This is a genomic window from Streptomyces sp. NPDC048389 (assembly GCF_040706335.1).
GTDB lineage: Bacteria > Actinomycetota > Actinomycetes > Streptomycetales > Streptomycetaceae > Streptomyces.
Map to the genome: position 1 here is coordinate 55,130 of NZ_JBEZKP010000003.1, position 57,671 is coordinate 112,800.

A 57,671-nucleotide genomic window follows, 5' to 3' on the forward strand; every position below is an offset into this window, starting at 1 on the left:
GTACGGCATCGGTCCGGGCAGCCGCCTCTCCCAGACCTTCGACCTCACCTTCGACGGCTCGGTGCACGACCTGTTCGTCGCGTGGGCGTCCGGCGGCACCCTCGTCGTCCCGAAGCGCAGCCAGCTCCTGTCACCCGTCAGGACGATCAACGCCCTGCGGCTCACCCACTGGTTCTCCGTGCCGTCGCTGATCGCCTTCGCGTCCCGCCTCGGCACCCTCGAACCGGGCAGCATGCCCACGCTGCGCTGGAGTGTCTTCGGCGGTGAGCCGCTGACCCTGGCCGCCGCGGCGGAGTGGCAGACGGCTGCGCCGGACAGCGCCCTGGAGGTGTTGTACGGGCCCACCGAACTCACCATCTCCTGCACCGCCTACCGGCTGCCCCGCCACCGGGCGGACTGGCCCCGCACGGCCAACGGAACGGTTCCGATCGGGACCGGTTACCCGACGCTGGACATCCTGCTGCTGGACGACGACGGCCGGCCCTCCGAGGCGGGCGAGCTGTACGTCCGAGGTCCGCAGCGCTTCCCGGGCTACCTGGACCCGGCGAACAACGCCGGCCGGTTCCTGCCTTCCGGCGGCGGCGCGGCCGCGGCCGCCGACAGCGCGGACCTGCCGCTGACCGAGAAGCACTGGTACCGCACCGGGGACCGGGCGGCCATGCACGACGGGCACCTGGTGCATCTGGGCCGGACCGACCACCAGGTCAAGATCCGCGGTCACCGGATCGAACTGGGCGAGATCGAGGCCACGCTGAGGGAGCAGCCGGGCGTGCGCGACGCGGTCGTGCTCGCGGTCCAGGCGTCCGACGGCGAACCGGAGCTCGAGGCCGCGGTGAGCGGCACCGGATGCGTGGACCAGCGGTTGTACTCCGCACTGAGCGAGCGGCTGCCGCCCTACATGCTGCCCCGCCGGATCGTCACGCTCGAGGAACTGCCGCTCAACGCGAACGGCAAGATCGACCGGCACGCCCTGCTCGCCCGGCTCGGGAGCAGCCGCTGAACCGCGCGACGGACGGTGCGCACGCCTGCGGCGCACGTGCCGTCCCGGTCCCCCGTTCCTCCCCACGTCTGTGAGGTACGCACGTCCATGTTCGACGCCATCGTGGTAGGGGCGCGCTGCGCCGGAGCTCCCACGGCCATGCTGCTCGCCCGAGCGGGGCACCGGGTGCTGATGCTCGACCGCGCGGGTTTCCCCTCCGACACCCTCTCCACCCATCTCGTCCACCAGCCAGGCGTGGCCGCGCTCGCCCGCTGGGGAGTGCTCGACGCCGTACGTGCCACCGGATGTCCGCCCCTGGACCGCGCGGTCTATGAGGTGGCCGACATCCGCCTCGAAGGCTGCGGCCGGGGAGTCGAGGGCCAGCGGGCCGGTTACGCCCCCCGGCGGCACGTGCTGGACGCCGTCCTGGTGGACGCGGCCGTCGCCGCCGGGGTCGACTTCCGCGAACGGTCCTCTGTGACGCGGCTCCTGCACGACGACTCAGGACGCGTCGTCGGCGTGGAGGGCACCCACGGCGGCCGCCCGTTCACCGAGCGGGCGCCCCTCGTGATCGGAGCCGACGGTATGCGCTCCACCGTCGCGAGACTCGCCAAGGCGGCCTTCACGACCAGGGATTCCCGGCTGACCTGTGCGTACTACGGCTACTGGGAGGACGTGCCGGCCACCCTCGAGCTCTATGAGAGCCCAGGCAGCTGGGTCGCCGCCGTGCCCACCAACAACGGGGCGACGCTCGTCCTGGCGTACTTCCCGCAGTCCCGGTTCGACGAAGTGCGGACCGACCCGCACGCCGCCCATCTCCGGCAGGTCCGGGCCACCGCCCCGGCCCTGTACGACCGGCTCGACGGCAAACGACGCGTCGAGCGGCTGCGCGGAACCGGTGACCAGCAGAACTTCTTCCGGCAGGCGACCGGCCCCGGCTGGGTCCTGGTGGGCGACGCGGGGCACCACAAGGACTCGATCACCGCGCGCGGTATCAGCGACGCGTTCCTTCAGGCCGAAGCGCTGGCAGGGCAGGTGGCCGGTCGGCTCGGCGGCGACCCCGGCAAGCTCGACGAGGCGCTGCGGAACTATGCGGACGAGCGTGACAGATCCCTCGCCGCGGGGTATCAGGCCACGCTGTCGGCGGCGCAACTGGCCCCCCACGAACAGCGTCTGTCGTTGCTGCGGGCGGTGAGCAAGGACCCGGAGCTGACGGCGATCTACTTCGACATGGTCGCGGGCATCGGGACCGCCGGAGCCCTCTACACCCCGAAGCTGCTGTCGCTGCTGTGACCTGCTCGCCCCGGTCCGTCCCGGCGTGCCCGGGCACGCCGGGGACGGCAAGATCCATCCGGCCGAAGGGCGCGGGTGAAGGCGCGGCATGATCCTGGTACGGTTCAACCGCCCCGCCGCCTTGTGTGACTATCCGTCAGGATACTGAGTGTGAGGGGCACTTGGACATTGAATCGTCCCTTACTGCCATGAGTGGTGTGTTTCGCTGCGTATGAGGAATCAGATGCCAGGCACCCGCGACCAGCGGACAACTCACAGGTCCGCCCCGCGCAGATCTCTCCGCACGTCGTTCGCCGTGCCCTTTGTCGTCCCGGCCCTGTGCCTCACCGGACTGTGGGGCTACACGGCGACCGGGCTCGTCGACGAGCGGATGCAGGTCGGCGCCGACGTGGACCGGCTCGTCTCCGTCGGGCAGCCCGCGCACGGTGTGCTGTCGAGCCTGCAGGACGAACGCCGCCTCACCGCCGTCTGGCAGGCCGACCGCACCCCGGCCTCCCGCGCCGTCCTGGACAGTGCCCGGGGCAGGACCGACGCCGCGATCGAGGACTACCGCCGCGTCTCGCCGTCCGGGCTCGACACCGCCGCGCTGAAGAGCCGCGCCACGGCGCTCGACAAGGCGCTCGGCAAGCTGGCCGAGCGCCGTAAGTCGATCGACGCGCGCAGCCTCTCCGTCACCGACGCCTTCCAGTACTTCACCGACACCGTCGCCGACGCGGCGGGGGTGCTCTCCGCCGCGACCCGGACCGAGGGCGGGGCCGTCGTCAACAGTGTCGCCGCCGCGGCCTCCCTGGTGCAGGTCACGGAGATGCTCTCGCGTGAGGACGCGATGATCTCCGGTGCCCTGCCGTCCGGCAGGATGGCCACCGCGGACCGCACCCGGTTCGGCCAGTACACGGCCCTTCGGCGGGAGGCCGCGGAGGGTCTGCACGCGTCCGACCTCCCGTCGGACGGCGCCGCCGTCTACGAGGACCTCACCGGCAGCCCGTCGTGGAAGGCGCTGGCGTCGCTCGAGGACGCGGTGGCCGCCGACCGCGACAGTGAGCTGCCCGACAAGGCCACGGCCTGGCCGGACGACGCCGGCAGCCTTGTCAAGGACCTGCAGGGCCTGAACTCCGCCTTCCTCGAGGACCTGGCCGGCATCGGGTCTGACCGCGCCGACGGCCTCGTGCTCGGTGTTGCTCTCGGGAGCGCCGGCACCGCGGCGGCCCTGGGACTCGTCGCGGTGCTGGCCCTGCGTGTACGGCGCTCCGTGCTCGGACGCCTCGCGGAGCTGCAGCACAAGGCCGAGGACCTGGCGGGCAGCCGGCTGCCCGAGGTACTGGCCCGGCTCGAGCGGGGCGAACCGGTCGACCCGGTCGCGCTGCCCGCACAGGGGCAGCCCGCCGGTGACGAACTGGGGCGGCTCGACGCGGCGATCGAGCAGCTGGCGCGTGTCGCCGCGGACACCGCGGCCCGCCAGTCCCTCGGCCGCGAGGGTACGGAGAAGGTGTTCGCCAAGCTCATCCGCCGTACCCAGACCCTGATCCACCGCCTCATCTCGCTCCTGGACGACCTCGAGCGCAAGCATGAGGACTCGGACCTGCTGAAGGACATCTTCCGGGTCGACCACCTCGCCACCCGTGTGCGGCGCCACTCGGAGAACCTGGTGATCCTCGGCGGCTCGCCGCCCACCCGGCGGATGACCGCCCCGGTCTCCATCACCGACGTGATGCGCAGCGCCGTGGCGGAGACCGAGCACTACACCCGGGTCAAGGTGAAGAACCTCCCGCCGGAACGGCGGGTATCCCTCGCCGGCCGGGCCGTCGCCGACGTCACCCACCTGCTGGCGGAACTCATCGAGAACGGCACCAACTTCTCACCGCCCGACACCCAGGTGTTCGTCAGCGCGACGAAGGTCGCCAGGGGACTGGCGCTCCATGTCGAGGACCATGGTCTCGGGATGCCGGAGGAACACCGCGCCCGGGCCAACCGGCTGCTGGTGGACCCGCCCAAGCTCGACATGATGACCCTGGGCGAGGACCCGCGGCTCGGCCACTTCGTGGTGGCCAGGCTCGCGGAGCGGCACAGGATCAAGGTGGAACTGCGCGAATCCGTCTACGGCGGGACGCTCGCGATCGTGCTCGTGCCGGCGGCACTCCTCGAGGAGCAGGACTCCCCACTGATGGAGCACCTCAGATCAGCGGCCGCGGAGCCTGAAGCGCCCGCCGTGCCCGCCGCGCCGGAGATCCACGCCGAGGTCCGGGCGCCCGCCATGGCGGGAGGCGGCGCAGCCACCGCCGTGCAGGGCAGGACCCACGACCCCCAGGGGTACCCCGAGTACGGAGGTGCAGGTCTGTTGCCGGCCGTATCCGCTCACCCGTCTGCCTCCGGGCACGGCCCCGGGGCCGCCCCGGGCCCCGCTCCGGTCCGGGCCCCGGCGCCCGCTCCGCACCCCGCTCCCGCTCCCGAGTGGACGCCGCCGCAGGGGCATCCCGATCCTGAGCCCGCGCCTCCCGGGCCGCCCGCCCACACGGACCCCCGGGACGGCTCGTCGCCCCTGACGACTCCTCGCGTGCTGCCGCAGCGCACCCGGGGTGCCAGTCTCGCGCAGCAGTTGCGCAAAGAGGCCGCGCAGGCGGCGGGCGAGGCCCCCGAGGACGAGAGCGGCGGCCTTTCTCCCGGCGAATCGGCCCGCACCATGATGGCCATCCAGCAGGGAATGAAGCGGGCCCGGATCTCGGACACCGACGAGTCGGCTGGTGCGGACGGTCAGGCGGAGTCGCCCGACCGCAGCACCAACTCACTGTGAGGGAAAGACAGTAATGACTGAGCAGGTAAGAGCCACTCCCCAGCTGGACTGGCTGCTGGACAGCCTCGTCGAGCAGATCCCCGAGATCCGCTGCGCCATCGTCCTGTCCGGGGACGGCCTTCTCATCGGCAAATCGAAGGGCCTCGGCCGGGACGACGCCGAGCATCTGTCGGCGGTCGGGTCGGGCATGCACAGCCTCGCCCGCGGCGCCGCGCGCCACTTCCACGGCGGCGAGGTGCAGCAGACGGTCATCCAGATGGACAGGGCGTTCCTGTTCGTCACCGCGGCGGGCCGGGGCGCGAGGCTGGCCGCGATCGCCTCGGAGGAAGTGGATGTCGGGATGATGGCGTTCGAGATGGGCACGCTCGTCAAGCAGGTGGGCAAGTACCTCAGCGCCGCGCCTCGCGTGCAGGCTTCCTTCCACGGTCATATCCAGGATGCCTGAGGCACCGTGGTCCGACGACGAAGGGGCCGGACGCCATGTCCGGCCGTACGCCATCACCGGCGGCCGTACCCGCCACAGCCAGCATGCCTTCGCGCTGATCACGCTGGTCGTCACCAGGTCCCTGGAAGACGGGGGGCACGAGCCGCTGGAGCCGGAATCCGCCGAGATCCTGGAGATCTGCCGGGATCGCGCGGTGGCGGTGGCGGAGATCGCCGCCCACCTGGATTTGCCGGTCAGCGTGGTGAAAGTCCTCTGCGGGGACCTGCTGAACTCCTCGTTGATCCTGGTCCAGTCCCCGCCCGACGAGTCGGAGAAGCCGAGCGTGGAACTCATCGAAAGGGTGATGGATGCTATCCGCCAGCTCTGAGCCGGTCATGCCGACGGCTCTGAAGATCCTCATCGCGGGCGGCTTCGGCGTGGGCAAGACCACCATGGTCGGCTCGGTCAGCGAGGTGCCTCCCCTGGAGACCGAGGAACGCATCACCGAGGCCAGCTACGGGATCGACGACCTGGCGGGTGTGGAGGGCAAGCACTCGACCACCGTCGCCATGGACTTCGGCCGCATCACCGTCTCCCCCCAGCTGGTGCTCTACCTGTTCGGCACCCCCGGCCAGGACCGCTTCTGGTTCATGTGGGACGACTTGGCGCTGGGCGCGCTGGGCGCCGTGGTCCTGGCCGACACCCGGCGGCTGGACGCCTCGTTCGCCTCTGTGGACTTCTTCGAGGAGCGTCAGATCCCCTTCGCGGTGGGTGTCAACTGCTTCGACGGCAGGCGCGAGTGCACCGCCCAGGAAGTACGGTCCGCGCTGGCCCTCGATCCCGCCACACCCGTCATGCTGTGCGACGTCCGTGACCGCAACTCCAGCAAGACGGTGCTGCTCGCCCTTTTGGAAGCGGCGAGGGCGCAGGCGTTCGCCCGGATGACACCGGCCGGCCGCTGACGACCGGGCCGCCGTCCGCCGCACGTCCCACGGCGCCGGCGGCCCCCGGTCAGGCGGAGTTCACCCAGTCGCAGAGCGGGCACCCGCCAGTGCCTCGGCGGGATCGGCGGAGGCAGGGCCGGCCGGTGCCCAACCGCCGCGCTCCTTGCGGAAAGGCCACCACTGCCCGTCCGGGCCCAGACGCAGTTGCGTCCCGGCGCCGACCACCGTCCAGCGGGCCGGTCCCGTACGCAGCAGCCGCGGCCGGTCCGCCTGCGCCGCCTCGGCCCAGGCGGACGCGAGTGCCCGCGCCGCCCGCGCCTGCTGCGCCGTGTCCGGCGTGAAGTCCTCCTCCAGTGCCGCCAGTCCGGCGGCCCGGCCGAACCGCCAGGCCCGGACGGCCAGTTCGGCTCCGGCACGCGTCCGTCCCGTCCCGGTGGCGAGCCGGCCGGCGATCACCGGGCCCGGCACCGACGCGGCCATCCGCACGGCGTCCTGGTCCCGGGTCGGCACCGCTTCCACAGGCTGCCCGTCATGGCCGGGTGCGAGCGCCCGGGCCAGTATGAGACGGGCGCGTGCCGCCGCGTCCGCGACGAGGAACTCCAGCGCCTCGGTGTCGAGTCCGTCACCCGGAGGCGTCGGCGTGTCGAGGGCCGGCGCAGGCCCGGGCTCGTCGGGCAGCGGGGGCGGGGCGGGCAACGGCGGCAGAACCCTCCCCGCCCCGAACGCCTCTTCCGCACGCACCCCGCTCTCCCTGTGCACTGCGTCCTCCGCCGGTGCGCCTGCTTCCGCCGGCTCCTTCACCCGCGCCACGCTCCGCAGTTGCAGTTCGTCCAGCAGGCGGCGCTCCCCGCGTCCGCGCATGAGCAGCAGTATGAACGGGTCCTGGTCCAGCAGACGGGCGACCTGGTAGCAGAGCGCCGCCGTGTGCGGACAGTGGTCCCAGGTCTCGCACGTGCATTCCGGCTCGAGGTCGCCGGTCCCGGGAAGCAGTTCCACACCGGCCGCGGCGGCGTCCTCCACCAGATGCGGCGGCATGTCCCGGTCGAGCAGCGCCGCGATGTGGCCCGCCCGGTCCGTGGCCATGTCCAGGAACCGTTCCCACTCCTGCTCGCCGAGTTCCTGGAGCAGCACGTCACTGCGGTACGCCGTGCCGTCACGGTCCCGAACCACCGCGGTGATCCGTCCCGGCCGCACGGAGACCGCGCCGACCGCGCCCCGCATGGCGTGCCGGCGTCCCTTCTTCAGCTGCTCGCCGTCGAGGGCCGTGTCCTGCAGCGCCTTGATCCATGCCCGGCCCCACCACGTTCGCGCGAACCCCCTGCCCCGGGCGGGCGGCAGCGCGTCGAAGGTCCTCTCGGGCCGGTCCGGTCCGTCGGATGTGTTCATCGTCCAGCTCCCCGCAGTTGCACCAGCTCGGCCAGTTCGGCGTCGGTCAGTTCGGTGAGGGCGGCCTCGCCGGAGCCGAGCACCGAGTCCGCCAGGTCCTTCTTGCGTTCCAGCATCCGGGCGATCCGGTCCTCGATGGTGCCCTCGGCGATCAGCCGGTGCACCTGGACCGGACGGTCCTGCCCGATCCGGTAGGCACGGTCGGTGGCCTGCGCCTCGACGGCCGGGTTCCACCAGCGGTCGTAGTGCACGACATGCTCGGCCCTGGTGAGGTTCAGGCCGGTGCCCGCCGCCTTCAACGACAGCAGGAACACCGGGACCTCACCGTTCTGGAAGCGGACGACCATCGCCTCCCGCTCCGCCACCGGGGTGCCGCCGTGCAGGAACTGCGTCGGCACGCCGCGCCCGGCGAGATGCTCCTCGAGCAGCCGAGCCATCTGCACGTACTGGGTGAAGACGAGCACGCTCGCGTCCTCGGCCAGGATGGTGTCCAGCAACTCGTCGAGCAGCTCGAGCTTTCCTGAGCGGTCCGCGATCCCGGGTTGTTCTTCTTTCAGGTACTGCGCCGGGTGGTTGCAGATCTGCTTGAGCGAGGTCAGCAGCTTCACCACCAGACCGCGCCGCTCCATGCCGTCCGCCTCGGCGATCGCGGCGAGGGTCTCGCGCACCACCGCCTCGTACAGCGCCGTCTGCTCCGGTGTCAGCGACACGGCCCGGTCGGTCTCGGTCTTCGGCGGCAGCTCGGGCGCGATGCCCGGGTCCGACTTGCGCCTGCGCAGCAGGAACGGGCGGACGAGCGCGGCCAGCCGGCGGGCGGCCGCCGGGTCCGCACCGCCCTCCACCGCCTGCGCGAAGCGGCTGCGGAACGCGCCGAGTCGCCCGAGCAGCCCGGGCGTGGTCCAGTCGAGGATCGCCCACAGCTCGGACAGGTTGTTCTCCACCGGCGTGCCGGTGAGGGCGACCCGGGCCTTCGCACCGATCGTGCGCAGCTGCCGGGCGGTCGCCGAGTACGGGTTCTTCACGTGCTGCGCCTCGTCGGCGACGACCATGCCCCACGGGGCCTCGGCGAGCCGCTCCGCGTCCAGCCGCATCGTGCCGTACGTCGTCAGGACGAACTCGCCGTCGGCGAGGCCCTTCAGGCAACGGGTGGCGCCGTGGAAGCGCCGTACGGGCGTGCCGGGCGCGAACTTCTCCACCTCGCGCTGCCAGTTGCCCATCAGCGACGTCGGGCAGACGACGAGGGTCGGGCCGGCGGCCGAGGCATCGGTCTGCCGGTGCAGATGGAGTGCGATGAGCGTGATGGTCTTGCCGAGTCCCATGTCGTCGGCGAGGCAGCCGCCGAGGCCCAGGGACGTCATCCGGTGCAGCCAGCCCAGGCCGCGCAGCTGATAGTCGCGCAGGCTCGCCGCGAGCGCCGCCGGCTGTGCGACGTCCTGCGGCCCGCCCTCGGGATCCGCGAGCCGTTCGCGCAGGCGCTCGAGCGCACCGGACGCCTCCACCTCGACCGTCCGCCCGTCCACTTCCGCAGAGCCGGTCAGCACGGCGCCGAGCGCGCCGACGGGGGAGATCTTGCGGTCCCGGCTCTCACGGGCGCGTCGCGCCTCGGCCGGATCGATGAGCACCCACTCGTCGCGCAGCTGTACCACCGGCCGCCCCGCCTCGGCGAGCCGGTCCAGCTCGGCCCGGGTGAGCTGGTGACCGCCCAGTGTGAAACGCCAGTCGAAGGAGAGAAGGGCGTCGGCGGACAGGAAGGACGGAAGGCCCGAGGAACGTTCGTCCCGGCCGTCCCCGTCTCCGCCGGGTGGGCCGATCACCGCGCGTGCCGTCAGCTCACGGGCGAGCTGCCGCGGCCAGTGCACCTGGACACCGGTGGCGGCCAGGGCGCGGGACGCCTGGCCCAGCAGCTCTGCGACCTCTTCGTCGGCCAGTTCGACGGCGTCGGGCACGGCGGCTTGGAGGAGGGGTGCCAGGCCCGGCCAGGCGTGGGCCGCGCGGCGCAGGGCGAGGAGCGCGTCCAGCCGGGCCCGCGGCCCGAAGCCTGCCGCCGCGGCGGTGGTCCTGGCCCACAGGTCGGCGGCGTCGGCGACGAGCGTGGGGTCGTTGACACTGTGGATCTGCAGCACGGCACGGAACGTGGGCGCTTCGTCCGTTGCTTCGCCCCCCATTGGGCCCGCCATTTCGATCCGCAGCGAGAGGCGCACGCCCGCGTCGTACCCGGCCGCGATGTCCGCGGCCCAGGACCGCAGCCGGGGCAGATGCTGAGGCTCCGCAGCGGCGTACGCGGGGCCTTTGGCGGCGAGGGGCGCGGCGGGCGAGCGGGGCAGCCCGTCCGCGACCGCGTCGAGGAACCGGCGCAGCAGGCCCTCGGGTTCGGGCAGCAGCAGCGTCCCGGCAGACGCGTCCAGGGGAACGGCGTGCGCGGTGGGCGGCATGGAGGCCGCGAGCCTCCGCAGCCGCTCCAGGTCCCCGGGCGCCAGGGGTCCCACACGCCAGGCGTCCCGGTCGGTGGGGCTCAGGCCGGGCAGCAGCAGTCCGCGCGCGGCCAGTTGGAGCGCCAGCACGGCTGCCGCGCCCCAGAACGCCGCCGAGCCCGAGGAGGCCCCCGCAGCGGCGCGGGCCCGGGTGAGGACCGGCAGCGCGTCCCGGACGGGCAGCAGCAGCGCGGGTACTTCGGTGGTGCGGATGTCGGCCGTGACGACGGTCAGGGGCCGGAGCGCATCGTCATCGGCGGGCAGCTCGCCGCCGTCCGGGTGCCAGAACGCGACGTGGCCGGTGCGGGCAGGGTCGCCGGGGAGGAAGACGGCCGAGCAGCGGATGAGTGCGGAGAGCGCAGGCGCAGGCAGGTCGACATGCACGGCGATGACGTGTCCTCAAATTTGACTACTGCGGGACCGAAGCGCCGAGTGTACATCATCGCCGGGCCCACCCCGGCGGGCCGGGCCCGGTGACATGGCTCACTCCACGGCCACGCCCCGTCTGCCGTACCGTCGGGGGTGTGGTCAGTGCCACCCCGGGCAGCGGGATTGCCCCCACGGGGCCCGGGTGGTGGCGCCATCGCCCGGAAGGGCCCCCGGTCCATACGTTTGTCAGGCCGGAGCAGTCGGACAGTTCGCGCATCCGGCGTACCCGTCGTCCTTCGCGCTCGCGCGCATCCGGCGCACCCGTCATCGACAGACCGGAGACCCACCATGCCCCAGGGCACAGCCGTCCTCGTACCGCCCCCCGCCCCCGCTGCCGCCCGGCCGGCGGGAAGCGAATTCGCCCCGCTGCTGCGGACCGTCAGGGAACAGGGGCTGCTGGAGCGCCGCACCGGCTGGTACGCGCGCGGCATCGTCGTGAACCTCATGGCCCTCGCCGCAGTCGTCGCCGGCGTGGCGCTGGCCGGCGGCTCCTGGTGGGTGCTCCTCCTCGCACCGCTGCTGGCCCTGTTCTCGACCCGCGCCGCCTTCTTCGGCCACGACGCCGGGCACGCGCAGGTCGCCGCGGACCGCCGCACCAACCGCATCGTCCAGCTGGTCCACGCCAACCTGCTGCTCGGGATGAGCCAGGAGTGGTGGAACGACAAGCACAACCGGCACCATGCCAATCCGAACCACCTCGACAAGGACCCCGACGTCGCGGCCGACGTCCTGGTCTTCAGTGAGAAGCACACGGCGGGCCGCGCGGGGCTGAGCGGCTGGCTCACCCGTCACCAGGCGTGGCTGTTCTTCCCGCTCACCACGCTCGAGGGCATCGCGCTCAAGGTCTACGGCTTCCGGGCCGTGTTCTCCCGGAGCACAGGGGGGCGCCAGTCACGCGGGGAGCGTGTCCTCGAGGGTGTGATGCTGATCGCCCACGTCGCCGCCTACGGGGCCCTGCTGCTGACCGCCATGTCCGTCGGGCAGGCCGTGCTCTTCGCGCTCGTGCACCAGATGGTTCTCGGCCTGCACCTCGGCATGGCCTTCGCCCCGAACCACAAGGGGATGGAGATGCCCGACGAGCAGACCGGTACATCCTGGGGCCATCTGCGCCGCCAGGTCCTCACGTCCCGCAACATCCGCGGCGGCCGTGTCACGGACTGGTTCCTCGGCGGTCTGAACTACCAGATCGAGCATCATCTCTTCCCGAGCATGCCCCGCCCGCACCTGAAGCTCGCCCAGCCGCTGGTGCGTGCGCACTGCCGGTCGCTGGGCATCCCGTTCACGGAGACCGGGCTCGTGGAGTCGTACCGCCAAGCCCTCACCCACCTGCACGAGGTCGGCGCGCCGCTGCGTGCCGCTGCATAGTGGAACTCTGGGGCGGGTGCGTACGTTCTTCACAGCAGGAGCGGCCACGGCCGCGGAGGAGGCGTCGGAAATGTCGACACGTACGAAGATCGTGATCGGGGGAGTGGCCGTCGGCCTGCTCCTGATGCCGCTGCTCGGATTCTGGCTGTCGCTGCTGGTGGTGCTCGGTGTGCCTGCCGTGGCGTACCTGATGCTCGACCCGAGCCAGCGCCGCAGGCTGCGGCGTGTGTCCCACAAGGAGATCGGCCGCTGACCGCCGCGTCGGCGACCCGCTGACAGGCACCCGGGCCCGAGGGCTCGGGTGCCTTTGTGCCCGGGGCGCGGGGCGCCTTCGCGTTCCGTTGCTCCGTCGTTGCGCCGGGAGGAGCACTCCGTTGCTCCGTCGTTCGCCGGGAGGAGCCGACCGTGGGGTCCGGTGCTGCCGCACGCGACTCACGAGGGGTGGACGGCCACCTTCTCCAGCGCCTCCAGCAGCCCCGGCAGCTCCGGGCCGCGGCCCACCGGAACGACCTCGCCCGGCTCCTCGTCCAGCAGCAGGAACGCGATGTCGTCGGTCCTGGCCACCAGTGACCACCCGGGCCCGTCCGCGCGCAGCGTCCTGGCCCCGCCCGGGGCGAACGACGAGCGCACCCGGCCCGGCGGCGGGGCCGTCTCCACGTAGGCCCTGGCCTCCTCCAGGGCGCGGCGGACGATCTCACGCGGCGGTGTGCGCTCCTTCCCCGTTCGGCCGGAGGCGGTCCCCGCCTCCACGTCGTCGATCCGGGCCCGCCACTGCGCCCACTGGAGGGCCACCTCGTCGGCGCCGAGCCGGCGCTGGGCAGGGCCCCAGATGTCCGGATCGGGCGGGGCCAGCGGCGGCCGGTCGCCCTCCTCGGGGACCGGGTCGTGCGGTGCAGGCACTCCCGGCGCGGCGACCGCGACGGCCAGCGGCCAGCCCGGCAGCGCCGCCACCACACTCTGCTCGCCGGGGGAGAGGTCGTAGTCCATCCCGCAGTCCCACGAGGCGATGGCGACGGCGACGAGGGACACGTCGTCGACCACGACCGTCCAGCGGGCGCCGTCGGAGTCCTGTCCGAGGACGAGCCCGTAGCCCTCGGCGCACGGCTCGACGGCCAGCGCCCGGCACGCGGCCGGGTAGTCGTCGCCGAGCACACTCGGGAACTGCGCCGGTGTGAGCAGCACCGCGGTCAGCACGTACAGCGAGTCGTCGTCGACGGTGTCTTCCACGCCGGCCACGGCCACCTCCCCTGCCCATCGTTCGTCGGCGCACCTTAACCAGTGGGTAACCCGCACGTCGAGGGCGGGCAGCGGCCAATTCGATCCCGCCTGCTCCGCTCGCGAGGGCCGGAGAGGCTCCGGTGCCACGGCCTCCACCGGCTCGTTCCGCTCCCCGGCGGGCTCCGCGGGCTCGGAGACCCTGCGAAGCAGCCGCCTGCGGCCTGCCGCCCGCCGCCCGCCGTCGGTCGGCATCGGGACGTGACGGGGCGTGGCGACGGCGCCGGGCCGGGTCCCCCGGGTAGGCAGCCTGCCTTCTCCAGCCGCTTGACCGCCGGGTGGACGGTGCTCTCGGCCACGGGCCCACGAGACCGGTCAGTGCGGCGACGTGACCGGTCGGCGTGGCGACGCGCTGACGATGTTCGCAGCCGGGCAGCGGCGTCTCGGGCAGGAATCGGCCACCATGTGCCTCGCCGACGCCCTCGCGCTGCACCGCGGTGCCACGGGTCCGGTCCGGGGCACGCGGCCCACCGTGCGCCGGATGTTCATGGAGCCCGTGGTGGACCGCACCTGCTCCTGGGGCAGCGCAGCGGAGAACTGCCCTGCCGCGACGAGCTGGTGCCCCATGGCGTGCGGGTGGTGACCGTCCCGGGCGCGGGCCACCACGTCATGTCCGACGGCCCGACGCCTTCGCGGCGCGCCGAACACCCGGCCCCGGGTGGGCGTTTCAGCACCCAGTGCCGGCGTCTTCACACTGGGCGGCTCTCCGTGGCGTCCCGCCGGCGTACCGCCAGTGCGAGAAAGCGGTCGTCCTCGTCGGTGCAGGAGGTCAGCCGCCAGCCCGAGCGGGAGAGCAGAGGACGGAGGTTGGGCTCGGCCCGGAGGTCGTCCGGGGTGATCTGCCGTCCCTGTCGCGTGGCGAGCGCGGCCCGGCCGACCGGGTGGAACAGCGCCAGTCGGCCGCCCGGACGTACCACCCGGGCGAGCTCCCGCAGGTTCTCCGCGGGCTGCGGGAGGTGGGAGATCAGCCCGGCGCCGAAGACCGCGTCGAGCGAACCGGTGCGCAGCGGCAGCCGGGCGACGTCCGCGAGCAGCAGCCGTCCGCTGCGGTCGCGTCCGGCGAGCCGGGCGGCGGCCAGCATCTCGGGCGTGAGGTCGCAGCCGAGGACCGTGCCGGACGGGCCCACGGCCGACCTCAGCGGTTCGAGGGCGCGTCCCGTGCCGCAGCCCGCGTCCAGGACACAGTCGCCCGCGCGCAGCCCCATCTCGCCGACGGCGGCGGCGTAGGCGGGGCCGTCGTCGGGGAAACGGCTGTCCCAGTCAGCGGCCCGGGCCCCGAAGAACTCCTGCACCCTGGTGTGGTCGTGTCCGCGATCGTCGGCCATGGGCACGATGATCCGTCACGGGGCCTCCCGCGTCACGGCATGCCGCTGCCGTGCCCGGATGGCGGCGCAGCACACGGTCTACTGTGCACACGTTCGAGCGCGGCACGATCGTTCAGAAACATCTCTCTGTCATATTCCGGCAGCTTTCGAACTGCGCCCCAAACACGCGCCCCCTACAGGGCTAGCGTCCCTGAGCCATGGGACACCTGGACCACGCCGCCTTCGGCCTGCTGACACCCGCGCTGTCGTACCTGATGGCTGTCGTCGGCGCCGCCCTCGGGCTGCGCTGCACCGTGCGCGCACTTTCGGCCACCGGTCGATCCCGGCGCAACTGGCTGATCACCGCCGCCTCCGCCATCGGCACCGGCATCTGGACGATGCACTTCGTCGCCATGCTCGGTTTCGCCGTACGCGGCACAGACATCCGCTACAACGTGCCGCTGACCATTGGCAGCCTCGTCGTCGCCATGCTCGTCGTCGGCGGCGGTGTCTTCTGCGTCGGCCACGGCCGCGACCGGGTCGGGCCCCTGCTGATCGGCGGACTCTCCACCGGGATCGGCGTCGCGAGCATGCACTACCTGGGCATGGCCGCACTGCGGCTGCACGGCACCGTGCACTACGACCCGCTCCTCGTGGCGCTGTCCGTGGCTATCGCGGTGGTCGCCGCGACGGCGGCGCTGTGGGCGGCACTCAACATCAAGTCGCCCGTCGCCGTGGCCGTCGCGTCGCTCGTCATGGGCGCGGCCGTCAGCAGCATGCACTACACGGGAATGCTCGCCGTCAGCGTCGAGGTCGCCCCGGCCACCGGACACCTGGCCGGAGCCACCGCGATGCAGTTCATTTTCCCGCTCACCGTCGGCCTCGGTTCGTACCTCTTCGTCACCTCCGCCTTCGTCGCACTGTCTCCGACGGCCGGCGAACGCGACGCATACACCCGGGCCGGGGCAGGGTCCGGGTTCGAGCCCGAGGAGCCCGCCCCGGCCCCACCCGCCGGGAACGCCACCGCCGTCTGACGTCTGCGGGCGGCCTCCGGCTCGAGGGACGGACCCCGGCCGTGATCCGCCGGGCGGGCCCCGGGCCGGTCCGGGCGCCGCCGCCGCTGCCGTGCCCAGGAAGCATCCGGAACGAGGAGCTCATGCCCACACCCCGTACGACCCCGGGCGGCCGGACGCCGCTCCCGCACCCACCGCAGGCCGGGCCGGCGGTCCGCGGCCGGCGCGCACACGCCGGACCGCCGGCCGTCGAGCACACCGGACACGAACCTCCCCCCGCGCCGGCCCCCTCGCGACACTCCCGGCGGCGGCTGACGCGGCCTCCCCGGACCGTTCGGGCGAAGGTCATCTCGCTGCTCATGGTTCCCGTTCTCTCGCTGCTGGCCCTGTGGGGGTTCGCCACCGTGACCACGGCCCAGGACATGGCCGGGCTGCGGCAGACCCAGCACATCGAGGAGGAGGTGATGTCTCCCACCGCCACGGCCGTGACCGCCCTCCAGGCAGAACGGCGGGCCGCCCTGCGGCAGCTGGCCGACCCCTCCGACGAGCGGGAGGCCGCTCTCCGCCTCGAGACCCGCCGCACCGACGACGCGGTCGGCCGGCTCCGCCTCGGCGACGAGCACACCGTCGCCGACGGCGGTGGCATGCCCGGCGGCGTCGCGCGGCGGCTCGGCCGCTTCGTCGCGCGGGCAGCAGCGGTGCGAGACGCGCGCGGCGCCGTCCTCGACGGCAAGGCCGACTGGGACCAGGTGTACGGGGCCTACACCGACGCCGTCACCGCCGGGCTGGATGTGGCCGGCGCCGTCGCGGGTGTCCAGGACTACGGGCCGGGCGCGGACGCCCGCGTCCTGCTCGAGTTCGCCAGGGCCGGCGAGATGCTGGCCCGCGAGGACGTCCTGGTGACCTCCGCACAGAGCGCCGGGACCTTCGACGCACAGCGTCTGCGGACCTTCACGGGCACCGTCGCCACTCGTACCGCACTCGCCGAAGGGGCCGCCGCGGACCTGCGCGGCCCGGAGCGAGCCGCCTGGCGCGAACTCACCGCACGGTCCGAGTATCGGCAACTGCGAGCCGCCGAAGACCGGTTGCTGACCGCCCCGCCCGGCCGGAAGGCGGCCAAGACCGTCCCCGCCGCCTGGGACCAGGCGTACACCGCCGTCGCCGAAGGGATGCGCGACATCGCCAACCGGGCGCGCCGCGCCGCCGCCGACCGCGCCGACCCCCTTGGCGGGGGCTTCCTCACCGGCGCGGGCGGCGCCGTACTGCTCGGCCTCTTCGCCGTCGTGATCTCTCTCGTCATCTCCGTACGCATCGGGCGGGCCCTCGTCGTCGAACTGGTCGCCCTGCGCAACAGCGCGCTCGAGATAGCCCGGCGCAAACTGCCACACGCCATGCGCCGGCTGCGCACCGGCGAACAGATCGACATCCATGCGGAGGCCCCACCGGGCATTCCGGCCGAGGACGAGGTCGGACAGGTCTCCGAGGCGCTGAGCACGGTGCACCGGGCGGCCCTCGGCGCCGCCGTCGAACGCGCGGAACTGGCCGGTGGCATCTCCGGCGTCTTCGTCAACCTCGCCCGCCGCAGCCAGACCCTCGTCCACCGCCAGCTCACCCTGCTCGACGCGATGGAGCGCCGCGCCGACGACCCCGGAGAACTGAGCGACCTCTTCCGGCTCGACCACCTCACCACCCGGATGCGCCGCCACGCGGAGAGCCTGATCATCCTCTCGGGTGCCGCACCGGGCCGGGCCTGGAGCAGACCCGTGCCCCTGACCGCCGTCGTCCGGGCCGCGGTCTCGGAGATCGAGGACTACGCACGCGTCGACGTGCGGCAGCTGCCCGAGACGGCCGTCACGGGCGCCGCCGTCGCCGACATCACCCACCTGCTCGCCGAGCTGATCGAGAACGCCGCCCAGTTCTCGCCTCCGCACACCAAGGTGCGGGTCAGCGGCGAGCCCGTCGGGAACGGCTACGTCCTGGAGATCGAGGACCGAGGGCTCGGCATGGGCAAGGACGCCCTGGCGGAGGCCAACCGCCGGCTCGAGGAGTCCGAAGCGCTCGACCTCTTCGACAGCGACCGGCTCGGCTTGTTCGTCGTCAGCCGACTCGCCGCCCGCCACGGCATCAAGGTCCACCTCCGCGCCTCGCCCTACGGTGGCAGCACCGCCGTGATCCTGCTCCCGACCGCGTTGCTGCAGAGCGCGCTGCCCGCCGTCGACGAGACGCTCGACGCCCGGGACGCACTGGATGTCCGTGAGGTGCAGGGCCGGGGTGCCCGCGACGCACTCGACGCACGTGATGTCCGTGACGTCCGCGGCCGGGGTGCCCGCCCCCATGACCTGCCCCGTAGCGAGAAGCCGCACCGCCCCGCACCCACGCCCCCCGCTCCCTCACTGCCCCGCTTCCCCCACGGCGACGGTCCCGCTGTCGGGTCCCCGCCCGCGTCGGCGCCCCCCACCCTGCGGGCGCTGCGGCGTCGGGAGACGGCTGCCGAGGCCGGTGACGGCGAACTCCCCCGGCGGGTGCGCCAGTCCCACCTCGTACCGCAGCTGCGCGAAGCACCCCGCCGGGAGGAACCCCGCAGCGCCGCGCCCGCCGACGACGGCCCCGCGCACCGCACCCCCGAACTGGTCCGCGACCGGATGACCGCGTACCGCGACGGCTGGACCAGAGGCGGCGGCAGCGCGCCGGGGCCGGTCGCACCAGGCACCGAAGGAGACCACGCATGATCGACCACGACACCGCCGCTGCACACCACCGGTTCGGCGACCTCGACTGGCTGCTGGACGACCTCGTACAGCGGGCCGGAGAGGTACGGCACGCGGTCGTGCTGTCCAACGACGGCCTGCCGGTGGGCGCGTCCCACGCGCTGAGCCGCGAGGACGCCGAGCACCTGGCCGCCGTGGCCTCCGGCTTCCACAGCCTGGCCAAAGGCGCCGGACGGCACTTCCGCGCCGGAGGTGTGCGTCAGACGATGGTCGAGATGGACGACGGCTTCCTCTTCGTGGCCGCCGCCGGCGACGGGTCCTGCCTGGCTGTGCTCACCTCCGCCACCGCCGACATCGGCCTGGTCGCCTATGAGATGGCCCGCCTCGTCAAACGAGTCGGCGAACACCTGCGCACCCCACCGCGCGTCGACGCGACATGAGCGGCGCGGACACCGCGCCCGGCGGAACCGGGCCCACCGGTAGCCAGTGGTACGACGCCGAGGCCGGTCCGCTGGTGCGCCCGTACGCGATGACCGGCGGGCGCACGAAACCGGGACCGAGCAACGTACGGTTCGACCTCATCGCCCTCGTCGTCGTCGACCCCGACGGCCCCCGGCCCGGCGACGAGTCCCTGCTCGGGCCGGAGCACCGGGTTCTGCTGAAGCTGTGCAGGTGCGAGACGCAGTCCGTGGCGGAGCTCGCCGCAGACGCCGATCTGCCCGTCGGCGTCGTACGGGTGCTCCTCGGCGACCTCCTCGAAGCAGGGTTCGTGAGGGTCAGCCGACCCGTGCCGCCCGCTCAACTGCCGGACGAGCGCATCCTCAGGGAGGTGATCGAGGGGCTGAGAGCGCTGTGACGCCACGTAGTCCGGGCGGTGCCGAAGGTCGTCGTGCCGCTGCCCGTATCGCATCCCGAGTCGTCGGGGACACCCGCCGACCGGCCCCAACTGACCGCCACGAACACCGGCCTTGCCGCCACGCCTCGCCCCCGCTTTCCCGGCCACCCACATCCGCGCTACCGCCGCCACTTGTTCCCGCCACGACGCACACCTTCGTTCCCGCCACGACTCACACCCGAGAGAAGCGACCGATGAACTCCCAGACTCTGGACAGCACCGGTGAGGACACCACCGCCCTCGCGCTGAAGATCCTGGTCGCCGGCGGCTTCGGCGTCGGCAAGACCACTCTGGTCGGCGCGGTCAGCGAGATCCGGCCGCTGCGGACGGAGGAACAACTCAGCAGCGCCGGCCGCACGGTCGACGACACGGACGGCGTCGATCGCAAGACCACGACGACCGTGGCCATGGACTTCGGCCGCATCACCATCCGTTCCGGACTGTCCCTGTACCTGTTCGGGACGCCTGGCCAGGACCGCTTCTGGTTTCTGTGGGACGAACTGTCACAGGGCGCTCTCGGTGCCGTGGTCCTCGCCGACACCCGGCGGCTGTACGACTGTTTCCCGGCCGTCGACTACTTCGAGCACCGCCGTATCCCGTTCGTCGTCGCCGTGAACGTCTTTCCCGGTGCCAGAACCTTCGCCGCCGCCGACGTCTCCCATGCGCTCGATCTCGACGGGGGAACACCCGTCGTCCTGTGCGACGCCAGGGAACGCGACTCCGGCAAAGAGGTCCTCGTCCGCCTCGTCGAGTACGCCGGGCGCATCCACACGACCCGCATGCTCGACTCCTGCGGGCCGCTGCATTGACAGGGCCGCCCGATTGACGGCATTGCCCGACGGACGCGGTCGACCGGGCTGCCCGGGGCACCTTGCCGTGCGCCGCCGCGTGCGAAAGGCTGACCGGGCGAACGCGAGGCCACGGGGAACGGAACAGCGGGGAGGACGATCGACCATGGCGTTGGACAAGGGACTCGACTGGCTGCTGGACGACCTGACGGAACGGGTCGACCACATCAGGCACGCACTCGTGCTGTCCACCGACGGCCTGGTGACCGGAGCGAGTTCGGGCCTCGCGCGTGAAGACGCCGAACACCTCGCCGCCGTCTCCTCCGGTCTGCACTCCCTCGCGAGGGGTTCGGGCCGTCACTTCCGGGCCGGCAGGGCACGCCAGACGATGATCGAGTTCGACGACGCCCTGCTGTTCGTGATGGCCGCGGGCGAGGGCAGTTGCCTGTGCGTGCTCAGCGACGCCGAGGCCGACATAGGCCAGGTCGCGTACGAGATGACGCTCATGGTCAACCGGGTCGGCGAGCACCTGGCGGTCGAGGCCCGTCAGCCTGGAGGCAGTCCCTTCTGACACGTTTGAACAGGGCCAGGACGAGTTGTCCACAGGCCGCGGCGGGATGTCCCCGTGTCGGGCTACGGTCGTCACCGAGAGTATTCGCAAGCTCGCGGGGGAGACCGACATGACCGTACAGCACGCTGTCACGACCAGCTTCGCGCCCGGCCGGGCCGCGCAGGAACTGGGCCTGCGGCGCGGCGAGTTCGACCTCGCGGTCCAGCTCGGGCAGGTGCCCGCGCTGCCCGACCGGTACGGCGGGCCACCACGGTTCGACCGGCGCGAGATCGAGCGGCTCCGGGGACGGCAGGGCTTTCCCGAGACCCTCCGGCACCGGCTGCGGACCGTCGGCACGGCCGACGGCGCGGCCCTCGTCTCGATCAGCCAGGGCAGGTTCCTCGGGTTGGCCCGCACGGGCCACCTCACACCGGTCCGTTTCTACGTCAACCGGTACCACGCCGTAGTGTGGCGCTATCTGGCCGAAGAGGTCCGGGGCCTGGCCCGCGACCACCCGGCGCTGCTGACCGGTGCCATGCCGCCGCGGGTCCGCGCCGCCCTGGCGGCGGGCGAGGACCGGCGCCCGCGGAACTGGCGGGGCAGGCGGCTCGGCCAGCTGCTGCGCCTCGGCACCGGCCCCTGGCAGCAGGCCGCGGCGATCGCGGCCGTGCTCGATCCGGTGACGATCGCCGAGGTGGTCCCCGATCCCTACGAACGCTCCTTTCTTCGGGTACTCCGTCCGGAGTTCGCGTCGGCGCGGCCGAAGTCGCGCGCAGGGCAGGAGATCGTGGAGCGCCTGCTGCGGGCCGACGCCCCTGACGAGATCCTGTGGCAGCGGACGAGCCTCGCCGACGCGTTACGGCAGGCGCGCGAGGACTCCCCGGCGCCACGTCCCACGCCCGGTCGTCACCGGCCGGAGCCCATGGCGGCCGACCACGCACGGCGCCGCCCGCCCGGCCACCCGCCCGGCCGCCGGGCCGGCTCAGAGGGGCCCGTCGCGACCGGGCCGAGGGCCCCTTCGCCGACGGCGTCGGTCCCCTCGCGGCGGGCGGGCCGGAGCCTGCTCGGGCGGCTGTGGCGGAGACGGACGGCGCGGGCGTGAAGCTGCGCTGTTGGCCCGCTTAAGAAAACCTCGATGGACGTGACGCTCCGAGCTGGGCAAATTGGAGCCCGTCCACTGACCGGGGCCGTATTTTCGATATCCGGTCACCCCGACCGCCCGTCCCCCATGCCTGGAGCCGCATCGATGAAGGCACTTGTCAAGCAGCATGCCGAGCCCGGCCTGTGGCTCATGGAGGTCCCCGAGCCGGAGACCGGCCCGGGCGACGTGCTCATCAAGGTGTTGCGCACCGGCATCTGCGGCACCGACCTGCACATCAGGTCGTGGGACGGCTGGGCCCAGCAGGCCGTTTCCACACCGAGGGTCCTCGGTCACGAGTTCGTGGGCGAGGTCGCCGCGGTCGGCGCGGACGTGAACGACATCGCGGTCGGCGACATCGTCAGCGGTGAGGGTCATCTGGTGTGCGGCAAGTGCCGCAACTGCCTGGCGGGGCGCCGCCACCTCTGCCGCAGCACCATCGGCCTCGGCGTCGGCCGCGACGGGGCGTTCGCCGAGTACGTGGCGCTGCCCGCGTCCAACGTGTGGGTGCACCGCACCAAAGTGGACCTCGATGTGGCCGCCATCTTCGACCCCTTCGGCAACGCGGTGCACACGGCGCTGTCGTTCCCGCTCGTGGGCGAGGACGTTCTCATCACCGGCGCCGGCCCCATCGGGATAATGGCCGCGGCCGTCGCCCGGCACGCCGGCGCGCGCAACGTCGTCATCACCGACGTCAGCGAGTCCCGGCTCGAGCTCGCCCGCAAGGTCGGAGCGACCCTCGCGGTCAACGTCGCCGAGACCGACATCGCGGCGGCGCAGCGGCAGCTCGGCCTCAAGGAGGGCTTCGACATCGGTCTGGAGATGTCCGGCCGCCCGGAGGCCGTGCGCGACATGGTCGACAACATGACGCACGGCGGCCGCATCGCGATGCTCGGCCTGCCCGCCCAGGAGTTCGCCGTCGACTGGTCCAGGATCGTCACCTCGATGATCACCATCAAGGGCATCTACGGCCGCGAGATGTTCGAGACCTGGTACGCGATGACGGTCCTGCTGGAGGGCGGCCTCGACCTCAGCCCCGTGATCACCGGAAGCTACGGCTACCGGGACTTCGACGCGGCCTTCGACGAGGCCGCCACCGCCCGCAGCGGCAAGATCATCCTTGACTGGACCGTCTGACCGCCCCGTACCCCCACGCCCCGCGTCCCCACGCCCCGCACTCCCGCGTCCCAACGCCCCGTACCCCCGCGTCCCCACGCCCCGCACTCCCGCGCCCCGCACCCAGGAGAAGCCTCATGTACGCGTCCGTCCGCGACGACCTGCGCGCCACGATCGACGAGATCCGCGACGCCGGTCTCTACAAGCCCGAGCGGGTCATCGGCACCCCGCAGAGCGCCTCCGTCGCCGTCACGGCCGGCGGTGCCCCCGGCGACGTCCTCAACTTCTGCGCCAACAACTACCTCGGCCTCGCCGACCACCCCGAGGTCGTCGCCGCTGCCAAGGACGCGCTCGACCGATGGGGCTACGGCATGGCGTCCGTCCGCTTCATCTGCGGCACCCAGGAGATCCACAAAGAGCTCGAGCAGCGCCTGGCCGCGTTCCTCGGCCAGGAGGACACGATCCTCTACTCCTCCTGCTTCGACGCCAACGGCGGAGTGTTCGAGACCCTCCTGGGCCCCGAGGACGCGGTCATCTCCGACGCCCTCAACCACGCCTCCATCATCGACGGCATCCGGCTGTCCAAGGCCCGCCGCCACCGCTACGCCAACCGCGACCTCGCCGACCTCGAGCAGCAGCTGAAGGACGCGCAGGACGCCCGCCGCCGGCTGATCGTCACCGACGGCGTCTTCTCCATGGACGGCTACGTCGCTCCGCTCGCCGAGATCTGCGACCTGGCCGACCGCTACGACGCCATGGTCATGGTCGACGACTCGCACGCCGTCGGCTTCGTCGGGCCCGGCGGCCGCGGTACGCCCGAACTGCATGGTGTGATGGACCGCGTCGACATCATCACCGGCACCCTCGGCAAGGCCCTCGGCGGCGCCTCCGGCGGTTACGTGGCCGCCCGCGCGGAGATCGTCGAGCTGCTGCGCCAGCGCTCCCGGCCGTACCTGTTCTCCAACTCCCTGGCCCCGGTGATCGCCGCCGCCTCCCTCAAGGTCCTCGACCTGCTGGAGTCCGCCGACGACCTGCGCGAGAAGCTCGCCGCCAACACCAAGCTCTTCCGCACCGAGATGGCGGCGGCCGGCTTCGAGATCCTGCCCGGCGACCATGCCATCGCACCGGTCATGATCGGCGACGCCGCCGAGGCCGGACGCATGGCCGAACTGCTGCTGGAGCGCGGCGTGTACGTGATCGGCTTCTCATACCCGGTCGTCCCCATGGGGCAAGCGCGGATCCGGGTCCAGCTGTCCGCGGCGCACTCCGCCCAGGACGTGAAGCGGGCGGTGGCGGCCTTCGTCGACGCACGCGCGACAATGGCCGGGTGATCGACCCCAGACGGCTGCGTATCCTGCGGGCCGTGGCGGACCACCGAACGGTGACCGCCGCGGCGTCCGCGCTCTATCTGACCCCCTCGGCCGTCTCCCAGCAGCTCAACGCGCTGGAACAGGAGACCGGCCACGCCCTGCTGATCCGCAGCGGTAAGGGCGTACGGCTGACCGCGGCCGGCGAGATCCTGCTCACCCACACCCACGCCGTCCTCGCGCAACTGGAGCGGGCGGAGGCGGAGCTCGCCGCGTACGCGGACGGCGCGGCCGGAGAGGTGAGCGTGGCCGCGTTCGCCACCGGGATCGCCGAGGTCGTGGCCCCGGCCATGATCCGGCTGTCCGAGGCGCGCCCCGGCATCCGCGTACGGGTACGTGACGCGGAGGGGGACGAGAGCCTGCCGCTCGTGCTCGACGGGGAGGCGGATCTCGCGGTCGCGGTGGAGTACCGGGGCGCTCCGGGCGCGGACGACCGGCGGCTCGCCCGGGTGCCGCTGTACGCGGAACCGTTCGACGCGGTTTTGCGCGCCGACCACCCGCTCGCCGCGACGGAGCGTGTGGAGCTTGCCGAGTTCCACGACAGCGACTGGATCGGCCCCTATCCGGGCAACCCCTGCCACGACATGGTGCTGCTGGCCTGCGAGCTGGCGGGTTTCGAGCCGCGCCTCGTGCACTCCTCCGACGACTTCCGGGCCGTCGTCGCCCTCGCCGGAGCGGGTGCCGGGGTCGCCCTTGTGCCCCGTTCGGCCCTGCGCGGCATGGAACTGCGCGACACGGTGGTGCGCCCCGTCGCGGGCCCGGCCGCCACGCGCCGCGTCTTCGCCGCGGTCCGTCGCGGCGCGGAGACCCACCCGCTGATCCGCCCGGTCCTCGAGACTCTGGCCGCCACGGCCCGGGGCCTCACGACCGACTGACCGGACGCCGTGCCGGGCCGCGGCCCCGCACCGGCCCATGTCTGCGCCGGCCCGCGCGGGCGCGGGCCGGCAGGTCCATCGTCGTCCCGGGCCGGGCCGCCGCCCCGGGCCCCTCCAGGACGTCAGGCGGACTCCGACTCGATCGCGTGCTTCAGGTTGTCCAGCGTCCTGCGGATGTTGCGCCGCTGGAACTCGGCGAAGGTGTGGCCCCGGGTCGCCGCCTTGTCGAACGCGACGGCGACGAAGTCGGGCCACGACCGCCGGTCGTCGATCCAGGTCTCCGTCACCCGCGTCCCGCCGCCCGCGACCGGTTGGAAGCGGTACTCCCAAGTGGCGATCCTGCCCGGGAGCAGGGGGCGCCTCCTGCCGATGGCCCGCACCCGAAACGCGAACCGCTCGCCCGGGTCGGCCGCCGTGACGGTGCAGCGCGTGGTCCAGCTGAACGGCCCACGGGTGTTGCGGCCGTCGAAGACCATCCCGACGTAGGCCCGTTCACGGTCGTCGTGCACGGTCGCACCGCGGTTCTCAGGGCTCCAGCGCCCCATCAGCGCAGGGTTGCTGACCTGCGCGTAGATCGTCGAGGGAGCGGCGTCGATCACGACGCTGTCCGAGACGCTGAATATCCGGGCCATCCGTACGACTCCGATCACCGGGGGCGCCTGACGCTACCGTGCCCCGCCCGGAGGACGGGCCGAGGGGGGTCTTCCTTCGCGTCATCGCCACACCGGCCAGGACGACGGCAGTCCCCGCCACCACCCGCATCCCGATCTTCTCGTCCAGCACGACGGCGCCCAGCGCGACGGAGACGACCGGCAGCAGATAGCCGACGCCGGCCGCCGTGGTCGGCCCCTCGTCCGCGATCATCCGATTGGTGAGGGCGAAGGTGAAGCCGGTCGCGAAGATGACCAGGACGACGACGGCGACGAGGCCACTCACGGAGACCGGCCCCGAGCCGGTACCGGCGAAAGGCAGGGCCGCCGCGCCCAGCGCCGTGGCGGTCAGCAGCTGGGCCGCCGAGAGCGCGAGGGGATCGCCCCCCTGACCTGTGAGCTTGCGCCCCATGTACGCGGAGGCCACGGCGTAGCTGAGCGCTGCCGCCAGAAGGGCGAGCGCGCCACCGCCGAGGAGTCCGCCGTGCTGTCGTCGCGTTCAGCACCCCCGCCACGCCCGAGTCGACCGACTGCTGCCCGATGGCGAACAGTGCGAACGGCAGCGCGTTGCAGAAGAAGGCCGCCACGGTGATCCTGCCCTCCGTGCGCCGGTCACGCGGCAACCGGCGGCCGGCCAAGCGGCAGCGCGGCGCGGCGCATCCTGCGGGCGAACGCCGAGTCCACCCGCTTTCCGCTGGGCGTCTTCGCCGCTGCCGAGTGCGCCGTCGCGGCGTCCGCTGCTGCGACGGCAGTGACACGCGTGCCGCGCCACGTTGCCTCAGACCACGGCGCCCGACCGGTCCCGCGCCCCCGCACGCTCCGTCGCGGGCTTCGCACGCCCGGACCCGCTTCCCTCCGGATGCCGGGACTGGAGCAGCAGTGCAACGGGCATCGCTGTGAACACGGTCGAGGCCATGCCCACCAGCACCCCCGCGATGAGGGCGACGGAGAAGTCGGTCAGAGAGTCACCGCCGAGGACGGCCAGCGCGACCAGGACGAAGAGCGCCCCCATACCGGTGTTGACCGTACGGGGGAGGGTCTGCGCGACTGCCCGGTCGGCCAGGTCGCCCAGCGGGACGGAGCCACCGGCCCGGCGCAGTTCGCGCAGCCGGTCGAGGACCACGACCGTGTCGTTGACCGAGTAGCCGACGACGGTCAGCAGTGCGGCGAGGAAGACACTGTCCACCGGCTTGCCGAGCCAGGCGAACAGACCCACCACCAGAATCACGTCCTGCGCCATGGCGACGACCGCGGCCGTGGCGAACGTCCACCGGAACCGCACCGACAGATACAGCAGCTGCGCGGCGACGGCGACACCGAGCGCGATCAGGGCGTACCTGCGCAGCTCGCTGCCGAGGCTCGGGCCGATGAGGTCGTCCCGCTCCACGGTGACCTTGCCCGCGACGCCGTCGAGCGCGGCACGGATCCGCTTCTGCTCGTCGTCGCCGCTCTCCTTGGTGCGCACGGAGATCCCGTCGCCGTCGGTGGACTGTACGACGGCGTCGGGGAACCCCGCGGAGACGACGGCCTCCCGGGCGGTGTCCGCGTCGACGGACCGCTCCGCCGCGTACTGCACGACCCGACCACCGGTGAACTCCACCCCGAACTCCAGCCCGCGCACCCCGATCCCGGCGACCGCGAGCAGCAGCAGCCCCGAGCAGACACCGATCCAGCGGCGCCGGTGCCGCATCAGCCGCGGTGGCTGCTTCGTGAGCCGGGCCCGCAGCCGCCCCGTCTTCGCCATGCCGGTCACGGCCGGCCGACGCCGGACGAACGGCACCCGCACCGCCCACTCCGCGAGCAGGCGGGTGATCACCATGGCCGACACCATCGACGCCAGTACACCGATGGCCAGGGTCACGCCGAAGCCCTGCACCGGCCCCGTGGCGAACACGAAGAGCAGCCCCGCCGCCAGCAGGGTGGTGATGTTCGAGTCGGCCACCGCGCTCCACGCCTTGGCGAAGCCGGTGCGCAACGGATGGCTCAGGTCGCGCGGACGGGTGCCGCCCCGGCCCGTCGGCCGGGTGTACTCCTCTCTCGCCCGTTCGAAGACCAGCACGTTGGCGTCCACGGCGATCCCGATCGCCAGCACGAATCCGGCGAGCCCCGGCAGGGTGAGCGTCGCGCCGAGCGCGACGACGGCGGCGTACGAGATCAGCCCGTACAGCGCGAGCGCGACCGTGGCGAGCAGACCGAGCAACCGGTAGACGACGATGATGAACACGCCGGTGCAGGCCAGTCCGATCACCGCGGCCAGCGCGCTCGCCCGGATGGCCTCCGCGCCCAGCGTCGGGCCCACCGTGCTCTGCTCGATGGTGGTCACCGGCACGGGCAGCGCGCCGCCCTTCACCACTGTGGCCAGATCCCGGGCCTCGTCGGCGGAGAAACCGCCGGTGATCTGCGTGGAGCCACCGACGATGCCCGCACCGCAGGGAACGCTGCTCAGCATGCCCGGCGCCGACACCACCTGGTCGTCGAGGACGATCGCGACCCTGCGCGCCGGATCCCCCGGCGCCGCGCAGGCAGCCTCACCGGTGACCTTCGCCCACTGCTTCGCGCCGTCGTCCCGAAAGGAGAGGCCGACGGTCCAGCCACGTCCGTTCTGTGTGTCGAGCACCGCCTCCGCGTCCTCGACCCCGTCGCCGGTGAGGGCGGGTGGGCCGAGCCGCAGGAACTGTCCGGGCGCGTCGGGGTCGGCCAGCACACGGGCACCGTCCTTCGCGGGGCCGCTCGCCGGTCCCGCAGAGGCTTCGGTGACCGGGTGGAAGGTGAGTTGGGCGGTCCGGCCGATGACCTCGGCGGCCTTGCGCGGGTCCTGAAGACCCGGCAGTTCGACGATGATGCGCTGCTCACCGGAGCGTGCGAGCGAGGGCTCGGTGACCCCGAGTCCGTCGATACGCCGGCGCAGCACCTCCATGGCCCGGTCGGTGGCGGCCGAGTCGGCCTGCACGGTGGGGGAGTCGCGGGTCTCGAGGACGATGCGGGTTCCGCCCCGCAGGTCGAGGCCGAGCCGGGCCGGGGTGGTCAGGGCGACGTACAGGGACACGGCGACGACGGCGAGCGCGATCAGCGCCCGCCAGAACGTTGCGCGAGATGACATGGGAGCTCCACGGGCAGCACGCAGGCGCGCCCGGCGCCTGCGGTTGAGGACGCGAGGGGAAGGGGCGCCGCGGCGCGCGTCGCGGGCATGCCGCAGCACCGGACGGCGGACGCCGGAGAACGTCAGCTGTGCCGGATGGAGGGAGGTCCGCGGATGTGCCGCGGGTCGTGCGGGCCGGACGGCGGCGTCCGCTCATGGCGAGGACGGGCCGTCTCACCCCCGCGCGGCGGCGCGAGGTACGGGGTGGCGATCCCACCGGGCAGGTCCGGTGCAGCGCCGGGCGGCGGCACGCTGTCCTCGACGGCGGCCGTCCGCCGGACCTTTTCCGCGGGCCGGGACTGCGGCCCGCCGTCGGTGGCGCGCTGCTTCGCCGCGAGGTGGCGCGGGGCGGCCGCGGGCGCCGACGCGACCGGCACGGCGGAGGTCTGCGCCCCGGGGCCCGTACCGGTGAGGACGAGGAACACGGACCAGAAGCCGAACAGGGCCGCGGGAAGAGCCGTCGCGAGGGAGGCCGTGAGGGCAGGCCGTACCCGTCCGCCCATGCCGCCCCTCCCTCACCGGTCACCGGGCCGCACCCGGACGTGTGCCGCCGCGCCCAGCGTAGGCGAGCCGAACGGGCCCACGGCCCCGGGCGGCCATCCAGGACGGAGGAGCCGTGCCTGGGGCAGGGTCCTCTCTCCTCCGGGTAGTTGGACGCCTGGTGGAAAGCGCCGTCACACCACGTACCCCGTGGCTTACGATCGCGGCGGGCGGTCGCGGACGCGGCCTTCCGCCCAACCACCCATGGAGGTCACCGTGTTAGGGACGGCCAGCGGCCACCGCACCCCCCGCAGCAGCTTTCGCGTTCGCGCCACCGCCGGCGTGATGGCTGCCGGGACGTTCCTCGCCGCCGGATGCTCCTCGGGCGAGGGACCGGGGACGGCGGCGGGCGGCGTTCCGGTGGTGGAGAAGGGCAAGTTGACGACCTGCACCCACCTCCCCTATCCGCCCTTCCAGTTCGAGAGGGACGGCAGGGTCGTCGGCTTCGACGTCGCGCTGATCGATCTCGTGGCGAAGAACCTCGAGGTGGAACAGGAGATCCTCGACACCCCCTTCGAGAACTTCAAGACCGGTGCGTTCCTGAACTCCGGCGAGTGCGATCTGGCCGCCGCCGGCATGACCGTCACCGATGCGCGCAAGAAGAACGTGGACTTCTCCGTCCCCTACTTCGACGCCACCCAGGCGCTGCTGGCCACCAAGGAGAGCGGCGTGACGTCGCTCGACGCCATCGAGTCCCAGAACAAGAAGCTGGGCGCGCAGGCCGAGACCACCGGCGAGAGCTACGCCACGGGAAAGGGCTTCGACCCGGTCGCCTTCGAGAGCTCGGACGCCGTACTGAACGGGCTGCGCACCGGCCAGGTCGACGCGGTCGTCATCGACTACCCGGTCGTCCAGGGCTGGCTCAAGGACAAGGCCAACGCCGACCGGTTCGTCCTCGGGCAGAACATCGAGACCGGTGAGCAGTACGGCTTCTCGGTGAAGAAGGGCAACGACAAGCTGCGGGCCGCCATCGACAAGGCGATCGAGGACGCCCGCGCCGACGGCACGTACGACAAGCTCTACGAGGAGTGGATCGGTCCGTTGCCCAAGGGCCGGTCGTGACCTCACGTCTCACCCGCCGCCAGCGTCGGCGGGTGTCGCGGGCCCTGCAGTACGCGATCTTCGTGGCGGTCCTCGTCGTGATCGGCCTGCTGGCCGACTGGGACCGGCTGCAGAACCAGTTCGCGCAGAAGGACCTCGCCTCCGAACTGTTCCCGGAGATCATCACGACCGCGCTGCGCAACACGGTGGTCTACACGGTCTCGGGCTTCGCCTTCGGGCTGGTCCTGGGCCTCGTCATCGCGCTGATGAGACTGTCGTCGGTCGCGCCCTACCGGTGGGTGGCGGGCGTCTACATCGAGATCTTCCGCGGCCTTCCGGCACTGTTGATCTTCATCTTCGTCGGGGTGGCAGTGCCGCTGGCCTTCCCGGGTGCGGAGATCCCCGGCGGTACCTACGGGAAGGTCGCCCTCGGTCTGGGGCTGGTCGCCGCCGCCTACATGGCGGAGACGATCCGGGCCGGAATCCAGGCGGTGCCCAAGGGACAGATGGAGGCGGCCCGTTCACTGGGCTTCTCGCACGGCAGGGCGATGGTGTCCGTCGTCATTCCGCAGGCGTTCCGCATCGTCATCCCGCCGCTCACCAACGAACTGGTCCTCCTCTTCAAGGACTCCTCTCTCGTGTTGTTCCTCGGAGTCACCCTCCAGGAGCGGGAGTTGACCAAGTTCGGCAGGGACCTGGCGAGCCAGACGGCCAATTCGACTCCGATTCTCGTGGCCGGACTCTGCTACCTCCTGGTGACCGTGCCCCTCAGCTTCGTGGTGCGCCGCCTCGAGGCCCGTGCCGGCAAGGCCGGGTGACGGCCGGTATGCGGTTCGTGCCACGGTCGTCGGCGAACGCGAGCAGCAGTGGCGGCAACGGCGACAGCGGGGAAAGCAGCGGCAGCGGCGCCGCGAGGGACACGAACGGCAGGAGCGACGTGAGCATGGGCGGCACCGATCGGCCGGAGATCGAGATCCGGGGCCTGCACAAGTCGTTCGGCGACAACGAGGTCCTGCGCGGCATCGACCTCGTCATCGCCCGGGGCGAGGTGGTGTGTGTGATCGGCCCCTCCGGCTCGGGCAAGTCGACGCTGCTTCGGTGCGTGAACCTGCTCGAGGAGCCGACCGCGGGCCAGGTGTTCGTCGGCGGCACCGAGGTCACGGACCTCGATGTCGACATCGACGCGGTGCGTCGCCGTATCGGCATGGTCTTCCAGCAGTTCAATCTCTTTCCCCACGTCAGTGTCACCGAGAACCTCACCCTTCCGCAGCGGCGGGTGCTGGGCCGGGGGAAGGCGCAGGCCGCTCAGGTGGCGATCCGGAATCTGGAGCGCGTCGGTCTGTCGGACAAGGCCGATGCCTATCCGTCGCAGCTCTCCGGGGGCCAGCAGCAGCGGGTGGCGATCGCCCGGGCACTGAGCATGGACCCGGAGGTGATGCTCTTCGACGAGCCGACCTCCGCGCTCGACCCGGAACTGGTCGGCGACGTCCTCGCGGTCATGCGGCAACTGGCGGCCGAGGGCATGACCATGATGGTCGTCACCCACGAGATGAGCTTCGCCAGGGAGGTCGCCGACCGGGTGGTGTTCATGGACGGCGGAGTGATCGTCGAGGAAGGGCCGGCCGCGCAGGTCGTGGGCGGCCCCCGGCAGCCGCGCACCCGGGACTTCCTGACGCGCATCCTCGACCCGGCCGCCGCCGGGCAGCCGCACGAGACGGAACCCGAACACCCGGCCGAGGAGCTGTGACGGCTCGCAGGGGCCCGGCGCCGGTGCCCCGGCCGGGTGGGGGAGTCCCGGCCGGGGCGGTCCGGATCAGCGGCCCGGGCACTCCTTCCAGGCCATGTGGTAGATCGTGCTGATGTCACCGTCGGTCGAGTCCATGGTCATGAAGCTCGTCTTCGCCGGGTCCGACGTGCCCGCGTCGAGCCGGAGTTCGGTGTTGATGTTGAAGTTCCGCTGCACACCGCAGGGCGCCCAGACCAGCTGCGCCCAGTCCGTCGTGTCCGTGGCCTGCCAGTTGTCGTCGTACGGCCCCTCGAACGTGTGGGACCGGTACGCGGTGCTCGGCGAGCCCTGGAAGTAGTACGACGCCTTCTCCGTGCCGGTCGCGCCGGGCTGCAGCGAGGCGAAACCTCTGTAGTCGGCGCTCGCGATCGCGTAGGTGAAGCCCTGCGGGACGTGCACGATCAGGTTGAGCTGGCAGTTCTTGCGGAACGCCGTGGCCGGGGAGTTGCCGCCGACCTGGGCGAGGTAGTTGCTGTAGGTCACGGTGAAGGCCGTGTTGTCCTGTGAGACGGCGACGGCGGCCGTCCCCGCGGGGCATCCGGAGCCGTTGACCGTCGCGACCTCGATCACGATCTTGTCCGGTGGCGGGTCGGCGATGGCGGAGGGGCTGTGCTGGGCGGGGAGCGCGGAGGCGAACAGCGCGGCGATCGCGCCGCTCACCAGCAGTCCACCGGTCATTGGGTTCTCCGATCCATTGCTGTAGGTGCCGGGCGGCCGTGACACACGAATGCCTGCCGCCGGTTGGGGTGCGGTCGGCCGCCTGGGCGACGCGGCCGTCACGGATCAGTTGCACTGGAGCGATCTCTCGTCCCGCGGCGCATATGCCGGACTTGTTGAAAAGTCATGCACATGACATATTTGCAACCGGGGCTCCCGGCCTCTGAAGGACGGGAGTTGATGGAATGGTAAATACCTGTGATGGGGGCGGCTAGAGCGATCTCTGGCCATTCGGGGCGGCCCGCCGGGTGGTCCCCGCGGCTCAATCCAGCAGCCGCAGCGATGTGTCCGCGATCCCGAGGGACACCGACTGCCCCCACGTGAGACTCAGGGAGTCGCTCTCCATCCCGTCGCCGAAGATCACCAGACGGTCCGACTCGACGGTGATCCGCAGTCGTTGGCCCGGCTCCAGCGCGCCGGCCACCCTGGTCGTTCCGGTCGCGGGGGACGGCCACGCCTCCCGCACGAACCACACGAGCCGTGACTCGGCGGGGCCCGGCAGTGCGAGCCGACTGCCGCGTCCTGCCACACCGAGCGCAGCCACCCCGTCGCGCCGGTACCGGTGCCGACCAGCACCCCGGACGACGCCTGGGGCTCCGTGTCCGTCCCGTCGCCGTCGTGGCCGAGACGGTAGCGGGCGGTCTGATGGCCGGGTGGGCCCAGATGGATCTCGTTGAGGGCCGGCAGCCGCTTGGTGTCGTCGGCGACGGCCTCCACCATCGTCAGCTCGTCGGCGGTGCGGCCGGGCAGCGCCGCGGAGCGCAGCCGCCGCCGTGCGTCCTTCGCCCGGTGGCGCACCAGGACCCCCGGATTGCGGCCCGGTTCCGTGTCGATGCCCACGACCGGCTGGCCCCCGAGGCACTTGGCGGTGTTGGCGACCAGACCGTCCTGCCCCACCACTACGATCACGTCCTCGGGGCCGAACAGGAACCGGTCGAGCTGGATCTGTTCGCGCGCCGGGGTGCGCAGGGCGCGTTCCACTTCGGGCTCCGGGCGGATCGCCACGACCCGGGCCGCCACCACCTCGATGCCGGTGGCCCGGCAGCCGCGGCTCCGCGGCGAGCGCGTCCGTGATGCGTGTGCGGACCGCCGCGACGCTGTCGGCGAGTGCGGACGCGAGCGGCGTGCGGGCCAGTACGTCGAGGGCGTACTGCTGCGCGGTCTCGGTGAGAAGCGTGGCGATCAGCTCCAGTGGCGCCGCGCGCCACACCCCTCGCTCTACTGGAAGCTGCTCGGCTTCGACGGGGCCATGCGGCTGTGCAACGCCCTGTGGTGGCCGACGTTCGTCATGTACTACCGCACCTTCCCGCTCTCGGAGGTGCTCGCGGACCTCGGCCGCGCCGGATTCACCGTGGAGCTTCGGCCGTTGACCGAGCTGGGTCACCTCGCCGACGGCAGTCCGCGACTCCGCCTCGTGACGGCGCGCAGGCCCACTGGTGGCTGACCGGCCGGTGCCGCCCGGTTCACGTCTGCGGCTTCACCGACATCAGTAGATGCCGATGCGAGTCCAGGGCCCCCTCGCCCCCCTCGTGGCCCTCCTTCCCCTCGGTCGAACCGGCGTCCGGTACACCGCTGAGCAGCGCCCGCTGCCCGGGCCCGAGGAGTTGGAACCGAACCCCCTGCGTCTCGAACGACGACAAGGCGTCCACGAGGTACGCCGGATTGAACGCCACCGTCATCTCCGTCGCCCCGTCCAGGGTGACAGGCACTTCCTGGGAGGCGACATCGTCCTCGTGCCCGGCCCGGAGACGGACCGAGCCGGCCGAGAACGCCAGCCGCAGCGGACTGTCGCCCTCCGCGACCACCGCCACCCGCCGTACCGCCTCGAGCAGGGGCGCCCGCCCGGCCACCGCCACGGCGCCCTCAGGCAGGGCGAACAGCTTGTCGTGGCCCGGCAGCCTGCCGTCCAGCAGCCGGGCGGTCATCCGCATACCGTCGCTTCCGAAGCCGATCGTGCCGCCGTCCAGTGCGACGCGGACCGTGCCGGGCCGGTCCAGCGACCGGGCGATCTCCGCGAGCCGCCGGGCCGGCACCACGACATCCGCCGACACGTCCGGCGCCACCGGTTTCCACTCGAGCGTGCGTACCGCGTACCGGTAGCGGTCGGTGGCTGCCAGCGTCATGGTCCCGCCGTCCACCTTCAGCCGGATCCCGGTCAGCACCGGCAGCGCCTCGTCGCGCCCCGAGGCCACCACCACCTGCCCCACCGCCGCGGCGAACGCGCCGGCGTCCACCTCTCCGCGAAACTCCGGTGGTTCCGGCAGGGCCGGGTGGTCGTCGCGCGGCAGCACCGACAGTCCGAAACGGGCACCCCCGCCGCTCACGGCGAAGCGCGAGCCCTCCACCGTGCACCGTACCCGTCCACCCGGCAGGACCCGGCAGACGTCCAGCAGTCTGCGCCCCATGACCAGCACCCGGCCGGGCAGTTCGACGTCCGCCGCGACCTCGATTCGCGCGGACGCCTCATGGTCGAGCCCCGACACGCGCAGCAGACCGTCGCCGTCGGCCTCCAGCAGCAGCCCGCACAGCACCGGGACCGGGGACCGCGTCGGCAGCACCCGAGCCGCCCACGCGACCGCATCGGCCAGCACCTCGCGTTCGATCCCGAACTTCATGCGAACCCTCTTTCATCGGTGGTGAGTCGGTGGTGAGCCGGCCGTGCGTCGGTGGTGAGCCGGCCGTGCGTCGGTGGTGAGCCGGCCGTGCGTCGGTGGTGAGCCGGCCGTGCGTCGGTCGTGAGTCGTCGGTCACGAGTCGGCGGTGCTTCCGTGGTGCTTCGGTGGTGCGGTGACGCTATCGGCTGCTACTGACAGCGGCCCGTTCCGGACCTGGCAGGATCGTCGGCCCACGGGAAAAGGAGTGGCGGGACATGAACGACGACCCGGACGAGCACGACAGGGACGACAGGGACGACAGCGGTACGGACACGCCGCGAGGGAGCATCGGGCTTCCGTGGAAGGGGACTTGGGGTACGGACCACCGAGGGAGTTCCCGCTTCCGTCGCGGGCGCGTGATCGCCGTCCTGGCCGGACTCGTCGCCTGCCTGCTCGTCTTCCACTCCGCCGTGCCGAACACCGTCGCCCGGCTCGGCAGCCTGCTGGAGACGTTCCTGCCCTGGCTCGCTCTCGCGGTCCCCGTGCTCCTGGTCGCCGGCCTGCTGCGCCGTTCCGTCACGGCCCTGATCGCCCTGCTGCTGCCGGCCGCCGCCTGGCTGTGGCTCTTCGGCGCGCTGCTGCTGCCCCCGCCCGGCGAACCGGCCGATCTGATCGCCGTGCAGCACAACGTCAGCGATGTGAACTCCGATCCCGCCGGTACCGCGCGGGCGCTGCTGCGCGAACGCCCGGACATCGTCGCCGTCCAGGAGGTCATGCCGGAGGCGCTGCCCGCCTACGAGAAGACGCTGGCCCGGGACCTTCCGCACCACGCCGTCGTGGGCACCGTGGGCCTCTGGTCGAGACACCCGCTGGGGGACGTGCGGCCGGTGGACATCAAACCCCGCGGGATCGGACCCGGCTGGAACCGCGGAATGCGGGCCACCGTCCTGACTCCACGGGCCGACGTCGCCGTCCACGTCGCCCATCTGCCGTCGGTGCGCCTGGGACCGAGCGGCGGCTTCAGCTCTGCTTGGCGCGACGAGAGCGCCCGACTGCTCGGCACCGCCCTCGCCGCGGAGGGGCCGTCCCGGGTGATCCTGCTGGGCGACCTCAACGGCACCGTCGACGACCGCGGGCTCGATCCGGTGCTGGCACAGGTCGGCGTGCCGGGCCCGGGGTTCGCCTTCAGCTGGCCGGCGTCGTTCCCCGTCGCACGCATCGACCAGATCCTGACCCGGTCCGCGAAGGTGGTCCGTGTCCGCTCGCTGCCGGCGACAGGCAGCGACCATCTGCCGATCGCGGCCCGCATCACCCTGTGATCCCGGCCGGCCGCGCGGATCACCCGTCGTCGCCCGGTGCGAGGCGTGCGGTGATCAGAGGTGCGAGGAAGTGGCCGAAGACGGTGGCGACGGAGATCGCGCCGAGTGTGATGCCCCAGGCGACGGGCCCGAGCGGGGTGCAGCCGAAGAACTGGCTGATGCCCGGGACTTGGATGATGGCGACGAGGACGGCCGCTGAGCCGAGTCCCGCCATCAGCACGTTGCGGTCCGCGCCGCCGGTGGTGAGGGTCTGGGCGAGTTGCGTGCCGACGACGGCGGCGAGGGCGACGGTGGCAGCGCGCCGGCCGCGGCCCGTGAGGCGCGCCGCCGTCCAGGCCAGGCCGGCGCCGAGAGCGGTGACGATGCCGCGGGCCAGCATCTCCTGGGTGAGGGCGGTGCCCAGTGAGTGGTGGGGACCCTCGGCGAGAAGGCGCTCACCGGTCTGGCCGGACGGCTCGCGCACCGCGATGGCGAGGGACGGGGCGAGGTCGGTGAGGAGGTTCACCAACATGATCTGACGTGCGTTCAGCGGAGTGGTACCGGTGACTGCGGAGGTGAGGACGCTGAAGGTCACTTCGCCCAGGTTCCCGCCGATCAGGATGGCGAGTGCCGCGCGGACGGAGGTCCACATCGCACGGCCTTCCATGAGGGCGGAGACGATGGTCTCCAGCCGGTCGTCGGTGACGACGAGGTCCGCGGCCGCGGTCGCGGCCGGAGTGCCGCGGCGGCCGAGTGCGATGCCGACGTCGGCGAGGCGGATGGCGGCGGCGTCGTTGGCTCCGTCGCCGGTCATGGCCACGACCCGGCCGATGCGCTGGTACGCCTGGACGATCCTGACCTTGTGACCGGGGCTGCAGCGGGCGATGACGTCGACGGCGGGCAGCAGCTCGTCCAGGGCGGCGTCGTCGAGTTCGTCGATCTCCGGGCCGGTGCAGACCTTGGGCTGCGCGACGTCGTCGCTGATGCTGGAGGCGATGGCGTCGGCGGTGGCCGGGTGGTCGCCGGTGAGCATGACGGTGTGCACACCGGCCTCGCGCAGTCGGGCCGTCGCGGGCGCCGCGCTGTCGCGCACGGGATCGGCGAGGGTGAGGAAGCCGATGAAGACCAGCTCATGCACGGATTCGTCGGCGAGTTCCTCACCGCTCTCCATACGGCGTTCGGCCACGGCCAGGACCCTTCGGCCCGCTGCCGCGAGTTCCTCGGCCGCTGCGGCGAGGGCCCTCCTGGCCGCGTCGTCGAGAGCCACGGCACCGTGCGACTGCCGACGGCGGGTACACCGGTCGACCACGTTCTCCGGCGCTCCCTTCACACTGAGCAGAACACCGCCGCCGGTGTTGCCGACGGTGGCGTGATACGCCCTGGCCGGCTCGAAGGGAAGGGCGTCGCTGCGCCGCCAGCGGGCCGCGCCGGTGCGGGTGGTGACGTTGGCCCGGCGAGCGCCGTCCACGATGGCCCGGTCGGTTTGGTGAGCCGGCGGTTCGGCCTGCCGGGCGCGCGGCGTGGCGCGCAGGGCGGCGGCGAGAACGTCCTTGTGGAGGGGGGTGAGCCGGTCGAGGGCCACGGCGTTCTCGCCGTCGCTGACGCCGGTGAGTTCCAGGGTTCCTTCGGTCAGGGTTCCGGTCTTGTCGAAGCAGAGGACGTCGGCGCGGCCCAGTGCCTCGATGGTGCGGGGGTTGCGGACGAGGGCGCCTCTGTCGGCCAGACGGCGCGCGGCGGCGAGCTGAGCGGCGTTGACGAGGAAGGGCAGGCCCTCGGGGACGGAAGCGACGGCCAGGTTGACGGCGGAGCTGAGATCGTCGGTCAGGGGACGGCCGTGGAGAAGGCCGGAGAGAGCGACGGCGGCGGCCGACCCCAGGGCGATGGGCATGCTGGCGCGGGTGAGGGAGGAGAGCCGGGCCTCGACGCCCGTTTCCGGTGCGGCCTGGCGGGCGGTGGCGAGACTGCGTCCGGCTTCCGTGGCCGAGCCGGTCGCCACGACGACGGCGACGGCGCGTCCGGCGGAGACGGTCGTGCCCTCGTAGAGCATCGAACGGCGTCCGGTGATGTGTGCGGCGACCACGGGCGCCGGATCCTTGCGCACGGCCAGGGATTCGCCGGTCAGGGAGGATTCGTCGACCTCCAGGCCCTCCGCCTCGAGCAGACGGCAGTCCGCGGGCACGACGGAATCGGGCCCCAGCGAGACGACGTCGCCGGGTACCAGGTCGCCCGAGGTGACCAGACGCTCCCGTCCCTCGCGTCGCACACGGGCCCCGATGGCCGACTGGGCGAAGAGCTCGGCGAGCGCGCGATCGGTCCGCACCCGCTGGACGCCGCCGACCAGTGCGGAGAACCCGGTGATGGCGGCGACCAGCGCGGCGTCGGTCCGGGACCCCACGGCTGCCGCGAGAGCGGCGCCGCCGGCGAGGATCGGGGTGAGGGGATTGGAGAGCTCTTCGACGAAGGCGTACGGCAGGCTCAGCTTCGTCGGCTCCCCCGGGCGGGCCTTTGGACTGCGTTCCGTCGCTTCCTGCACGGAAAGGCCCGCCGGGCGGGATTGCAGCCGCTCCAGGACGCGGTCGGCGGGCATGAGGTGCCAGGGGACGTGGGTCGCCGGCGGCGTGAGGGGGCGGCTCAGCAGCTGCCGGGCGCGCCAGGTGCCGAGGCAGAACGCCGCCGCCCCGGCCGTGTTGCTCACCGCGAGCGCCCGCGCGGTCGCTCGCCAGGCCGGTCCCTGCAGGGCGGCGACGGCCCCGACCCCGCTCCCGCCCGCGGCCAGGTAGTGGCTGTCGCGATCCACCACCGCGGCCACCCCCACAGCGTCGACGATCAAGCCCGCCGCCTCAAGATCTGCTCCGACCAGAATGTGCGCGCCCCAGGGGGTGTGCTCATCCTCGCGCCGCACGCCGATCGCGCAGTCGGCGGCGCCCAGCGCGCGGCGATTGCCGGAGATCAGCAGAACGACCGCGCCCTCGGCCTGCAGGATACGAACCGAAGCCGCCAGACGGTCGCCCGCGGGCACCACGGCATCGGCGAACGTCAAGCCGGGGTTTTCCCGGTCGGACGCCACCACGACCCGTGCGCCCGCCCGGCGGGCCGCCGCGGCGACGGCCTCGGCTCCGGGCGCCGACCGGGTGCCCAGCCCCGCCACCGCCTGAAGGCGATGCCCCAGTGCCAGCCCGAGGGTCTTCTCACTGCCGCGACTGCGCAGTCGTTTCGCCGCCTTGCGGCCGGTCCGCCCTTTCAGGTCCAGCTCGTCCAACGGACCGAGCACCCAGTCGCCCGAGCGGCCGACGGCCAGGGGCCTGTCGGAGTCGAAGATCGCGAACAGCCGCTCGGAGACCTGCCCGGGATCAGCGCCCCCCAGAAGTTCCAGGTCCACCGGCTCGTACCGGTCCCCCCGAAGGGCCGCCTCCTCCAGGACGATCGTGTCGACCTGCCCCAGGCGCCGCAGCGCTGTGCGGTCCATCGTCACCACACCGCGCAATGCCAGACAGCGTCCCAGAGCCGTGGCGAAGCCCTCACGCCCCGCGCCGGGCGCCTTCGGCACCGAGGCGAGACCGACCGCGATCGCCTTGCGGACACCGGCGAACGGCACGGCGGCCATACCGGCGGCGATGCCCGCCGCCATCGACCGTTCCGCGTACCGGTCGGCACCGTCCCGCGGCGGCGGGCCCGCCCGGCCGGTCGCGACCGCCTCGGCCGAGGCTTCTTCCGGTCCACGGACGAGCACGGGCTCGCGCTCGCGCCAGGCCGTGCGTTCTGCGTCCGCCTCCCGCCACACCGCCAGACGCTGAAGCACGTCCAGGACGAGCCCTCCACCACCCGTGGCCACGCCCTGCACCAGCGCGCCGAGCACCGGAAGCAGCGAGTCGGTCTGCTCCTTCGAACCGATGTCCTCGACCAGGTGCCGAAGCCGCGGATGGTGGCGTACGACGTCGATGCCGCCGGCGACCTCCGGCGGCAGGCCGATCCAGGGAGCGAGCCGCCGGAACGTCACCAGAGCCAGCCCCAGCGTGTCCGCCACCAGGGCCGGCACCGCCGGGAAGGGCGGACCCTCCGCCGGGTGGTGCGGCTCCGGTTGCCACTCGTCGAATGCTTCCGCATCCGCGGCATGGTCGCCTTCGGCCTGCTCCACCAGCGCGACGAGCTCGCTCTCGGGGGGAGCCGGCGAACCGACCGCGATGACGACCCGCTCCATGGGTGCGTTCACCCGCGCCCACACCACCCCCGGATGCTCCTCCAGCGCCCGCACCACACGACGGGCGACGGCCTTCCCCTTCGGCCCGTGGACGCCGCAGACCGCGACGTAGCAGCGCCCGGACGACCACGACACCTCACGGCCGCACCCGTCCAGAAGACCGTGTGCCACCCCCCAGGCAGCCCGGGCACCGGACGCCGTACGAGAAGCGACGCCGGAGACGATCGAACGCAGGAAAGGTGGTGCTCCGAGGAGAGAGGCGTGCTCCGGTGGCATGAGGCGTGCCTCCTGGCGTTCAGTGCGGTCGATGCGAAGAACCTGCACCGGCAGTCTCATCGAAGCTCATGAAAGGGGCGATACGGGATAGACCTATTGATAAGAGACCAACGAGTTCATGATCGACCAGGCGAGGCGATATCCGTGACCTCCACACCTCGAACTCACCCCCCGTCCGGCACCGGTACGGCCGCCCCGGGTGAGCGGCCGGCCGGGCCCCCTTCCGAGGCCACCCCTCCATCGTCGGAAGCCAGACGGCACCCGGCCCCCCTGAGCATGCCCTCGGCCGGCCGGGTGGCGAGCGGCGCGCTGAACGCCGCCATGCTCCCCGTCGCCGTCGCCCGGCAGGTCCTGCCTGCGAAGAAGGGCCTTCCGCTCTACCTGGGCCTGGGCGTCCTGGGAGCCGCCGAGGTACTGGAATGGCCCGTCGCCATCGGTATAGGGGTCGGCTACGCGGTCCTGCGCCGCGACGGCGGCGTTCTCGCCGCCCCGTCGGCCACCACTACAGGCGCGCAATCCACCACCGAGGCCGCCGGGAACGAGGAGGAGGAGTCCACCATGACGACCGCACGCGAGATCATGACCTCGGACGTCACCTGCATCGGCGCCAACGAGACCGCCCTGGACGCGGCCAAGAAGATGACCGAACTGGGCGTCGGAGCCCTGCCCATCTGCGGCACCGACGAAAGGCTCAAGGGCATGCTCACCGACCGTGACATCGTCGTGAAGGTCCTCGGCGCCGGCAGTGATCCCGCCCGGGTGAAGGCCGGCGACCTCGCCCAGGGAGAAGTGGTGACCATCGGTGCGGACGACGAAGCGGAAGAGATCCTGCGGACCATGAGCCGGCACAAGGTCCGCCGGCTCCCGGTGATCGACGGCCACACGATGGTCGGCATCGTCGCCCAGGCAGACGTCGCACGCGCCCTGCCCGACCCCGAGGTCGGCGATCTGCTCGAAGCCGTTTCCACCTGACCTCCGCCGGCCCCGCCCGCCGCACTGAACGCCGGCCGCGACACGGACGTACTCCACGGCAGCCGTCGAGCACCGAGGAGGTCCGCAGCCGATGACCGGACGTCGCCGCATCGCAGCCGTCGCCGCGCCGGCCGGCGCCGCAGTCCTGGTTCTGCTTGCCGCCGCCGGACCCGCCCGGGCGCACGGCACGACCACCGACCCGGTCAGCAGGGCCGCGGTCTGCGGGCTCGAAGGGGCGCAGCGTGCGTCGGGCGCGTGCCGGGCCGCCGTCGCCGCGAACGGGGGAGCCGCGATCGGCGCGTGGGACAACCTGCGGCTGCCCGGCGTCGGCGGCAGGGACCGTGAGGCCGTGCCGGACGGACGCTTGTGCAGTGCGGGCCTCGACGCATACCGCGGCCTCGACGCCGTCCGCGCCGACTGGCCGGCCACGCCGCTGAAGGCGGGCGGCGCGTTCACGCTCACCTACCGCTCGAGCATTGCGCACCGGGGAACGTTCGAGCTGTACCTGACCCGGCAGGGCTATGACCCCCTGTCAGCCCTGACGTGGGCCGATCTCGATGCCCGCCCCTTCGCCACGGCCACCGATCCGGCGCTCGAGGGCGGGGCGTACCGGATCGGAGCGCGTCTGCCCACAGGGCTCACGGGCCGTCATGTGCTGTATGTCGTCTGGCGGAACACGGACACACCTGACACGTACTACTCGTGTTCGGACGTGATCCTCACGCCTGAGGAGGACGTCCGGCAGAGCGGCGCACGGCCCGGTACGCCGCCGCCACCGGCGGCCCCGTCGCCGTCTCCTTCCTCCACGCCGTCTCCTTCCTCCACGCCTGCCTCCACCCCTGCCCCCGCCCCGTCCGCGGGGCGGGCCGGTCCGGCGGCGGCGGGCGGCGCAGCCGGTGAGCGCTCCACCGTTCTGTTCGGTGTCGGCGCCGCCACCCTCGCGCTCGTCTCCCTCTGCGGCTCCCTCGTGCTCCGGCGCCGGAACCGGATCTGACCGGAGGCCGCCGACCGGACATGCCGCGGACCTGACCACCCGCCACCGGGCCCTGCAGAACGGAACCGGGACGCGCCCGCCGACGGCCCAATGCCCGGTGACGAACGGAGCTCCGAGCCGGCGTGAAGGCAACCCCGGTGTCCCGTCTGCCCTCTTCCTCCGTGCAGTGGGCCGCGCGGAAGCAGCCCGTCCGCCACAGCGCATGGAGAGAGATGACAACGGTCCATACTTCGGTCGTCGTGCCGTGCTTCAACGAGGAAGACGTCATCGACGCCTTCCACCAGGAGCTGACCGGCGCCCTTGAACCGGCCGCCACGGCCTTCGAGATCTGCTACGTCGACGACGGCAGCGGCGACGGGACCAGGGCGCGCCTCAAGGAACTGGCGGCGGCGGACCCCCGCGTCCGCTACACCTCCTTCAGCCGCAACTTCGGCAAGGAGTCCGCGATGCTCGCCGGGCTGCGCATGGCGCGCGGTGACGTGGTCGTCCTCATGGACGCCGATCTGCAGCACCCGCCCCGCCTGGTGCCCCGCATGCTGGAGCTGCACCGCCACGGCTACGACCAGGTCGTCGCCCAGCGGGACCGCACGGGTGAAAGCCCGCTGCGGACGGTGCTGAGCCAGACCTACTACCGCCTGGTCCGCCGTTCCATGGACGTCGAAGTCGTCGACGGAGCGGGAGATTTCAGGCTGCTGTCCCGCCGGGCCGTCGATGCCCTGCTGACCATGCCGGAGTCCAACCGCTTCTCCAAGGGGCTCTTCTCCTGGATCGGGTTCGACACCGTCAGCTTCACCTACACCAACGTGCAGCGAGCGGCGGGCGGCTCCAAGTGGGGCGGCCGGCGGCTGTTCGAGTACGGCATCGACGGGCTGCTCTCCTTCAACAGCCGCCCGCTGCGGCTGGCGATCCATACCGGACTGTGGCTGTTCCTGTCGGCGCTCGTCTACGCGCTGTGGGTCATCGGCAACGTCCTCCTGGACGGCGTCGACACCCCCGGCTACGCCACACTGATCGCTGCCATCGTGGGGCTCGGCGGGATCCAGCTCGCCACCCTCGGAATCGTCGGCGAATACGTCGGCCGCATCTACCACGAGGTCAAGGGCCGGCCGCACTACGTGATCCGGGAGACCGACGAAAGCACCCCCGGGCAGCCCGACGCGCCCGTCAGGGAAGCCGCGTTGAGTAAGTGACCTCGTCCAGCCGGTAGTAGTCGGCGACGCACTGCGCCGGCCACTTCCTGCGCCCTTCCCGGCTGAACGGTTCCAGCATCCTGCCGACCGACAACGGCGTGTAGGGCAGCTCCGTGGCTCCCCGCTCCGCGCCCTCGCGCAGGAAGCGGTCCTGCCGGTCCCACCGCTCGGCACGCACCCGCATGTCCTGCCCGAGGCCGACGAGCGGGCCCACGAGTCCCACGACCGCCACGGCACACACGGCGGCGGCCGCGGCCTTCGCGGCGCCCGTCCGCCACCCGGCCAGGTGCGGCCGGAGTGTCCGGCCGATGAACGCGCCGGCGGCCACCAGCAGCAGAACGTACAACAGCAGGTAGTCGTTCCACGTGCGCTCGGTGGTGACCACCTTCATGCCGAAGACCGGATAGGTGATGACGGTGCACAGATAGCCGGACACCAGGAAGGTCAGGGTTCCGAGACCCACGAGGAACAGCGGTCGCGGCGGCAGCAGCACCGGTGCTGCGCCGCGCCGGCCGCGTGCCACCAGCCCCAGGAGCACGCCGACCGCGACCGCGCCGGCGTACTGCCAGGTGGTGAGGACCGTCTCAAGGATCTGCGCGTAGCCGCGCAGCGAGCCCAGCAGGGACTCCGGGGCCAGCATGGACGTGGTTTCGGCCCCGTACCGGTCGCGCCGGTTGCGTGACCCCGGCGAGGTCACCAACAACAGTGTGCCGACCGCGACTCCGGCGGCGCCCGCCAGCGACCAGGTCCGCGCGAAACGGCGCGCCCGCTCGGTGAAGATCCGGTGGGCGAAGAGCACCACGCCCGAGAGCACGACCAGAGCGACGACCGACGCCTCCTCCGACAGCGTCCCCAGGAACACGCCGGCGGCCACGACCGTCGCCAGCGCGGCCACCCTGCCCGTCCGTCCACGGGCACACAGCAGCGGCAGCGCCGCGGCGCAGGCCAGGACCGGTGCGAGGGTGTGCGAGACGGACGCGGCCGGCCAGTAGAACGTCTTGTACGTGTTGGGCGTGGCGAACAGGAACACCGCGCAGACCGTCGCGGCGACCAGCAGCGGCACGCCGCGCGGCACCCGTCGGCCGGTCCTGCGCAGCACCTGGACGGTCAGCGCCCAGAGCAGCGCCAGCATCACCAGACCGCTGACGAGGCCGAACCACTGATGCCCGCCGACCGGGAACTCGGCGTACAGTCCGACCAGCAGGCCGTTGGCGAGCCGCCCGTTGTCGGTGAACCAGAACGTGCCGATCAGACCCGAGATACCGTCCTCGCGGACCACGGGCAGGAAGCACCACTCGTCTGCGCTCGGCCGCACGTGCCGGCCGTACCAGGACGCCAGCCCCAGCAGTCCCAGCGGCAGCAGCGACAGGGCCACGGGCCACAGGGGCCGCCATCGCGCGAACCGCCCGGGCGGGCCGTCGCCCGGCACACGGGGATCGTCGTCGTGTACGACGGTGACGCCCGGTGCGTCGAGGGCCATTTCACCACTGCCTTCCGGGAGAACTGAGAACCGACCTCGTAGAGGTGAATCCACGAAGTCGCGTTCCATTCTCCGGTGGGCAAGATCGCGGGGTCGTGCCGACAGGCCCCGGGCCGTGCCGACGGCGCTCCTCCAGGAGCGGTACGGGCAGCGTACGTCCACTGCCATGCCGACACCGCACCTCCGGGGACGGCGGTGGCACCACACGTCCGGTGCCACGCCGACGCCCGCGCCTCCGGGGACGCCGGTGCCACTGCACGCCCGCACCTCCGGGGGCGGCGGCGCGCGAAAGGGGACGCGGGTGCCGGCCGCTACGCCGAGAAGACCAGCCGCGCGAGTCGGACGGGACCGCGCAGTTCGACATGGAGGTCGTACGGACCGCTGCCGGCCGGCCCGGGCTGCGAGAGCCCGCGGACGGAGGTGACGTAGTCGTACATGCCCTCGGTGGCCGGCACGTCGAAGGCGGCCAGGACCGTCCCGTCCGCCAGCCGCAGTTCGACGGCGCCCCGGCCCGTCGCGGACACCTCGACGGACACGGACCCGGCGCGTTCGAGGTCGCACCGGCGGAAGACCAGTTCTCCGGGAGTGCCGTCACCGGCCGGTGTCACGGCGTCCCCGGACGCTCTGGTCCGGTCCACGATCAGGGTGCCGCGCTGCTCGTCGTAGTCGGCCGCCTCGACCGGACGTCCCACTACGGTGCGCGGAGCGGACGCCTCGCCGGCGATCTCCACGGTGGCCCCCAGGCGGATGTCGGCGCTGGAGGCGCCGGCCAGGAACTCGTACCGGCCGGCGGTGACCGACCATCGCCCCCGCGCCACGTCCCAGAAGCCGAGTTCGCGGACCGGGACCTCGAACTCGACCCGCCGGGCCGCGCCCGGAGCGTACGAGATCCGGCGGTGCGCGGCCAGCCGGCGCGACGGGCACGGCACCGCGCAGTCCAGGGCCCGGGTGTAGAGCTGCACGACCTCGTCGGCGGTCACGGTGCCGGTGTTGGTGACGGTGAGGGACACCCGGACGGTGTCCCCCTCGGCGACCGCCGTCAGGTCCCCGTAGCGGAACGACGCGTAGGACAGGCCGTGGCCGAACGGGTAGAGCGGCGTGCCCCGGAAGTACATGTACGTCTGGCCGCTGCCGATGATGTCGTAGTCGAGCAGCTCCGGCAGGTCGGCGTCGGCCGCGTACCAGGTCTGCGGCAGTCGGCCGGCGGGGGAGACGTCGCCCGCGAGGACCCGGGCCAGGGCGGTGCCCGCGGCCTGACCGCCGTGCGCCGTCCACAGCAGGGCGGGCAGCGCGGCGTGCGCGTCGGCGACCGCGTAGGGGTACGAGGAGACCAGCATCAGCGCCGTGCGCGCGTTGGCGGCCAGGGCGGCGCGCCACAGCCGCTCCTGGTGGTCCGGCAGGGCGAGCGTCTGCCGGTCCTCGGTCTCACGGCCGTTGATGTGCGGGTCGTTCCCGGCGACGACGACCACCACGTCGGCACCGGCCGCGGCCGCGGCTACCGCGTCCTCACCGCGCTCGGTGACCTCGACATGGAAAACGTCCCCGATGTCGGCAACCTTCAGGCCGTCGGCGGCGACGGACACGTACCGTCCCGTTCCGATGTGCTCCAGGAGGTGTCCCGTACCGTGCTGCCGCAACCGGAACGTCTCCTGGACCACCCAGCCGCCCGGCTGGTCGGCGGAGGCGCGGAGGAAGCCGTCCTCGGCGACCGACAGGTACCGCCCGTCCGGGGCGCGGAAGGTGAGCACGCCGTGACCCCAGTCGGCCATCGCCAGCTCGCTCGCCGCGTCGGAGGATTCGCCGGAGCAGGTCAGCGGAGGCAGATCCGTGCGCCCGGCGAGCAGCGCGGGGTCCAGGGCGCCCTCGGCGCCCGGTGCCTGAGCCCGCGCCCGGTCCGGCTCGGGCGACGCGGGCACCCGCACCCAGCCGGCCGCGCACCGCAGCCGGACCCGGTCCGTGCCCTCGGCGAAGACGATGTTCTGTGCGCCGAACCGCTCCCGCAGTCCGTCCAGCGGGGTCGAGCGGTGGATCAGCGTGCCGCTGTACCAGTCGAGCTTGCACTCGTCGGCGAGCAGCCCGACGACCGCGACGCGGGCGCCCTCGGCGATCGGCAGCAGCCCGTCGTTCTTGAGCAGCACCACCGCCTGCTCGGCGCACTCCCGGGCGAGCGCCCGGTGTCCTGGGGTGTCGAAGTCCGCGGCGCCGGCATCGGCGTACGGTCCGGTGCCGGGGTCGAACTCGCCGAGGGTGAACCGCATGCGGAGCAGCCGGCGTACGGCCCGGTCGATGTCCTTCTCGTCGATCAGCCCCTGCTCGTGGGCGGCGCGCACCCGGCCGGTCATGACGGAGGAGTCCTGGCCGTGGTCGGTGAAGCTGTCCACTCCGGCGCGCAGTGCGGCGGCGGTGGCCTCCTCATGGGTGTCGTAGTAGCGCTCGGAGTCGACCAGGTTGGACGGCGCGCCCGCGTCCGAGCACACGACCAGCGACCGGTCGGTCCAGTTCCGCAGCTCCTCGCTCAGGAGCGGGGAGACGTGGTTGGGCCGCCCGTTGACGAGGTTGTAGGACGGCATCACCCCGGCGACGCCGCCCGCCTGAACGGCCGCGCGGAAGGCGCGCAGGTCGTACTCGTGCAGCACACGCGGCCGGACGGAGGAGGAACAGGTGTCCCGGTCCGTCTCGTTGTTGTGCGCCAGCCAGTGCTTGAGCACGGGTGCGGTACGCCAGTGGACGGGGTGGTCGCCGCGCAGACCGCGGGTGTAGGCGACGGCGACGGCGGACGTCAGCAGGGGGTCCTCGGAGTACCCCTCCTCGTTGCGGCCCCACAGCGGATGCCGCAGCAGGTTCACCGTCGGGGCCCAGACGTTGAGCCCGACCCGGGGGTCGCGGGCCCTCATGGCGCGCGTCTCGGTGCCGACGGCCTCGCCCACCCGGCGCACCAGCTCCTCGTTCCAGGTCGCGCCGAGCCCGACGGCCTGGGGGAACATGGTGGCGGACCCCATCCAGGCGACACCGTGCAGCGCCTCCTGGCCGGTGCGGAAGGCGCCTACGCCCAGGCGTTCCACGGCCGGCGCGAACTGGTGGAGCATCGCGATCCGTTCGTCGAGCGTGAGCCGCTGGAGCAGATCGTCGACGCGCTCGGCGACGGGCAACCGGCCGTCACGGAAAGGGAGATGAATGTCGGTCACGGGAGTCCCTCGGGCTGGCGGTACCGGAATGTATTCGAAGCGCTTCGATGCTGAGTCGCCCGATGCGGTGTGTCAAGACGTGCAAGCCAGTATCGTCCCTGCTCCCGCCGAAATCCCAACCCATGGACCGCGCGGGCCGGAGCGGTCTCGAGGCCAATTTCGCTTCGACTCTTGAACGGCTTGCAATCCTCACTTAATCTCGCTGCAACTTCGAAGCGCTTCGACTGTGAAGTCGCAGGGAACGCACCGCTTCTTTCGACCCGCTGCCACACATCCGCCGACACACCTACGCGAAGCCGATCACTCATGCGCCGGCTGCCCGCGTGAGGAAAGGGTTGACGCCATGCCCAACGCCCAGAGCCCCAGCCGGAGATCGTTCCTCGCCTCCACCGCGGTCGCCGCGGCAGCCGTCGCCGGCGGCGTACCGCTGCTCGGCGCCTGCAGCGGCTCCTCCGGCGCCGAACGCGCCGAGGGAGCCACCACCGGCAAGAAGCTCCAGGACATCCTGCCGACCTTCGTCGGCTCGGACGTCGTGGAGCCCGACGTGCCGAGCAAGAACGGCTCGGCGGTGGGCTTCACGACCGCCCTGCCGGCCTCGCAGCTCGCGGTCTCGGTCCCGACGAAGCTCGGCAAGGGCAGCACGGTCAGGGTCATGGCCCCTCTGTGGGGCACACCGCCGAAGTCGGGCAACCCGTACTGGACCGCGATGGACGAGGCCATCGGTGTCAAGGTCGACTGGCAGAACCAGGACGGCAACACGTACGGGCAGAAGCTCGGCGCCGTCCTCGCCTCCAGCTCCGTACCGGACGCCGTCGTCGTCCCCGGCTGGGAACTCGGCGGCAAGATACCGAGCGCCATCAACAACAAGTTCGCCGACCTCGGCCCCTACCTCTCGGGCGACAAGGTCAAGGAGTACCCCAACCTGGCGGCGATCCCCACCGGAGCCTGGCAGCGGGCGGTCTTCGGAGGCAAGCTGCGCGGCCTGCCCATGCCGGCCAGCGACATCCCCAACATCGCGCCGTTCTACCGGGCCGACCTCTTCAAGGAGAAGGGGTACGAGGCGCCCACCACCACCCAGGAGTTCTTCGACCTGGCCAAAGAGGTCACCTCGGCCAGGAACAAGGTCTGGGGCTGCGGTGACATGACGTGGGCCGCCTACAAGTTCTTCGGCGTGCTCGACGAGAAGCCCACCTGCTGGAAACTCGTCGGCGACAAGCTGGTGCACCGCATCGAGACCGACGAGTACCTCGAAGCCCTCGAGTGGTCCCGCTCCCTGTACTCCGCGGGCCTCGTCCACCCCGACGCCAAGGCCGAGACCGGCGACATCGGCAACCTCTTCGCCTCCGGCAAGGTGTGGATGTACAACGCGGACATCTCCGACTGGTACGGCAAGACCGTCGTGCAGCGCGGCGACAACCCTGACTTCTCCATGGCCGCCATGGACTGCTTCCACCACGACGGAGGCAAGCCCCGCCTCTACGCCGGCTCGCCGGCCAACATCTGGGCGTTCATCAACAAGGACGCCGACGAGAAGACCGTCCGCGACATCCTCGCCATCGCCAACTTCACCGCCGCCCCCTACGGCACCAAGGAGCAGCGCCTGAAGGCGTACGGCGTCGAAGGCGTCCACCACACCGTCGAGGGCGACGAGATCACCAAGACGGAGACCGGCAACAACCAGGTCTTCGCCACCTACGAGTACATCGCGAGCCCTCAGCAGTTCTTCGCCTACCCCAACCACCCGGACGTCGCAGAGGGCATGGTCCGCTGGCAGCAGCGCATGGGCGCCTTCGTCACCAAGCCCCTCTTCTACGGCATGCAGGTCCAGGAGCCGAACCGCTGGGTCGAGCTCAGCAGCCAGTTCGAGGACCTCGAGAAGGACATCGTCCGCGGCCGCAAGAAGGTCGCCGACATGCAGCAGGCCGTCTCCGACTGGCGTGCACGCGGCGGCGACCAGCTGCGCGACTGGTACCGGAAGCTGCTCGACGAGTCCGGCGGCCAGGCGTCCTGAGCGGCCCTCCGGCGGACGGCGAACGAGGAGAGAACGTGTCGCAGAGCAAGGTGGCGGGCCGCGCCGGTACCGCCGACGGCAGCACCCAGGCGCCGCCGGGGGACGGCGAGGAAGCGCCCGCGGGGCCGCCCGGGGCCCCGTCGGCCGCCCGCGCCGCCGTCGCGGGCGGGATCACCTGGCGGATCAGGCTGCGGCGCGACCGCACGCTGATCCTCATGACACTGCCGGCCGTCATGCTGGTACTGGTCTTCAACTACATACCGCTGCTCGGCAATGTCGTCGCCTTCCAGGACTACGACCCCTACGTCGGCGACAACGCGTGGCAGGCCATGGCCCGCAGCCCCTGGGTGGGGGTGGAGCACTTCACGCGCATGGTGGAGGACCGGCTGTTCTGGCAGGCGCTCGGCAACACCCTGGCGATCTTCCTTGTGCAGCTCAGCCTGTTCTTCCCCGTGCCGATCCTGCTGGCGCTGCTCATCAACAGTTTCGTCCGGCCACGGGTGCGCGCCGTCGCGCAGGCGATCCTGTACCTGCCGCACTTCTTCTCCTGGGTCCTGGTCGTCACCGTCTTCCAGCAGATGTTCGGCGGCGCCGGCATGCTCGCCCAGACCCTGCGCGAACACGGCCACGAGGGCATCGACCTGATGACGAACCCGGGACTGTTCAAGTTCCTCGTCACCTTCGAAATGGTCTGGAAGGACGCTGGCTGGGGCGTCATCGTCTTCCTCGCCGCACTGTCCGCCGTCAGCCCCGACCTGTACGAGGCCGCCGCCATGGACGGCGCCGGCCGATGGCGGCGCATGTGGCACGTGACGCTGCCGGCGCTGCGCCCGGTGGTGGCCCTGCTGCTCGTCCTCCAGGTCGGCAACGCCCTGACCGTCGGCTTCGAGCAGATCCTTCTCCAGCGCACCGCCGTCGGCCCCACCGCAGCGGAGGTCCTGGACACCTACGTCTGGAACGTCGGCATCCAGTTCGGTGACTTCAGCTACGCGGCCGCCGTCGGCATCGTCAAGGGAATCTTCGGCCTCTGCCTGGTGCTGGCGGCCAACAAGGTCGCTCACATGATGGGCGAACAGGGGGTGTACAAGCGATGAGTCCGGCTCTCGGCACCAAGCGGCGTGAGGGGACCCGCGGCCGGCTGCGGCCGCCCTGGGAGGAGCGGCCGCGCCCGGCGGGGCTCGCGGCGAAGGGCCTGGTCCTGGCACTGGCCTGCGCCGCCGTCCTTTTCCCGCTCTGGATCGTGGTCGTGACGAGCGTGTCGTCGGTGAAGACCATCACGGAGGCGGGCGGCCTGGTCGTCGTGCCCCGCGGCGTCACCTTCGTCGCCTACCAGGAGCTGCTCGGCGGCGGTCAGGTCACCAGGGCGGCGATGGTCAGCCTCGGCGTCACGCTCGTCGGCACGCTCTTCAGCATGACGGTGTCGGTCCTGTGCGCCTACGGGCTCTCCCGCAGCGGTTCTGTGCTGCACCGTCCGCTGCTGATGGTCCTGCTCGCCACGATGTTCTTCGGCGCCGGCCTCATCCCCACCTACCTGCTGGTGCAGGGCCTGGGACTGACGGACACGTATCTCGCGCTGATCCTCCCCAGCGCGGTGAACGTCTTCAACATCCTCGTCCTGCGCGCCTTCTTCATGAGTGTGGCGCCCGAACTCATCGACAGCGCGCGGATCGACGGCGCGGGGGACGCCAGGATCCTGTGGCAGATCGTCATGCCGCTGTCGCGCGCGGTGCTGGCCGTCATCTCCCTGTTCTACGCGGTCGGCTACTGGAGCGCCTGGTTCAACGCCTCCATCTATCTGAGCGACCAGGACATGATGCCGCTGCAGAACGTGATGATGCAGCTGGTCCTCAGACAGGAACGGCCCACGGGACTCGCTCAGGCCATCAACACCGGCCGGCTCTCGCCCCTGTCCATCCAGATGGCCGTCATGGTGCTCGCCCTGCTGCCGGTCGCCGTGCTGTCGCCGTTCGTCCAGCGGCACTTCAAGAAGGGCATGCTCACCGGCGCGGTCAAGGGCTGACACCTGCCCGCCGGCCCGCGCCCCTGCGTCCCCGGCCCACCCACAAGCCGCCGCCGTGTCCGCCCGTACCTGACGACGGCCGGACACGGCGGCCACCACCACATCCCCCACTCGCCGCTCACGGATAGAGGTATCAGCCATGTCCCTGCCACCGAGCCGCCCCGGCAGGCGCGCCGTCCTCGCCGCCGGCGCCGCCGCCTCACTCGCCGCCGTGCCCGTCCTGCACGGCACCGCCGCGGCCGCCGACCGCCCGACCGGAACGGCGCCGCGCCCTGCCCCCACGGACCGGGGCGTCCAGGCACACCGCTGGCGCAACGCCGTCATCGGCGGCACCGGCTTCGTGACCGGTGTGCTCTTCCACCCCCGCGTCAAGGGCCTCGCCTACGCCCGCACCGACATCGGCGGAGCCTACCGATGGGACACGCGCAAGGAGTCCTGGACACCGCTCAACGACAGCCTCGGCTGGGACGACCACAACCTGCTCGGCGTCGAGGCCATGGCCGTCGACCCGCACCACCCCGACCGGCTGTACCTCGCCGTCGGTACCTACACCCAGAGCTGGGCGGGCAACGGCGCCGTACTGCGCTCCGACGACCGGGGAGCCACCTGGTCGCGCACCGACCTGCCGATCAAACTCGGCGCCAACGAGGACGGCCGCGGTGCCGGCGAGCGCCTGATCGTCGACCCGCGTGACGGCGACACGCTGTGGCTCGGCAGCCGCCACGACGGTCTGTGGCGCTCCACCGACCGCGGCGAGACCTGGGCACGGGCCGACTTCCCCGCGGAGCCGTCCCCGACCGGGCAGGGCGTCACGTTCCTCGTCGCCGCCGGGCGGGTGCTGTACGCGGCCTGGGCAGACGGTGGTCCGACCCTGCGCCGCAGCCGCGACGGCGTCACCTGGGAGGCCGTCCCCGGCCTGCCGGGCGGGGCGGCGGCCCGGGTCCCGATCCGCGCGGCGTACGACGAGGCGGGCCACACGCTCTACGTCACCTTCGCGGACGCGCCCGGCCCCAACGGGCAGAGCGACGGCGGTGTGCACCGGCTGGACACCGTCACCGGCGCCTGGACCGACGTCACCCCCGTCCGCCCCGGCGGCACCGCGGCCGACGGGTCGCGCGACACCTTCGCCTACGGCGGTGTGGCCGTCGGCGCAGGCCGCCCGGGCACCGTGGTGGTGACGACCAACAACCGCTGGGCGCAGATCGACACGGTGTTCCGCTCCACCGACGCAGGACGCAGCTGGACCTCCCTGAAGGAGACCGCCGTCCTGGACGTCTCCGAGACGCCCTACCTCCGCTGGGGCGGACAGCAGCCCAAGTTCGGCTGGTGGATCCAGACCGTCGCCGTCGACCCGTTCGACTCGCGCCACATCGTCTACGGCACCGGTGCCACCCTCTACGGGACTCGTGACCTGGTCAACTGGGCACCGGAGATCCGGGGCCTGGAGGAGAGCTCCGTACGGCAGCTGATCTCACCGCGCGGCGGCAGGGCCCATCTGATCAGCGGTCTCGCCGACATCGGCGTCATGTACCACGACTCGCTCACCGCCTCGCCCTCGCGCGGCATGGCCGACAACCCCGTCTTCGGTACCGCGACCGGCCTCGCGGCGGCCGCCCGGAAACCCTCGTACGTGGTGCGGACCGGCTGGGCCTCCGGCGGCAACGGCGCGTACTCCCGCGACGGCGGCCGGACCTGGCGGCCCTTCGGCAGCCAGCCGGATGTCGCGGCCACCGCCCCGGGGCCGATCGCGGTGAGCGCCGACGGCCGTGTCCTCCTGTGGTCCTTCGTCCACTGGGACGGCTCCACGCACGCCACCCACCGCTCCACCGACAACGGGGACACCTGGGCCGAGGTGCCCACCTTCCCCAAGGGCGCCACCCCGGTCGCCGACCCCGTGGACCCCCGCTGCTTCTACGCGTACGACACCGCGGCCGGCACGGTCCACCGCTCGGCCGACGGCAGTCGCACCTTCGCCGCCGGCGCGGGCGGACTGGCCTCGGGCGACAGCCAGTTCAAGATCGCCGCGGCGCCCGGCCGCTGCGGCCACCTGTGGCTCTCGGCCAAGGAGAACGGGCTCTTCCGCTCCACCGACGGCGGCCGGGCCTTCACCGGGGTCGCCGGCTGCCGGGCCTCCTACACCCTCGGCTTCGGCAGGGCCGCCGCCGGCGCCCGCTACCCGGCGATCTTCCAGGTCGGCGCGGTCGAGCAGATCACCGCCGTGCTCCGGTCCGACGACGAGGGGGCCTCGTGGACCCGGATCAACGACGACGCCCACCAGTGGGGGTGGATCGGGGAGACCATCACCGGCGACCCGCGCATCCACGGCCGCGTCTACCTGGGGACCAACGGCCGCGGCATCCAGTACGCCGACCCCGTCTGACAGTCCCCGCCCCCGCCCCCTCCCGTGACGAAGCGAGTCCTGCCATGCCCTCCCTGAACGACGCCACCGGCCGCCGTGTGCTCTTCGGCGGGGACTGCAACCTCGAGCAGTGGCCGGAAGAAGCCCGGCTCGAGGACGTACGGCTGATGAAGCAGGCCGGGGTCAACTCCGTGCCCTCAACGAGGCATGGGGCACCACCTTCTGGAGCCGGCGCTACGACGGCTGGGAGGACATCGTCCCGCCCCGCAAGACCCAGTACCTGCGCAGCCCGGGAGGCACGCTGGACTTCCGGCGGTTCACCTCCGACCCGCTCCTCGAATGCCACGTCGCCGAGCGGGACGCCGTCGCGGCGCGTACCCCGCTCCGGCCGGTGACCGCCGACTTCATGCCCTTCTGGACCGGGCTCCGTCACCGCCGTACTGCGGTCACCGGCAGACCGGACCGCCGAAGTGGTCGCCGGTACCGACCGCTTCCCCATGACTCTCGTCGCCGACGAGAAGCACGTCCTCTCCTTTCCCAGGAGGACGTGATCCCCCCCACCCATGGAAGGGACTCCATGGCACACCCGACACAGGGCGCACGCCGCGCACTTCGGCGCGCGGCGCTCGCCCCGCTCCTCGCACTGCTCGCCGTCATCGGCCTCGCGTCCGCCCCGGCGCACGCGGCCGTCTGGCACTCCTCCGACCGCTGGGGGAGCTGGAACAGCGGCGGCTACACCCTCTACAACAACATCTGGGGCTCCGGAGCCGGTCACCAGACCATCTGGGCCAACTCGGCCACCAACTGGGGCGTATGGGCCGACCACCCCGGCACCGGCGGGATCAAGTCGTATCCCAACGCCAAGAAGGTCGTGAACAAGAAGATCGGCGCCATCTCCACGCTCACCAGCCACTACAACGTCTCGGTCCCCGCCGCCGGCGCGTACAACACCGCGTACGACATCTGGGACAGCAACTACGACCACGAGATCATGCTCTGGGTCAATCACCACGGCCCCGTCGGGCCGCTGGGCAGCGCCCAGGGTCGGGTGAGCCTCGGCGGTCACACCTGGGACGTCTATCGGGGCGACAACGGCCACAACGCCGTCTACTCGTTCCTGCGCACGGGCGACTCCACCTCCGGCACGGTCGACCTCAAGGCCGTGCTCAACTGGCTGAAGAACACGAAGGGATGGATCGGTGACGTGACCGTCGGCGACGTCCAGTTCGGCTACGAGATCACCTCGTCGCCGAGCGGACTGGACTTCGTGACCCACGACTTCGGCGTACGGACGAGCTGACGTCGTAGGCGGCACAGGCAACACCTGCGGCACAGGCATCACGGCAGAGCGCCGCGGTGCGGCCGGCTCACCGCCGGCCGCACCGCGGTCCCGTGTCACGCAGCGATCGGCAGCACGGCCCCGTTCCTGAGGAACAGCGGGATCCGCTCGAGCGGCGCGTCCACCGTCACCGTGCGCCCGCCCTCGTACTCCTCGCCCGTCCAGGCGTCCGTCCACCGGGCCCCGGCCGGCAGATACGCCGTACGGCTCGTCGCGCCCGCCTCCAGCACCGGCGCGACCAGCAGATCCGGTCCGAACAGATAGGCGTCGGAAACCTCCCAGGCCCTCTCGTCGTCCGGGAACTCCAGGAACAGCGGCCGCATCGGCGGCAGGCCCTCCTCGTGGGCCGCCCGCATCTGCTCCAGCACATAGGGCTTCAGCCGCTCACGCAGCCCCAGGTACCAGGCCAGGATCTCTTCGGCCCGTTCGCCGTACGACCAGACCTCGTTGGGGCCGCCCGTCATCGAAGGACCGAGCGGCATACCGGGATCGCGGAAGCCGTGCAGCCGCATCAGCGGGGACAGCGCGCCGAACTGGAACCAGCGGACCATGACCTCGCGGTATGCCTCGTCGTCCGGGTCGCCGCCGTGGAAACCGCCGATGTCGGTGTTCCACCACGGAATGCCGGAGAGCGCGGTGTTCAGACCGGCCGCGATCTGGCGCCGCAGCGTGGCGAAGTCCGTCCCGATGTCACCGGACCACAGGGCCGCCCCGTAGCGCTGACTGCCCGCCCACGCGGACCGGTTGAGGGTGATGACCTCCTCCTCACCGGCG

The 57,671-nt window shown here is 72.2% G+C and carries 44 protein-coding genes and 4 pseudogenes (2 of these 48 running past the window's edge); 33 read left to right on the plus strand and 15 right to left on the minus strand.

What is annotated here, in order from left to right:
* From AB0903_RS03470 to AB0903_RS03495, 6 genes are all read left to right on the plus strand, one after another.
* Positions 1 to 1,000 carry the 3' portion of an amino acid adenylation domain-containing protein gene (locus AB0903_RS03470; RefSeq protein WP_366698531.1) on the plus strand. The gene continues 566 nt to the left of window position 1, outside the view, so only the last 1,000 of its 1,566 coding nucleotides appear in the window; the start codon falls outside the window, past its left edge; its stop codon occupies positions 998 to 1,000.
* 87 nt (positions 1,001 to 1,087) lie between these two features.
* Entirely contained in the window at positions 1,088 to 2,272 is a 1,185-nt protein-coding gene (locus AB0903_RS03475) for an FAD-dependent monooxygenase (protein ID WP_366698533.1), read from the plus strand.
* A 295-nt stretch (positions 2,273 to 2,567) separates the two neighbouring features.
* Positions 2,568 to 5,060 carry a nitrate- and nitrite sensing domain-containing protein gene (locus tag AB0903_RS03480; RefSeq protein ID WP_366698535.1) on the plus strand — a complete coding sequence of 831 codons (2,493 nt, stop codon included), beginning with the start codon at positions 2,568 to 2,570 and terminating at the stop codon, positions 5,058 to 5,060.
* 13 nt (positions 5,061 to 5,073) lie between these two features.
* Positions 5,074 to 5,505, plus strand: a complete 432-nt coding sequence (locus tag AB0903_RS03485) for a roadblock/LC7 domain-containing protein (RefSeq protein WP_366698537.1) — start codon at positions 5,074 to 5,076, stop codon at positions 5,503 to 5,505.
* Positions 5,498 to 5,872, plus strand: a complete 375-nt coding sequence (locus AB0903_RS03490) for a DUF742 domain-containing protein (protein WP_366698539.1) — start codon at positions 5,498 to 5,500, stop codon at positions 5,870 to 5,872. Before AB0903_RS03485 ends, AB0903_RS03490 begins: the two co-directional genes overlap by 8 nt.
* A complete protein-coding gene (locus tag AB0903_RS03495) occupies positions 5,853 to 6,446 on the plus strand; it encodes an ATP/GTP-binding protein (RefSeq protein ID WP_366698541.1) in 594 nt (197 codons plus the stop codon). Before AB0903_RS03490 ends, AB0903_RS03495 begins: the two co-directional genes overlap by 20 nt.
* Positions 6,447 to 6,506: 60 nt before the next feature.
* On the opposite strand, the gene AB0903_RS03500 is transcribed toward AB0903_RS03495, so the two are convergent.
* Together AB0903_RS03500 and AB0903_RS03505 are read right to left on the minus strand one after the other, a co-directional pair.
* A complete protein-coding gene (locus tag AB0903_RS03500; protein ID WP_366698543.1) occupies positions 6,507 to 7,814 on the minus strand; it encodes an SWF or SNF family helicase in 1,308 nt (435 codons plus the stop codon).
* Complete coding sequence (locus AB0903_RS03505; RefSeq protein WP_366698545.1) at positions 7,811 to 10,669, minus strand: DEAD/DEAH box helicase; 2,859 nt, start codon at positions 10,667 to 10,669, stop codon at positions 7,811 to 7,813. The genes AB0903_RS03500 and AB0903_RS03505 overlap by 4 nt, the downstream gene beginning before the upstream one ends.
* A 333-nt stretch (positions 10,670 to 11,002) precedes the next feature.
* Here AB0903_RS03505 and AB0903_RS03510 point away from each other — a divergent pair, with 333 nt between their 5' ends.
* Together AB0903_RS03510 and AB0903_RS03515 are read left to right on the plus strand one after the other, a co-directional pair.
* The gene (locus AB0903_RS03510; RefSeq protein WP_366698547.1) at positions 11,003 to 12,079 is read left to right on the plus strand and encodes an acyl-CoA desaturase; all 1,077 of its coding nucleotides are present in this window, start codon (positions 11,003 to 11,005) and stop codon (positions 12,077 to 12,079) included.
* Positions 12,080 to 12,149: 70 nt separating this feature from the next.
* Complete coding sequence (locus AB0903_RS03515) at positions 12,150 to 12,332, plus strand: hypothetical protein (RefSeq protein ID WP_366698548.1); 183 nt, start codon at positions 12,150 to 12,152, stop codon at positions 12,330 to 12,332.
* A 179-nt stretch (positions 12,333 to 12,511) separates the two neighbouring features.
* Here the strand turns inward: AB0903_RS03515 and AB0903_RS03520 are convergent, their stop codons facing one another.
* Positions 12,512 to 13,315 carry a hypothetical protein gene (locus AB0903_RS03520; protein ID WP_366698549.1) on the minus strand — a complete coding sequence of 268 codons (804 nt, stop codon included), beginning with the start codon at positions 13,313 to 13,315 and terminating at the stop codon, positions 12,512 to 12,514.
* A gap of 367 nt (positions 13,316 to 13,682) precedes the next feature.
* On the opposite strand from AB0903_RS03520, the gene AB0903_RS03525 reads away from it, so the two are divergent.
* Positions 13,683 to 13,937 carry a hypothetical protein gene (locus AB0903_RS03525; protein WP_366698550.1) on the plus strand — a complete coding sequence of 85 codons (255 nt, stop codon included), beginning with the start codon at positions 13,683 to 13,685 and terminating at the stop codon, positions 13,935 to 13,937.
* A 106-nt stretch (positions 13,938 to 14,043) separates the two neighbouring features.
* Here AB0903_RS03525 and AB0903_RS03530 read toward each other — a convergent pair whose 3' ends face one another.
* Positions 14,044 to 14,679: a class I SAM-dependent methyltransferase gene (locus tag AB0903_RS03530; protein ID WP_366698552.1), complete on the minus strand. Its 636-nt coding sequence runs from the start codon at positions 14,677 to 14,679 to the stop codon at positions 14,044 to 14,046.
* A 197-nt stretch (positions 14,680 to 14,876) separates the two neighbouring features.
* Between AB0903_RS03530 and AB0903_RS03535 the strand changes: the two genes are divergently transcribed.
* The 10 genes from AB0903_RS03535 to AB0903_RS03580 all read left to right on the plus strand — a co-directional run bounded on the left by AB0903_RS03535 (position 14,877) and on the right by AB0903_RS03580 (position 25,108).
* Complete coding sequence (locus AB0903_RS03535; protein ID WP_366698554.1) at positions 14,877 to 15,692, plus strand: MHYT domain-containing protein; 816 nt, start codon at positions 14,877 to 14,879, stop codon at positions 15,690 to 15,692.
* A 122-nt stretch (positions 15,693 to 15,814) separates the two neighbouring features.
* Positions 15,815 to 18,400 carry a nitrate- and nitrite sensing domain-containing protein gene (locus AB0903_RS03540; protein WP_366698556.1) on the plus strand — a complete coding sequence of 862 codons (2,586 nt, stop codon included), beginning with the start codon at positions 15,815 to 15,817 and terminating at the stop codon, positions 18,398 to 18,400.
* Positions 18,397 to 18,819 (plus strand): roadblock/LC7 domain-containing protein, encoded by a 423-nt coding sequence (locus tag AB0903_RS03545; protein WP_366698558.1) that lies wholly within the window; start codon positions 18,397 to 18,399, stop codon positions 18,817 to 18,819. The genes AB0903_RS03540 and AB0903_RS03545 overlap by 4 nt, the downstream gene beginning before the upstream one ends.
* On the plus strand, positions 18,816 to 19,235 hold the full coding sequence (locus AB0903_RS03550) for a DUF742 domain-containing protein (protein ID WP_366698560.1): 420 nt from the start codon (positions 18,816 to 18,818) through the stop codon (positions 19,233 to 19,235). Before AB0903_RS03545 ends, AB0903_RS03550 begins: the two co-directional genes overlap by 4 nt.
* 233 nt (positions 19,236 to 19,468) lie before the next feature.
* A complete protein-coding gene (locus tag AB0903_RS03555) occupies positions 19,469 to 20,083 on the plus strand; it encodes an ATP/GTP-binding protein (RefSeq protein ID WP_366698562.1) in 615 nt (204 codons plus the stop codon).
* A gap of 145 nt (positions 20,084 to 20,228) precedes the next feature.
* Complete coding sequence (locus tag AB0903_RS03560; protein ID WP_366698564.1) at positions 20,229 to 20,633, plus strand: roadblock/LC7 domain-containing protein; 405 nt, start codon at positions 20,229 to 20,231, stop codon at positions 20,631 to 20,633.
* Between the two features lie 109 nt (positions 20,634 to 20,742).
* The gene (locus tag AB0903_RS03565; RefSeq protein WP_366698566.1) at positions 20,743 to 21,714 is read left to right on the plus strand and encodes a DUF6397 family protein; all 972 of its coding nucleotides are present in this window, start codon (positions 20,743 to 20,745) and stop codon (positions 21,712 to 21,714) included.
* 144 nt (positions 21,715 to 21,858) lie between these two features.
* The gene (gene tdh, locus AB0903_RS03570; protein ID WP_366698568.1) at positions 21,859 to 22,887 is read left to right on the plus strand and encodes an L-threonine 3-dehydrogenase; all 1,029 of its coding nucleotides are present in this window, start codon (positions 21,859 to 21,861) and stop codon (positions 22,885 to 22,887) included.
* A 116-nt stretch (positions 22,888 to 23,003) separates the two neighbouring features.
* A complete protein-coding gene (locus AB0903_RS03575) occupies positions 23,004 to 24,197 on the plus strand; it encodes a glycine C-acetyltransferase (RefSeq protein ID WP_366698570.1) in 1,194 nt (397 codons plus the stop codon).
* The gene (locus tag AB0903_RS03580) at positions 24,194 to 25,108 is read left to right on the plus strand and encodes a LysR substrate-binding domain-containing protein (protein ID WP_366698572.1); all 915 of its coding nucleotides are present in this window, start codon (positions 24,194 to 24,196) and stop codon (positions 25,106 to 25,108) included. The genes AB0903_RS03575 and AB0903_RS03580 overlap by 4 nt, the downstream gene beginning before the upstream one ends.
* Positions 25,109 to 25,230: 122 nt before the next feature.
* Here AB0903_RS03580 and AB0903_RS03585 read toward each other — a convergent pair whose 3' ends face one another.
* The 4 genes and pseudogenes from AB0903_RS03585 to AB0903_RS03600 form a co-directional block, all read right to left on the minus strand.
* The gene (locus tag AB0903_RS03585; RefSeq protein ID WP_366698574.1) at positions 25,231 to 25,740 is read right to left on the minus strand and encodes an SRPBCC family protein; all 510 of its coding nucleotides are present in this window, start codon (positions 25,738 to 25,740) and stop codon (positions 25,231 to 25,233) included.
* Positions 25,634 to 26,399: pseudogene (locus AB0903_RS03590) on the minus strand (DMT family transporter); the annotation flags it as partial. The gene AB0903_RS03585 and the pseudogene AB0903_RS03590, both read right to left, overlap by 107 nt.
* A 137-nt stretch (positions 26,400 to 26,536) precedes the next feature.
* The gene (gene secD, locus AB0903_RS03595; protein ID WP_366698576.1) at positions 26,537 to 28,858 is read right to left on the minus strand and encodes a protein translocase subunit SecD; all 2,322 of its coding nucleotides are present in this window, start codon (positions 28,856 to 28,858) and stop codon (positions 26,537 to 26,539) included.
* A 122-nt stretch (positions 28,859 to 28,980) separates the two neighbouring features.
* On the minus strand, positions 28,981 to 29,400 hold the full coding sequence (locus AB0903_RS03600; protein WP_366698578.1) for a hypothetical protein: 420 nt from the start codon (positions 29,398 to 29,400) through the stop codon (positions 28,981 to 28,983).
* Between the two features lie 322 nt (positions 29,401 to 29,722).
* Here AB0903_RS03600 and AB0903_RS03605 point away from each other — a divergent pair, with 322 nt between their 5' ends.
* The 3 genes from AB0903_RS03605 to AB0903_RS03615 all read left to right on the plus strand — a co-directional run bounded on the left by AB0903_RS03605 (position 29,723) and on the right by AB0903_RS03615 (position 32,225).
* The gene (locus AB0903_RS03605) at positions 29,723 to 30,499 is read left to right on the plus strand and encodes an ABC transporter substrate-binding protein (protein WP_366698580.1); all 777 of its coding nucleotides are present in this window, start codon (positions 29,723 to 29,725) and stop codon (positions 30,497 to 30,499) included.
* A complete protein-coding gene (locus tag AB0903_RS03610) occupies positions 30,496 to 31,296 on the plus strand; it encodes an amino acid ABC transporter permease (protein ID WP_366698582.1) in 801 nt (266 codons plus the stop codon). The genes AB0903_RS03605 and AB0903_RS03610 overlap by 4 nt, the downstream gene beginning before the upstream one ends.
* Positions 31,297 to 31,421: 125 nt before the next feature.
* Complete coding sequence (locus tag AB0903_RS03615; protein ID WP_366698584.1) at positions 31,422 to 32,225, plus strand: amino acid ABC transporter ATP-binding protein; 804 nt, start codon at positions 31,422 to 31,424, stop codon at positions 32,223 to 32,225.
* A 66-nt stretch (positions 32,226 to 32,291) separates the two neighbouring features.
* Here AB0903_RS03615 and AB0903_RS03620 read toward each other — a convergent pair whose 3' ends face one another.
* Positions 32,292 to 32,942, minus strand: coding sequence for a DUF4360 domain-containing protein (locus AB0903_RS03620; protein WP_366698586.1), 651 nt, complete (start codon positions 32,940 to 32,942; stop codon positions 32,292 to 32,294).
* 301 nt (positions 32,943 to 33,243) lie between these two features.
* Positions 33,244 to 34,191: pseudogene (locus AB0903_RS03625) on the minus strand (SPFH domain-containing protein).
* A 9-nt stretch (positions 34,192 to 34,200) separates the two neighbouring features.
* Between AB0903_RS03625 and AB0903_RS03630 the strand changes: the two are divergent.
* A pseudogene (locus tag AB0903_RS03630) lies at positions 34,201 to 34,425 on the plus strand (SAM-dependent methyltransferase); the annotation flags it as partial.
* A gap of 19 nt (positions 34,426 to 34,444) precedes the next feature.
* Here the strand turns inward: AB0903_RS03630 and dnaN are convergent.
* Entirely contained in the window at positions 34,445 to 35,596 is a 1,152-nt protein-coding gene (gene dnaN, locus AB0903_RS03635; RefSeq protein ID WP_366698588.1) for a DNA polymerase III subunit beta, read from the minus strand.
* Positions 35,597 to 35,850: 254 nt separating this feature from the next.
* Between dnaN and AB0903_RS03640 the strand changes: the two genes are divergently transcribed.
* On the plus strand, positions 35,851 to 36,894 hold the full coding sequence (locus tag AB0903_RS03640) for an endonuclease/exonuclease/phosphatase family protein (RefSeq protein WP_366698590.1): 1,044 nt from the start codon (positions 35,851 to 35,853) through the stop codon (positions 36,892 to 36,894).
* Between the two features lie 19 nt (positions 36,895 to 36,913).
* On the opposite strand, the gene AB0903_RS03645 is transcribed toward AB0903_RS03640, so the two are convergent.
* The gene (locus tag AB0903_RS03645) at positions 36,914 to 41,407 is read right to left on the minus strand and encodes a cation-translocating P-type ATPase (protein ID WP_366698592.1); all 4,494 of its coding nucleotides are present in this window, start codon (positions 41,405 to 41,407) and stop codon (positions 36,914 to 36,916) included.
* A gap of 498 nt (positions 41,408 to 41,905) precedes the next feature.
* Between AB0903_RS03645 and AB0903_RS03650 the strand changes: the two genes are divergently transcribed.
* The 3 genes from AB0903_RS03650 to AB0903_RS03660 all read left to right on the plus strand — a co-directional run bounded on the left by AB0903_RS03650 (position 41,906) and on the right by AB0903_RS03660 (position 44,503).
* Positions 41,906 to 42,319 carry a CBS domain-containing protein gene (locus tag AB0903_RS03650; RefSeq protein ID WP_366698834.1) on the plus strand — a complete coding sequence of 138 codons (414 nt, stop codon included), beginning with the start codon at positions 41,906 to 41,908 and terminating at the stop codon, positions 42,317 to 42,319.
* 91 nt (positions 42,320 to 42,410) lie between these two features.
* On the plus strand, positions 42,411 to 43,313 hold the full coding sequence (locus AB0903_RS03655) for a lytic polysaccharide monooxygenase (protein WP_366698594.1): 903 nt from the start codon (positions 42,411 to 42,413) through the stop codon (positions 43,311 to 43,313).
* A gap of 212 nt (positions 43,314 to 43,525) precedes the next feature.
* The gene (locus AB0903_RS03660; RefSeq protein ID WP_366698596.1) at positions 43,526 to 44,503 is read left to right on the plus strand and encodes a glycosyltransferase family 2 protein; all 978 of its coding nucleotides are present in this window, start codon (positions 43,526 to 43,528) and stop codon (positions 44,501 to 44,503) included.
* On the opposite strand, the gene AB0903_RS03665 is transcribed toward AB0903_RS03660, so the two are convergent.
* Positions 44,478 to 45,983 (minus strand): DUF6056 family protein, encoded by a 1,506-nt coding sequence (locus AB0903_RS03665; RefSeq protein ID WP_366698598.1) that lies wholly within the window; start codon positions 45,981 to 45,983, stop codon positions 44,478 to 44,480. The genes AB0903_RS03660 and AB0903_RS03665 overlap by 26 nt on opposite strands.
* Positions 45,984 to 46,294: 311 nt before the next feature.
* A complete protein-coding gene (locus tag AB0903_RS03670) occupies positions 46,295 to 49,168 on the minus strand; it encodes a glycoside hydrolase family 3 C-terminal domain-containing protein (protein ID WP_366698600.1) in 2,874 nt (957 codons plus the stop codon).
* Positions 49,169 to 49,511: 343 nt separating this feature from the next.
* On the opposite strand from AB0903_RS03670, the gene AB0903_RS03675 reads away from it, so the two are divergent.
* The 6 genes and pseudogenes from AB0903_RS03675 (at position 49,512) to AB0903_RS03700 (ending at position 56,858) form a co-directional block, all read left to right on the plus strand.
* Positions 49,512 to 51,179, plus strand: a complete 1,668-nt coding sequence (locus AB0903_RS03675) for an extracellular solute-binding protein (protein WP_366698602.1) — start codon at positions 49,512 to 49,514, stop codon at positions 51,177 to 51,179.
* Positions 51,180 to 51,214: 35 nt separating this feature from the next.
* Complete coding sequence (locus AB0903_RS03680; protein WP_366698604.1) at positions 51,215 to 52,273, plus strand: ABC transporter permease subunit; 1,059 nt, start codon at positions 51,215 to 51,217, stop codon at positions 52,271 to 52,273.
* The gene (locus AB0903_RS03685) at positions 52,270 to 53,199 is read left to right on the plus strand and encodes a carbohydrate ABC transporter permease (RefSeq protein WP_366698606.1); all 930 of its coding nucleotides are present in this window, start codon (positions 52,270 to 52,272) and stop codon (positions 53,197 to 53,199) included. Before AB0903_RS03680 ends, AB0903_RS03685 begins: the two co-directional genes overlap by 4 nt.
* 145 nt (positions 53,200 to 53,344) lie before the next feature.
* Positions 53,345 to 55,579: a 1,4-beta-glucanase gene (locus AB0903_RS03690; RefSeq protein ID WP_366698835.1), complete on the plus strand. Its 2,235-nt coding sequence runs from the start codon at positions 53,345 to 53,347 to the stop codon at positions 55,577 to 55,579.
* 44 nt (positions 55,580 to 55,623) lie between these two features.
* A pseudogene (locus AB0903_RS03695) lies at positions 55,624 to 55,982 on the plus strand (beta-galactosidase); the annotation flags it as partial.
* Between the two features lie 153 nt (positions 55,983 to 56,135).
* Positions 56,136 to 56,858, plus strand: coding sequence for a hypothetical protein (locus tag AB0903_RS03700; protein ID WP_366698837.1), 723 nt, complete (start codon positions 56,136 to 56,138; stop codon positions 56,856 to 56,858).
* Between the two features lie 95 nt (positions 56,859 to 56,953).
* Here the strand turns inward: AB0903_RS03700 and AB0903_RS03705 are convergent, their stop codons facing one another.
* Positions 56,954 to 57,671: the final stretch of a glycoside hydrolase family 31 protein gene (locus AB0903_RS03705; RefSeq protein ID WP_366698608.1), read on the minus strand. It continues 1,334 nt past the right edge of the window; 718 of the gene's 2,052 nt are visible here — the last part of the coding sequence; its start codon lies beyond the right edge, outside the window — the gene reads right to left on this strand; its stop codon occupies positions 56,954 to 56,956.

Bases quoted from the DNA above. Each gene is read 5' to 3' on its own strand.
- AB0903_RS03555 (WP_366698562.1), top strand. From the start codon at position 19,469: ATGAACTCCCAGACTCTGGACAGCACCGGTGAGGACACCACCGCCCTC.
- AB0903_RS03575 (WP_366698570.1), top strand. From the start codon at position 23,004: ATGTACGCGTCCGTCCGCGACGACCTGCGCGCCACGATCGACGAGATC.
- AB0903_RS03500 (WP_366698543.1), bottom strand. From the start codon at position 7,814: ATGAACACATCCGACGGACCGGACCGGCCCGAGAGGACCTTCGACGCG.
- tdh (WP_366698568.1), top strand. From the start codon at position 21,859: ATGAAGGCACTTGTCAAGCAGCATGCCGAGCCCGGCCTGTGGCTCATG.
- AB0903_RS03495 (WP_366698541.1), top strand. From the start codon at position 5,853: ATGCTATCCGCCAGCTCTGAGCCGGTCATGCCGACGGCTCTGAAGATC.
- AB0903_RS03510 (WP_366698547.1), top strand. From the start codon at position 11,003: ATGCCCCAGGGCACAGCCGTCCTCGTACCGCCCCCCGCCCCCGCTGCC.
- AB0903_RS03585 (WP_366698574.1), bottom strand. From the start codon at position 25,740: ATGGCCCGGATATTCAGCGTCTCGGACAGCGTCGTGATCGACGCCGCT.
- AB0903_RS03535 (WP_366698554.1), top strand. From the start codon at position 14,877: ATGGGACACCTGGACCACGCCGCCTTCGGCCTGCTGACACCCGCGCTG.
- AB0903_RS03515 (WP_366698548.1), top strand. From the start codon at position 12,150: ATGTCGACACGTACGAAGATCGTGATCGGGGGAGTGGCCGTCGGCCTG.
- AB0903_RS03660 (WP_366698596.1), top strand. From the start codon at position 43,526: ATGACAACGGTCCATACTTCGGTCGTCGTGCCGTGCTTCAACGAGGAA.
- AB0903_RS03605 (WP_366698580.1), top strand. From the start codon at position 29,723: ATGGCTGCCGGGACGTTCCTCGCCGCCGGATGCTCCTCGGGCGAGGGA.
- AB0903_RS03700 (WP_366698837.1), top strand. From the start codon at position 56,136: ATGGCACACCCGACACAGGGCGCACGCCGCGCACTTCGGCGCGCGGCG.
- AB0903_RS03600 (WP_366698578.1), bottom strand. From the start codon at position 29,400: ATGGGCGGACGGGTACGGCCTGCCCTCACGGCCTCCCTCGCGACGGCT.
- AB0903_RS03615 (WP_366698584.1), top strand. From the start codon at position 31,422: ATGGGCGGCACCGATCGGCCGGAGATCGAGATCCGGGGCCTGCACAAG.
- AB0903_RS03485 (WP_366698537.1), top strand. From the start codon at position 5,074: ATGACTGAGCAGGTAAGAGCCACTCCCCAGCTGGACTGGCTGCTGGAC.
- AB0903_RS03645 (WP_366698592.1), bottom strand. From the start codon at position 41,407: ATGAGACTGCCGGTGCAGGTTCTTCGCATCGACCGCACTGAACGCCAG.
- AB0903_RS03685 (WP_366698606.1), top strand. From the start codon at position 52,270: ATGAGTCCGGCTCTCGGCACCAAGCGGCGTGAGGGGACCCGCGGCCGG.
- AB0903_RS03560 (WP_366698564.1), top strand. From the start codon at position 20,229: ATGGCGTTGGACAAGGGACTCGACTGGCTGCTGGACGACCTGACGGAA.
- AB0903_RS03540 (WP_366698556.1), top strand. From the start codon at position 15,815: ATGCCCACACCCCGTACGACCCCGGGCGGCCGGACGCCGCTCCCGCAC.
- AB0903_RS03675 (WP_366698602.1), top strand. From the start codon at position 49,512: ATGCCCAACGCCCAGAGCCCCAGCCGGAGATCGTTCCTCGCCTCCACC.
- secD (WP_366698576.1), bottom strand. From the start codon at position 28,858: ATGTCATCTCGCGCAACGTTCTGGCGGGCGCTGATCGCGCTCGCCGTC.
- AB0903_RS03490 (WP_366698539.1), top strand. From the start codon at position 5,498: ATGCCTGAGGCACCGTGGTCCGACGACGAAGGGGCCGGACGCCATGTC.
- AB0903_RS03640 (WP_366698590.1), top strand. From the start codon at position 35,851: ATGAACGACGACCCGGACGAGCACGACAGGGACGACAGGGACGACAGC.
- AB0903_RS03550 (WP_366698560.1), top strand. From the start codon at position 18,816: ATGAGCGGCGCGGACACCGCGCCCGGCGGAACCGGGCCCACCGGTAGC.
- AB0903_RS03620 (WP_366698586.1), bottom strand. From the start codon at position 32,942: ATGACCGGTGGACTGCTGGTGAGCGGCGCGATCGCCGCGCTGTTCGCC.
- AB0903_RS03565 (WP_366698566.1), top strand. From the start codon at position 20,743: ATGACCGTACAGCACGCTGTCACGACCAGCTTCGCGCCCGGCCGGGCC.
- AB0903_RS03530 (WP_366698552.1), bottom strand. From the start codon at position 14,679: ATGGCCGACGATCGCGGACACGACCACACCAGGGTGCAGGAGTTCTTC.
- AB0903_RS03665 (WP_366698598.1), bottom strand. From the start codon at position 45,983: ATGGCCCTCGACGCACCGGGCGTCACCGTCGTACACGACGACGATCCC.
- AB0903_RS03475 (WP_366698533.1), top strand. From the start codon at position 1,088: ATGTTCGACGCCATCGTGGTAGGGGCGCGCTGCGCCGGAGCTCCCACG.
- dnaN (WP_366698588.1), bottom strand. From the start codon at position 35,596: ATGAAGTTCGGGATCGAACGCGAGGTGCTGGCCGATGCGGTCGCGTGG.
- AB0903_RS03545 (WP_366698558.1), top strand. From the start codon at position 18,397: ATGATCGACCACGACACCGCCGCTGCACACCACCGGTTCGGCGACCTC.
- AB0903_RS03650 (WP_366698834.1), top strand. From the start codon at position 41,906: ATGACGACCGCACGCGAGATCATGACCTCGGACGTCACCTGCATCGGC.
- AB0903_RS03655 (WP_366698594.1), top strand. From the start codon at position 42,411: ATGACCGGACGTCGCCGCATCGCAGCCGTCGCCGCGCCGGCCGGCGCC.